Origin of the sequence: Agromyces tardus (assembly GCF_003710805.1) — a bacterium.
Taxonomy (GTDB): Bacteria; Actinomycetota; Actinomycetes; order Actinomycetales; family Microbacteriaceae; genus Agromyces; species Agromyces tardus.
On sequence record NZ_RHHB01000003.1, the window covers coordinates 112565 to 169504 of the forward strand.

The following is a 56940-nucleotide window of genomic DNA, read 5'->3' on the forward strand; positions in this document are numbered from 1 at the left end:
AAGCGGTCTACGCCGAGGAAGCCGAGCAGCCACGCGAACATCCAGGTGGCGACGAACGACCGGTCGGACAGAGCGGTGGGAAGCGCGGGAACGGGCGCCCCCGGGTTCGGTGCGATGGGTGGTTGCGCGGACATGTCGGCCTCCTCGGCCCTTCCACTCTGCGCCGGTCGGCCGATCGCGCCGGGGTCGAAGGTCCCCCGACGTGGGTGTGCGGGAGCGGGATCCTCGACCTGAGCCAGCCGGTCAGCGCTGGGCTGTGCGCGAGGCGGGGTCCTCCACCCGGATGAGCCGGTCAGCTCCGGTTCCGTACGGGTCAGGCGACCTCGACCGTGAGTTCGTCGAGCCCCGTGGCGCCGTCGGGCGCGACCGGGGCGACGTCGGCGGTCTGCACCTCGCCGTCGGCCCCGATCGCACGCACCCGCAGCGTGTGCGAGCCGGGCGCGGCATCCCAGTCGTACCGCCACTGCACCCAGGTGTCGATCGAGATCGCCGTGGCCAGGGTGGCTGCGCGCCAGTCGCCGTCGTCGACCTGCACCTCGACGCCCGCGATGCCCGTGTGCTGGTGCCACGCGACGCCCGCGACGGTGACGGTGCCGGCTGCCACCGACTGGCCCTGCCGCGGCACGTCGATGCGCGACGAGAGCTTGATCGGCCCGCGTTCGCTCCAGCCGCGGTCGCTCCAGTAGGCGCGCGCCCGGTCGAAGCGGGTGACCTCGAGGTCGACGACCCACTTCGTCGCCGAGACGTAGCCGTAGAGCCCCGGCACGACCATGCGCACCGGGAAGCCGTGCTCGACGGGCAGCGGGTCGCCGTTCATGCCCACGGCGAGGATCGCGTTGCGGTCGTCCTGCAGCACGGGCAGCGGCGTCGAGGCGGTGAACCCGTCGACGCTGCGGGAGAGCACCATGTCGGCGTCGGAGGTGGGCGCCGCGCGGGCGAGCAGCTCGCGGATCGGGTAGCCGAGCCACGCGGCGTTGCCGATGAGCCCGCCGCCGACCTCGTTCGACACGCACGTCAGGGTCGTCACGCTCTCCTCGAGGGGGAGTGCGAGGAGCTCGTCCCACGTGACGGTGACCTCGCGCTCCACCAGGCCGTGGATGCGCAGGCTCCAGTCGGCCGGATCGACCTGCGGCACGCTGAGCGCCGTGTCGATGCGGTAGAACTCGGCGTTCGGCGTGACGACGGGCGCGAGGCCGTCGATCGCGAGTTCCGCCGACGCGGGAACGGTCGCGCGGGTCGCGGGCTTCGGCAGGCGGATCGCCTCGCGCACCGCGGTGACCGCGCGGGATCCCGCGCTCAGTGCCGACGCCCCGAGCGCGGCGAGCACGCCGATGGCCGCGGCGCCGCCCGCCCAGGCGAAGAAGGCGCGCCGGTCGGGCGGGGCGGGCGGGTCGGCCCGTGCGGGATCGGCGGATGCGGCGAGGCGCTCCTCCACGGATGCCTCGGCGCCGGCGTCTCCGGCCGCGGCGGGCACGAACGGCGCCAGCCGACGCAGCAGCACCCCCAGCGCGCCGATCGCCGCGATCGCCACGACCGCCGAGGGCACGATCGCGAGCATGCCGGCGCCGGCGCGGGTCGCCGCAGCGAGGGCGCCCACGGCACCGAGCGCTGCGATGAGCACGCGTCCCCACGGCGGGCGGCGCCACTCGAGCCAGCCGGCCGCGCCCGCGAGCACGATGACGACGAGGCCGATGCCCGTGAGCAGCGCCGCCTTGTCGCCCGTGCCGAAGAGTGCGATCGCGGCATCCTTCGCCCATGGCGGCGCCAGGTCGATGAGCAACGATCCGACCACGACGAACGGCCCCGACTCAGGACCGACGATGGATGCGGCGAGCTCGCCGAGCCCCGCGCCGAACAGCACCGCCGCAATGCCGGCGACCGCGGGCCGCACCCATCGCGTCGGTGTGCGAGGGGCGTCGGACATGCGCCCCAGCGTAGGCCCGGAGGCTGCATGGCGTCTCGGAATCCGCGGGCATCCGGTCACGGGACTTCCGTCCCGCTCCGGCGTCGGCCGCCCTGCCTATGCTGACCCGGAGGGCGACCGCTGGCGCGAACGCGAGAGGTCGCCCGTTCTCCGCAGCGAAAGGATCCCCCATGGCCCAGTACGACGTCGGCGACCGCTCCGCGATCGTGACCGGCGGGGGAAGCGGCATCGGCCGCTCGGTCGCACTGCTCCTCGCGGCGAACGGCGCCTCGGTCGTCGTCAACGACATGAACGGCGACCACGCCGACGCGGTCGTCGACGAGATCCGGGCCGCAGGCGGCGAGGCCGAGGCATCCGTCGGCGATGTCACGGATGCCGCGTGGATCGAGAGCTCGATCGACACCGCCAACTCGCTCGCACCGCTGCGCATCGCGGTGAACAACGCCGGCATCGGCGGCGCCGCCGCCCTGATCGGCGACTACCCGGTGGAGAGCTGGGACAAGGTGCTCGACGTGAACCTCTCGTCGATCTTCCGCGGGATGCGGGCGCAGCTGCCCGCGATGGTGAAGAACGGGGGCGGATCCATCGTGAACGTCGCGTCGATCCTCGGCAGCGTCGGCTTCGCGAACTCTGCGGCGTACGTGAGCGCCAAGCACGGACTCGTCGGCCTCACGAAGAACGCGGCGCTCGAGTACTCGGCGCAGGGCGTGCGGATCAACTCGGTGGGCCCCGGCTTCATCAAGACGCCGCTGCTCGACGCGAACCTCGACGAGGCCACGATGGACTTCCTCGCCGGCAAGCACCCCATCGGCCGCCTCGGTGAGCCCGAGGAGGTCGCCGCGCTCGTCGCGTTCCTCGCGAGCGACGCCGCGAGCTTCATCACGGGGAGCTACCACCTCGTCGACGGCGGATACACCGCCCAATGAGCCCGGGAGCGGGCGCTGCGGTTCGGGGGAGCCTGCGGCATCCCGCTCCCGTCTGACGCGTCGCGCCGATCGAGTCGGCGCGCAGCGCCGCCCCGCCGATCGCGTAGGCGCGCAGCGCCGCTTCGCCGATCGAGTAGGCGCGCAGCGCCGTGTGCCACGCCGATCGAGTAGGCGCGCAGCGCCGTATCGAGATCTCACGGAGGGGTCTCGATACGCGCTTCGCGCTACTCGACCGGCGGCGCGGGTCTCGGTACGCGCTTCGCGCTCCTCGACCGGCGGCGCGGGTCTCGGTACGCGCTTCGCGCTCCTCGACCGGCGGCGCGGGTCTCGATACGCGCTTCGCGCTACGCGACCGGCGGCGTCTCGACCCGCCGTTCCGCTCGCTGGTACTGTGTGGCCAGCGGAGTGGAGGTGAGGATGCTTCACGCTGAGGATGTGGGCACCGCGCTCCTGACCGGCCTGTGGACTCCGCTCGCCGTCGCCGTCATCACCGCCGCCGCGAGCGGGCTCATCGCGGTGATGAACGTCCGCGGCGACGACCTCAAGCGGGCCGAGCGGCTGAGCCAGGTGCTCGGCGACATGGAACCGTCGCCCGAGCGCACGGTCGTCGCGACGATCCGCGACGACTACGCGGTGGGGTGGGCCCTCCGCCAGGCGGCTCCGATCGACCACCGGCTGCGACGCGTCGCCGCGGTGCTCACGGTGGCGGGCGGCGTCGCCCTCGCCGGCGCGATCGTCGTCGGCGTGTACGTGGGCCTCGGCTACGGCACGGTGAGCGACTGGTTCTTCTGGGTGTACTACTCCGTCGGCCTCGCGTTGCTGCTCGCGGCCGTGTGGCTGCGGGCGATCGCGAAGCGCCGCGCCCGCGTGTGGATCCGCGCGGAACGTGCTCGACGCGGCCTCCGCGAACCCCTGCACGAGCACCTGCGCCGCGAGGCCACCGACCCCGCGCCGCCGGCGCCCACTACGCGTCGATGACGATCTTCAGCGCCTTCGTCTCGGCTGCACGCCCGAAGGTGTCGTAGGCATCGAGGATGTCGCCGAGGGCGAAGTGGTGGCTCGCGAACGCGTCGGCGTCGATCTTGCCGCTCGCCACGAGCTTCAGCAGCATCGGCAGGGTGTTCGTGTTGACGAGCCCTGTGGAGATCACGACGTTCTTGATCCAGAGGTCCTCGAGCGCGAGCTCGACGGGCTTCCCGTGCACGCCCACATTCGCGACGTGGCCGCCGGGTCGCACGATCTCCGTCGCCATCTGCAGCGTCAGCGGGATGCCCACCGCCTCGATCGCGACGTCGACGCCGAGTCCGTCGGTCAACGCGAGCACCTGGTCCTTCCAGTCGGCGTCACCGGAGTTCACGCCGTCGGTGGCGCCGAAGCGTCGTGCCTGTTCGATGCGGTTGGCGTCGAGGTCGATCGACACGATCCTCGCGGCGCCGTAGAGTCCGGCGGTCGAGATGATCGACAGGCCGATCGGCCCGGCCCCGACGACGGCGACGACGTCGCCGGGCTTGACGGCGCCGTACTGCACGCCGATCTCGAACCCGGTCGGCAGGATGTCGCTCAGCATCACGCCCTGCTGGTTCGTGACCCCCTCGGGCACCTTGTACACCGAGTTCTCGGCGAACGGCACGCGCACGTACTCGGCCTGCGTGCCGTCGATGAGGTGGCCGAAGATCCAGCCGATGCCCGACGCGCCCTCCGCCGCGAGGCAGTGCGAGTACAGGCCGGCGTGGCAGTAGGAGCAATGGCCGCACGCGCTGATGCACGCGAGGATCACGCGGTCCCCCACGGCGAGGTCGGTGACCGACGAGCCCACCTCGGTGATCACGCCGACGCCCTCGTGGCCGAGGATCCGGCCCGGGGTGACCGCCGGCACGTCCCCCTTGAGGATGTGCAGGTCGGTGCCGCAGATCGTGGTCGTCTCGATCCGCACGATGACGTCGGTCGGCTGCTGGATCACGGGATCGGGAACGTCGGTCCAGTCGATCGCGCCGGGTCCCTGGTACACCAATGCCTTCATCGTCGTCACTCCGCCTTCGTCTTCGGGCCGGACCGCGACGCTCGCGATCCCCCATCGGGCGTTCCGAACGCCCTGCATCGACGCTATGCGGGCGGCTCGACGGCGGATGCGTCGAAGGTCCCCTCATCGGTCGAGCGCACGAAGGCGGCGACCCGCGGCGCGAGCGACGCGCCGACCTCGGCGGCGGGGCGCTTGCGCCCCTTGACGTCGAACGAGTGGGTGGCGTCGTCGATCCACTCGAGCGTCGCGTTCGGTCCGATGCGGCGCACCACGTCGTCGAGCTGCTCGTTCGGGATCGCGAACGGGTCGTTGCGGCCCTGCAGGAACAGCATCGGCACCGCCTCGAGCCCGTACAGGTGCTCATCGCGCGGCCGGTCGGGCTTGCCGGGGGCGTGCAGCGGATAGCCGAGGAACACGAGTCCGGCTGCCGCCATCCCGTCGGCGACCGCCATCGAGGCCATGCGGCCGCCGAAGGACTTGCCGGCCGCCCAGATCGGCTCGCCCTCGGGCGCACGCGCCGCCGCGGCATCCGTCGCCGCGCGCCACGCCGCGATCGCGACCGGCGGGCGATCGGGGAACTTCCGCCCGGCCTCGCGGTAGGGGAAGTTGAACCGCAGGGTGGCGACGCCCGCGTCGTTCAGCGCGCGCGTGAACCCCGACATGAACGGGTGCTCCATGCCGGCGCCGGCGCCGTGCGCGACGACGACCGTGGCGCTCGCGCCGTCGGGTCGCGCGGCGACGCCCGACACGGTGGCGCCGTCGACCGCGAAGGTGATGGTCTGCTCGGGCACCGCGGCCTCCTCGGTCATCGTGGTCCTCGCGTCTCAGGTGTTCAGCGTGTCGAACAGGTCGCCGATCCCGACGAGCACCGTGCCCGCGCCGTCGACGAGGTCGCCGAGCGACGCGGCCAGCTCGAGCACGCCGCCGGCCGCGTCGATCGCGGTGGCCACCTCGGCCGTCACGTCGACGAGTCCGGCGAGGGTGTGGGGATTCGACGTCTCGAGGGCGGCGTGGTCGAGCTGCAGCTGCGCGATCCACTGTCGTTCGAGGCCGAAGAGCACGGCGTAGGGCAGGAGCCGCTCATGCAGGTGGAAGCGGACGAGCGGGGCGGATGCGTCGGCGTCGGCCGGCCCCGCGGCATCCGCGGCGCTCGTGGCAACCGCCGGCCCGGCGGCATCCGACGGCGCTGACTTCCGCGCCGACGCCGCTGCCGACGCCGACGCGGGCACATGCGCGTGCGCCGACCCCTCGACCGCGCGCAGCTCGGCGCCCGCGGGCGACTGCAGCACCCGCAGGCGATCGACCTCGGCGAGCTCGAGGTACCGGCGGAGGCCGGCGAGGTGCTCGCGTCGCGGCACCGCGGGCGGCAGGAAGCGCCGCCACGATGCGGGCGTGACGAAGATCGTCGCGATCGTCGTCGCGAGCGCGACGAGCGCCGCCGCGAGTGCGACCCAGTCGGTGGCGACGAGGGTCACGACGATGAGCACGCCCTCGACGAGCATGCCGAGGTAGGCGAGCACCGTGAGCGTCGTCCCCGGCCAGGTGACGCGGTCGCGGGCGACGAGGCCTTCGCGAGCCAGGGCGTGCTCGACGCCCTGCAGCAGCGTGCGCACGCGTCCCTGCAGGGCGCGCCGGTCGGAGGAGAACCGGCGCAGCCGCGACGACGTGTGCTCCGGCCCGAAGAGCACCTCGAGCACCGAGAGCTCCTCGTCGGTGAGCGTCGCGCCGGGTGCGAGCTCGGCGCCGATCGTGGAGCGCCTGCCGCCCTGCGCCACGAGGCGCAGCTTGCGCTTCACCGCGAGGTCGATGAGCGCCGCCGCGACGGCGAGGCGGTCGGCGTCGACCAGCAGGGCGTCGCGCAGGACCGTGCTGCCGCGTTCGGGCGCGTACTGCACCACACGCGCGGTGACGCGCTGCGCGGCGACCGCGCGCGCGACGATGCCGAACCCGAGGATCGCGAGGGCGGGAGCGACCGCGATGAGGAGGACGGTGATCAGCACGGCCCTCAGTCTAGGGAGGGCGCCGCTCCGGTGGGCGGGCCGCCCGTCGCCGCGGCCCGCATCCACGGCGGCCGAGCGACCCCGAGCCCGTGCCGTCCCCGCGATCGCGGCCGCGCGGAGTGAAGTGACGAGGGGACCGGGCGAACCCGAAACGCCCGGTCCCACTCTCGCTGCGCCCCCCAGCGCAGCGCCCCCCGCGCTCAGGCGGGGGTGGTCTCCCCCTCGGATGCCTCGTCGCGGGCCGCGCGGCCCGCACCTCCGGCGCGCATGTCGGCCACCCGCGCGCCCACGGTCACGATGACCACGGCCACGGCTCCGATGATCGCGGCGACCCCGGTGACGACCGAGGCCGGCTCGTCCGTGAGCCGAGCGATCGCGACCCACGCGAGGCCCCAGCACAGCGAGAGCATCGGCGCGATGCGGCCGTGGCCCCACACCGCGAGCGCCACGCCCACGGCGCTCGCGACGGCGATCACGACGACGGCCCACGTCTCGGCGGGGATCCCCCAGCCGTCGAAGCCGGCGGCCACGAGCACGGCCGTCGCGTTCGCCGCCGTCGCGACGCAGACCCAGCCGAGGTAGAGCCCGACGGAGCCGTCGGTGATGACGCCGTCGACGGCGCCGCGCGGCGGCATCCGCCGGGTCATCACGAAGATCCAGGCGAGCACCGCGAGCAGCGCGACGATGACGACGAGGCTGAGCGCGAGCTGGTCGAGCTGCACGACGAAGATCCACACGGCGTTGAGCACGAGCGACGCGGCGATCGGGTACCCCATGCGACGGTGCCGCTCCTCGGCGCGCTGCCGGGGCAGCAGCTGCCAGATCGCGTAGGCGAACATGCCCGTGTAGATGACGCTCCAGATGGCGAATGCGCCACGGCCGGGCGCGATGAGCGTGGAGTCGGCGTCGAGGTAGCCGCCCGCGGCATCCTGGATCGGCGTGCCGCCGGCCGCACCCGACCCGAGGAACGCGGCCACGATCGCGAGCACCGACGTGACGAGCACGACGACCTGTCGCACCGTGTCGGCCGCGGTGCCCGTTCGGCGCTCGGACCGGGCCATTCCGCTGTCGGCGCCCGCGGTGCTCGTCATGGCGTACCTGCCCCACCTCGTCGGCCGCCCGCGTCGCTCGCACGGCGGTCATCGACAGCCTAGGCACGCGGATGCCGCTGCGGCCTCCACCATTCGGTTGATTCGCGTTTCCGGCTCACCGCAACATGGGGCGTCGCGCCCGATGTCGGGGGCATGCCTCCGGGCGGATCCTGAGTGTCACCGGAGGCGGACGCCGCCGGCGACACGAGAACAGGAGCACTGACATGAAGCGGTTCATCATCGAACGCGAGATCCCCGGGGCGAGCGAGCTCACCGAGGCGCAGCTCGCGGAGATCGCCGTGACCTCGAACGCGGCCGTCGCCTCGCTCGGGGTGCCGTACCACTGGGTCACCAGCTACGTCGCGGGCGACAAGATCTACTGCGTGCACGAGGCGGAGGATGCGGACACCATCATCGAGCACGCGCGACGCGGGGGGTTCCCGGCCGACCTCGTCGCCGAGGTGGCCTACGAGTTCGGCCCGCACACCGCGGAGCTCGTGCTGCAGTGACCTCGACACCCGTCATCGAGGCGGGAAGGCGCAGCGCCTTCCCGCCTCGGCGGCGTGCCCCGACCCTGGCGGCGACCTTCCACGGCCCGCCGGAACCGTCGTATCCTGCGGAGGTGGAACTCCTGGAACGGGAGCCGCAACTCGAGCAGTTGCGCGAGGCCATCCTCCGCAGTCGTCGTGCCGGCGGCATCGTCACGATCAGCGGCGAGTCGGGGGCGGGCAAGTCCGCGCTGCTCCGGGCGGCGACCGCGCTGGAGCCGACCGTCAGGGTCGCCCGCGGCCTCTGCGACCCGCTCGAGACGCCGAGGCCGCTCGGCCCGATCCGCGAGGTCATCACGGACCTCTCCGCCGGCCGCAGCATGCACCTCGACCTCGGCGGCGCCACGACCCCCGCCGAGCTCGCCGCCACGCTGATGCAGGCGATCGCCGCGGAGCCGACGATCGTGGTGATCGAGGACGCGCAGTGGATCGACGAGGCATCCGTCGACGTGCTCCGCTTCCTCGTGCGCCGCATCGAGTCCGCGCCGATCCTCCTGATCGTGACCTACCGCCCCGGCGAGATCGGGGCCGGCCACTCGGTGCGGCCCCTGCTCGGCGACATCGCCCGACAGGAGGGCGCCGTCGCCGTCGCGGTCCCCTCGCTCACGATCCGCGCCATCCGGGCGCTCGTGAGCGAGACCGGACTCGATGCCGCATCGGTGCTCGCGCGCACCGGCGGCAATCCGTTCTACGTGACCGAGATCGTACGCCACCCGGGGGAGGGCCTGCCCGCGTCGGTGCGCGATGCGGTGCTCGCGAGCACGAACGCCGTCGCCGAGGACGACCTCGAGGTGCTGCGGCTCATCGCCACGGCGCCCGACGCCGTGGACGATCGGCTCCTTCCGCTGCTCGACATCGACGTGCCGCGGCTCCGACGGCTCGAGGCGACCGGCCTGCTGATGCGCTCCCGGCGCGGCGTCGGGTACCGCCACGAGCTCGCCCGCCTCGCGGTCGAGGACGCGATCCCGCTCGCCGCGTCGGCGCCCCTGCACGCGCGCATGCTCGACGCCCTCGAACGCTCGGGCTCTGGCGACCTCGCCCTGCTGACCCACCACGCCCGCGCCGCCGGGGACGACCGGCGCACCGCACGGTACGCGGATGCCGCGGCCGCCGACGCGAGCCGCACGGGCGCGCACACCGAGGCGGTGGCGTTCCTGCGCCTCGCGATCGAGCACTTCATCGGCGAGCCGGCCGAGCGCGCCGACCTGCTCGAGCGGCTCAGCTACGAGGAGTACATGGTCAGCCACCTGTCCGACGCCATCGAGGCGATCTCCGACGCGCGGCGCGTGTGGAGCGCCGTCGGCGACCGGCGTCGGCTCGCTGCGGCGCACGCGCGGCAGGCGCTCATCGAGTACTACGGCGCGGATCGACGTCAGGCCGAACGGCACGTCGGTCTCGCGATCGAGGAGGTCGACTCACCGGGCTACGCCGCGGCGTGGGCGACGCGGATGTATCTGCAACTCCGCCGCAGCGACGTCGACGCGGTGAAGGCGAGCGCCCGGGTGGCGAGCGACGTGGCCCGCGAGCGGCACGATGACGACGTGCGGCTGCGATCGGAGATCTTCGGCGCGGCCGCGGACGTGCTCGGAGGATCAGCCACCGCCCGGGAGCAGTTGCTCGACTGGGCGGACGAGGCCCGGGTGCTCGGCTTCGACGAGGCCGCTTCCACCGGGTACTCGAATCTCGTGGCGATCGATGTCGACCACCGGCGGTTCCGCGAGGCCGGAGAGCTCCTGTCCCGTTCGCTGCCGTTCACCGTCGACCGCGACATCCCGCTGTGCAGCCAGTGGCAGACCGGCGTGCGGGGGCGGCTGCACCTGCTGCGCGGCAGGTGGGCGGCCGCGCTCGAGGACGCCGGCTCGGTGCTCGAGGTGGAGGCCGCGCCCCTGGCCCTGCTGTGGCCCAACCTCGTGGCGGCCCTCGTCCTCCTGCGACGCGGAGCGTCACGCGAGCTCGCCGAGCGGCACCTCGACCGGGCCTGGGAGCTCGCAGGTCGACTCGACGAGCCGTTGGCGCGACTGCCCGTGCTCGCGGCGATCGCGGAGCGGGCGTGGCTGCTCGACGTGGACGACGACCGCCTCGACGGCGCCGACGCCGCGATCGCCGGACTGCACGACGGGAACGGCGGCGAGTGGGCGGCGGGCGACCTCGCGGTCTGGCTGGCGCGCCTCGGCCGGCCCGTCGCGGCCCCGCGTGTGGCCGAACCGTTCGCCCTCGAGCTCGCCGGTCGCGTCGACGACGCCGCGGCGCGCTGGCGGGCGCTCGGCTCCCCGTTCGAGGCCGCGCTCGCAGCGCTCGGGTCCGCTGACGAGGCCGTCGCGGGCGGCGCCGTCGACGAGCTCGACGCGATGGGCGCGATCGCCACCGCCGACCGTGCGCGGGGCGCGCTGCGTGCACGCGGCCTCGCCCGGGTGCCCGTGCGGCCGCGCACCAGCACCCGCGGCAACCCCTCCGGGCTCACGAATCGGCAGCTCGACGTGGCCCGCCTCGTCGCGCAGGGGCTCACGAACGCCGAGCTCGCGCAGCGGCTCTACATCTCGCCGAAGACCGCCGGGCACCACGTCTCCGCGATCCTCGCCAAGCTCGGGTTCGCGACACGGCGGGAGCTGATCCGGCGGGCCGGTGAGATGGGGCTGGCCTGAGCCGGAACGCGTCCGCGACGGCCTCGAGGTCCATGCTCCTTGCCTCCCGGCCCCCGCGCCGCGAGGATCGGGGCATCCGACGTGAGGAGCCCGACCATGAGCGCAGGCACGACGGCGACCGGCTGGCGCCGGCGGATGGGCCGGCTGTTCCAGGGGCCGCGACCGCACGGCGCCGTCGATCCCGACCGCGTGGTGGGGCCGCTCGAGCTGTTCTACGACCTCGTGGTGGTCGTGCTGGTCGCCCAGGCGGGACACCACCTCGCCGAGCACCTCACATGGGAGGGCGTCGGCGACTTCGCCGCGGTCTTCGCCGTCATCTGGATCGCGTGGCTGAACGGCACGATGATGCACGACCTGCACGGCCGCGACGACGTCGGGAGCCGCAACCGGGTGTTCGCGCAGATGCTCGTGCTCACCGTCATGGCGACCCAGGTCGCCGACGCCCCCGGCGAGACCGGCACGGGATTCGCGCTGTCGGCCGCCGCGCTCTTCGCCCTCATGTCGGTGCTGTGGTGGTGGGTGGCCCGGCAGGACGACCCGAGCTGGCGGCCGGTGACGCGTCCCTACATCGTCGGCACGGCGGCGTTCGCGATCCTCCTGGCCGCCACCGCCCTGCTCGACGACGCCCAGCGCGTGCTCGCCTGGGGCGTCATGTCGGCGGCCTACCTCGCGCTCGCCGTGATCGTGTCGGGGGTGACCGCGTCGGGTCGCAGCAACCCGCTCACCGTCACCGAGTCCCTCGCGGAGCGCAGCGGGCTGCTCGTCATCATCGTGCTGGGCGAGGTGTTCCTCGGCGTCGTCGAGGGTCTCACCTCCGTGGAGTTCGGCGGGCTCCAGCTCGCCACGGCGCTGGCGGCCCTGGCCGTGGGGTTCGGCATGTGGTGGACCTACTTCGACCTCGTCGGACATCGGCTCCCGGCCGCCAGACCCGGGGCCGCGGTGAGCTGGCTCGCACTGCACCTGCCGCTCACCGCTGCGGCGGCTGCCGCCGGCGCGTCGATGGTCGTGCTCGTCGAGGGGGCCGGCGAGGGGCGAGCGGATGCCGGTGCAGCCTGGGTCCTCTCGGGCGGCGCCGCCGTGCTGCTGCTCTCCCTCATCGGGTGCACGCTCCAGCGCGAGCCGGGCGCCGACGTGCCCGGCTGGCCCGAGCGGATCGCCTGCCTGGTCGCAGCGGCCCTGGCGGTGGGCCTCGGGGCCGCCCGGCCGTCGGGCGTCGTGCTGTGCCTCGGGCTCGTCGCCATCCTCATGATCCCGTGGCTCGTCGGCGTGGTCCGGGGCACGGTGATGCCCGACGACGCCTCCTCCGCGGCGGCCGGGTGAGTCCGAGCCGCGCTGTCGAGTCGCGCGCGGTCGCGGTCCGGGCGGGGTCAGGCCGGCGTCGAGGCCGAAGCCGCTGCGCTGGGAGGCCCGTCGATCGCGGTCGGCTCGCTCCGGCGCACGTACGGCGGCGAGGCGATCGTGGCGGCGTAGAGCCGGCGGAGGCCCGCGATGCCGTTCTTCTGCCACGCGGCGCGCTGACGCGCGGCGCCCGTGCCGTCGCGGAGCAGCCGCTCGACCAGGTCGTGCACGAACTCGCGATCGCCCGTGCTCGCGAGCTGCTCCTCGACGTGGTCGAGGAGGCGACGCACGACGTCGGCCGCGGGCGCGAGCGTTCCGGTCGCCGGGTCGAACGCGTCGGTGCCGAGCCCCGTGTGCGCCGAGTGCACGATCGCGGCCGAGAGCAGTTCGGGCGGCAGGTCGACGGCGAGGCTCGCGGTGACCGCGTCGCGCGGCGCGTCGGCGGTGCCGCCCGCGTCGACGTCCTCGACCGCCCGCATCACGAGCGCGCGGCACAGGGCGGCGATGAGCAGGGTGTCGTCGGAGGTCAGTTGCGCGTCGGCCATGCGGAACTCGATCGTTGGCAGGTGCTCCGAGAGGCGCACGTTCCACGAGATGAGCGCGAGGTCGGCGGTGCCGCCGATGCCGAGCAGCTGGCGGAGCCGGCGGTCGTAGTCCGCGGCATCCGTGAACCGCGGCGGGCAGCCCGACGTGGTCCACCGTCGCAACTGGATCGTGCGCCAGCTCGCGTACCCCGTGTCGTACCCGCGCCAAAGAGGGGAGTTGCCGCTCATCGCCGTGAGGAGCGGCAGCCACGGCCGCACGGCGTTGAGCGCGGCGACGCCGTGCTCGCGACTCGGGATGCCGACGTGGATGTGCAGGCCGCTCATCTGGTGGTCGGCGATGATGCCGGCCATGTCGCGCACCACCCGGTGGTAGCGCTCGTTGTCGGTGATCGACGGGAAGGCGTGCGCGTCGGGCGGCGTGCCGACGCTCGCGGCCGACACGCCGTACCGGCCGGCGTCGGCGGCCACCTCGCGACGGAACGCGTGGAGTTCGGCCGCGGCATCCGTCATGTCGGTGAAGACCCGCGAGGCGTGCTCGATCTGCGAGGCGAGGAACTCGCGCATCGTCACGTCCTGCCAGCGGGGATCGACGGCGAGCCGCCGGTACACGTGCTCTGCGACATCCGCGGGCTGCATCGTATCGGGGTCGAGGAAGAAGAACTCCTCCTCGATTCCGAAGGTGGTCAACGTCGGCTCCCTCCGCACTCGCGCGTGTGGCCGCTCGCCCCCCGACGTGCCCGCGCCGCGTGTGCTCATCGCACTCTGCGCCGCCGGGGGTGCCGTGTCAAGGGCTTTCGACCCGCAGCGAATCGTGTTCGCAGGCGACTACCAGCCTTCGTCGAGCACCCGGTCGAGCAGGGCGACGAAGTGGTCGGCCGAGCTGCGATCCAGGCACAGCGGCGGCTTCACCTTGAGCACGTTCTGGTGGTCGCCGGTCGGTTGCATGATGACTCCGAGCTCGAGCAGCCGGTCGCAGATCGCAGCGGTCTCCTCGGTCGCGGGCTCGAGTGTCGCCCTGTCCCGCACGAATTCGACGCCGAGGTAGAGGCCCAGGCCGTGCACGGCTCCGATGAGCGGATGCCGCGTGGCGAGCGCCTCGAGCGCCGCCTTCAGGTGCGCGCCGATCTCGAGCGCGTTGCGCTGCAGACCCTCGTCGTGGAACGCGTCGAGCACGGCCATGCCGGCGACGCTCGAGGCGGGGCTGCCGCCCGTGGACGAGAAGAAGTAGCCCTGCGTGCGGAACCGGGCCGCGATCTCGCGCGTCGTGATGACGGCGCCGAGCGGGTAGCCGTTGCCGGCGGCCTTCGCGACGGCGATGACGTCGGGCACGACGCCCTGCTGCTCGAATCCCCAGAACCACTGCCCGAGGCGGCCGTAGCCGGCCTGCACCTCGTCGGCGATCGCGAGTCCGCCCGTCTCGCGCACCGCCGCGTAGACCTCGGCGAGGTAGCCGTCGGGTAGCGGGATGCCGCCGGCGTTGCCGTAGAACGTCTCGGCGATGAACGCGGCGGGCGCGGTGCCGTCCGCGGCGAGGGCGCGGATGCGGTCGGCGGCCTCGGGCGCGTAGCGCGCGGCATCCGCCCCCCGGTGCACGCCGCGGAACGGATTCGGCGCGTCGAGCGCGTGCACCCAGTCGGGACGCGTCGCGAGGGCGTTCGGGTTGTCGGCGGTGGAGGTGCTCACGGCGTCGGACGCGTAGGTCCAGCCGTGGTAGGCCTCGAGGAGGGCCACGACGTCGCGGCGGCCGGTCGCGGCGAGGGCGACGCGGATCGCGAGGTCGGTCGCCTCGGAGCCCGAGTTCACGAGGAACACGGTGTCGAGCGGATCGGGCGCGAGGGCCGCGAGGCGCTCGGAGAACTCGACGACGGCGCCGTAGTTGAAGCGCGAGTTGGTGTTGAGGGTGCGCAGCTGCTTCGCGACGGCGGCCGCGAGCTTCGGGTGGCCGTGGCCGAGCGGCGTCACGTTGTTGACCATGTCGAGGTAGACGCGCCCGTCGGTGCCGACGAGGTGCTCGCGCCAGCCGCGCTCGATGCGCGGCGGGGCGTCGTAGTAGTGCTCCTGCACCTCGGCGAACGCGCGGTCGCGCCGGGCGACGAGCGCCGCGGCGTCGCTCCCCCCGCTGGTCGAGTAGCCGCGCAGCGGCGTATCGAGACCCGGGTCGCCTCCGTCGGTCGAGTAGCCGCGCAGCGGCGTATCGAGACCCGGGTCGCCTCCGTCGGTCGAGTAGCCGCGCAGCGGCGTATCGAGACCCCCCTCCCCGAGCCCCATCGCCGCCCCTGGATCCTCCGTGAGCCCGAGCCACCCCGGTGCGACCTCGGGGCGCACGAGGTGCGGGACGCGGGGCCCGTGCGCCGCCTCGAGGCGCACCCGCGTCCTCGTGCGCGCCGGCACCGTCCCGTCGAGGATGGTCGCGCCATCCGCCCCCTCGACCACGAGGCGTGCGTCGCCCGTGGCCGCGAGGTGCTGCGATTCGGCGAACCACACGTCGATCCCGGTCGGCACGGTCGCGGATGACGTCGTCGAACGGATGCGGCTCTCGCTGAGCCGGGGTGTGCCGCGCTCGAGCCACGCCGCCGACGCGCCCGCGTCGAGCGCGGCGAGAGCGAGCCGCTGCTCGAGTTCGGGATCGAGCCAAGCGCCGGCGTCGACCTCGTCGGAGGTGATCGAGACGTCGAGGCGCGCGGCGCGGGCGGGGTCGAAGCCGGGGGTGGTCTCGATACGCGTCGCCGCCCCTGTGCGGGTCGAGGAGCGCCCGGCGGAGCCGGCCGCGTCTCGAGACCCCGCTCCCGCGGCCTCCACGGCCCCGGCTGCGGGGACGCCGAGCGCCGCCGCGATCACGCCCGTCATGACCTCGCTCGGCACCGACACCGCCTGTTCGAAGATGCGCCATTCGCGGGCGATGCCGTCGGCGGCGTAGGCGTTGTCGCCGCCGTCGATCTGCACCTGGTGCTCGCCGCTCACGACGAGCACGGCCCCCCGCAGCACGACGAGCGGCCAGAGCGCGGCGACCTCGGCGGACGAGAGCGGGCGCAGCGCGTGGAACGCCCGCACGGCGGGCAGCACTGAAACGGGCTCGGCGCCCGCGTGGTGCAGGATCGACGAGATCGTGATCGCGAGCTCCGACACCGCCCAGCTCGCGGTGACGTCGCCGAAGTCGATCATGCCGTCGGGCAGGCGGATGCCGCGGTCCGTCGTGCAGACGACGTTGTCGTCGGTGAGGTCGAGGTGCACGGCCTGCACGGGGAGGTCGGCGGCGAGGGCCTGCACCGTCGCCCAGGCGCGAGTCGCGGCATCCGTCACCTGCGTGCGCTTCGCCGGATCGGGGTGGTGCGGGGCGAGGAGCTCGACGACGCGATCGGCGTGGCGCAGGTCCCACTGCAGGATGCGATCGAGCCCGGGGTGCTCGAGGCCGGCGAGGGCGAGGCTCGCGTGCGCGGCGAGCTCGCCCATGCGCGCGAGGACCCGGGGAGAGAGGTACGTGTCGCCGTGCAGCGTGCCGCCGGGCAGGTACTCGAGCAGGCGGATCGCGAGTGCGCCCTCGCTCGTGTCGGCGACCACGGATCGCGCACCGCCGTCGTGCGCGATGCTCGTGGTGGCGATGCGGAAGCCGGGCGAGGCCGTGGCGATGCGTGCGGACGCCTCGTCCTGCGCGGCGAGTTCGGCGGCGGTGAACGCGGGGTTCGTGATCTTCACAACGCCGAGCGGTTCGCCGCCGGCGCTCGGTCGGGCGAGGAAGTTCTGGTCCTGCTGGCTGCCGAGCGGTTCGAGTGCGACGTCGAGGCCCCAGTGGTCGCGCACGATCGCCGCGACCTCGTCGGCCGGCAAGCTCGGCGCCGGCAGTTCGCCGGCGGAGAAGAAGTCGAAGCCGTTCGTGCCTCGTCGCATGCGCGTGCCCCTTTCCGATTCGACGATAACGACCCGCTGCCGGATGCCGCCTCTCCGCCGTGTCGAGCGGCACCGCGCCGCTTCGCCGCCACGGCGCCGCGGCAGGCGGATCTCAGGGGCGACGCGCGCGCCGGTTCCCACGGATGTCGGTGGACCGACGTACCGTGACTGCCATGACGAACCACCTGCAGCCCACGCTCGAGCCCCACGTGCTCGACGAGCCGTGCCTCCGCTGCGGCTCCACCTCGGTGCGAGCGATCGTCTACGGCCCGCTCGACATCGAGGTCGAGGCGACGGATGCCGCGGCCGCCCGCTTCCTCGACGACGCCCCGATCTTCGACTGCCGCGACTGCGGCTTCGAGTGGGGCGAGGCGGTCCGCGACCTCCTCAGCTGAGGTCCCGGGGTTCCTGTCCGGGGCGCACGCTCAGGTTCCACCGACCTGGACGAAATAGGCGTCGATGCCGACCTCGGCGAGCGCCACGGCACCGAGATGGGCGAACACCTGCCACCCCGCCGCCGGGTCGTCGAGTTCGACGCCGATGACCGTGTGCTCGGGCAGGTACCCGTGCGCTGCCGAATCGACGATGCGCGGCCGGCGCGCGCCGACCTCGGCGATCGCCCGCTCGAGGGCTTCGCGCCCTGCCTCGAGTCGTTCGGCCGGCGACATCCGTGCCATGACCATCGGCGTCTCGCGAGCCGCGCCGATACGGCCGCGCGCCCGAGCGGGACCTGCGGTGTGTGGGGCCGTCGCACCGCTCCCGGGGTCGCGAGTCGCAACCGGTTCGAGACCTCGGTGCCGAGCGCCTGCGAGCGCGAGCCGGTCGGCGGCACGGTCGAGCCCGTCGTCGAGCGCGACCTCCCGCAACGATGCGAGCGCCCGAACCGCGTCTCGCACGACATCCTTCCGCGTTCGCCCCGTGAGGTGCGCCAGGTCGCCGATCAATCGGTACGTGTCGGCATCGACTCTGACCGCGTGCGGTTCCGCCACAACAGCTCCTCGCTCTCCATCCGGGTTCCGTCACCCGTGCTCGCACCGACGCCGTTTCGCGCCAGAGCCCTGTGCTCGCCAACCTGGCTCGCCGGCCTGGTGCTCGCCACCCCTGCGCTCGCGAGGCCCTGTGCTCGCCAGCCCAGCGCTCGCTAGCCCTGTGCTGCCAGGCCCGGTGCTGCCAGGCCCGGTGCTTGCCAGCCCGGTGCTTGCCAGAGCCCGCGCGCCTGAACCGCTCGTGCTCGCTCCGCTCTGCTCACTGCAACGCGTGCTGGCGGACTCACTGTTGCGCCCTCCAGAACCTGTTGAAAAGTACACAAGTTCACAAGTCCACCGGTTTCTCATCGGCACACACTCACACCGCCGTGATGCACGCGGCGGTGTGGAGGAGGGGTGCGCAAGGAGGAACGACGCGGTTCGGCGCTGCGGCGCACGTCATCTCCGGAATCGCCGGACACCCGACGATCGGCGCGGCGGCGGTTCGTGATCCGCGCGGCAGCGGCCGGTGATCCGCGCGGCACCGGCTAGTCCGGGCCCGGGGTGCCCGCGCCGGGCTCCGCCTCGAGGAGCTCCTCGCGGATGCGGCGGAGGTCCTCCATGAGGGAGCCGACGAGGATCCAGTGGCCGGACTTCGGCGGCGAGACCACGAGTGGCGACGTCAGCGCGGGGATGGCGGAGGTGGGCGGCTCCGGTACGACGTCGGCCAGGTGCACGGCGAGGCGCACGTCGTGCGCGACGCGGCGCAGCTGGTCTGCGATCGCCTGCACGGTGGGTTCCTCGGCGAGCCCGGTGTCGTAGTGGTCGCTGACGGCGCGGGTCATGCCGATGACCTGCGTCACGATGGGGCCCAGGCGCTCGAGCAGCCGACGTTGCTCGGCGATCTCGCCGCGGTGGGCCGACCGGCGGGGGTTGAGCGTGAGCGATTCCTCGGCGTCGGTGATCGCGGCATCCGCGGCGTCGCGCATCGGGCGCAGCAGTCGCGCCTCGATCATGAGCCGCTCGATGTCGGCGGGGCGCTGCGGGTGCTCGAGTGCCCTGGCGAGGCGGTCGACGGATGCCGCGAGCTCGCCGCCCAGGAGCGCCAGGTCGCGCCGCGCCGGCTCCACGAGCACGGGCGGCACGATGATCGCGTTGACGACGATGCCGATCGCGGCGCCGATGAGCGTCTCGAACACGCGGTCGAACGCGTACTCGGGGGCAGTGCCGCCGAGGGCGAGCACGAGCATCGCACTGATCGCAACCTGGTTCGACGTGGCCGTGGTCATGCGGAGCGCCCACGCGATGAGGATCGCGATGACGATCGCGGCGAGCACCACCCAGCCGCTCTGCCCGAACACGAGCCCGAGCACCGACGCGATCACGACGCCCGCGATGACGCCGACGCTGCGCTCGATCGCCTTGCCGAGCGACTGGTTCACGCTCGGCTGCACCACGAGGAGCGCCGCGATCGCCGCGAACACCGGGAGCGGCCCCGGGATCAACCACCCGGCGACGAGCCAGGCGGCCACCGTCGCCACCGCGGACTTCAGCACCTGCAGCAGCGGGGCCCGCTTGGTGGCCCGGAACCGCTCGGAGAACCGCATCCCCCAACGCTAGCGGGCGCACGCCGAACGCCCCGGCGATCGGGGATCACCGGGGCGCTCGCAGCAAGCCGACTAGGCGGAGGCGGCCTCCGCGGTGTCGCGCTTCGGCAGCTTCCAGTCGGGGCGCGCGAAGTGGCAGGTGTAGCCCCACGGGATGCGCTCCAGGTAGTCCTGGTGCTCGGGCTCGGCCTCCCAGAAGGCGCCCGCCGGGGCGACCTCGGTCACGACCGGTCCCGGCCAGATGCCGGAGGCGTCCACGTCGGCGATGGTGTCGATCGCGGTGTCGTACTGCTCGGGCGTGGTCGGGTAGATCGCCGAGCGGTAGCTCGTGCCGATGTCGTTGCCCTGCCGGTTCTTCGTGGTGGGGTCGTGGATCTGGAAGAAGAACTCGAGCAGGTCGCGGTAGCTGGTCTTCGTCGGGTCGAACACGATCTCGATGGCCTCGGCGTGGCTGCCGTGGTTGCGGTACGTCGCGTTCGGCACGTCGCCGCCCGAGTACCCGACGCGCGTCGAGACGACGCCGGGGCGCTTGCGGATGAGGTCCTGCATGCCCCAGAAACAGCCGCCTGCGAGCACTGCGGTCTCGGTGCCGGGGGTCGTGGTGATGGCGCCGGGGGTGGTCATGATGCGTCCTTCGTGTCGGTGCTGGAGGTGGCGGTGGCGGTTGCGGTCTCGGCGGATGCTGCGGCATCCGCCTGGGTGAACAGTGCGCGGTAGGCGCCGTATCCCTCGCGCTCGAGGTCGTCGAGGTGGATGAATCGCAGCGCGGCGGAGTTGATGCAGTAGCGCAGGCCGCCGGCGTCCGCGGGCCCGTCGTCGAAGACGTGCCCGAGGTGGCTGTCGGCGCCAGCCGAACGCACCTCGACGCGCTTCATCCAGAGCGACCGATCGACCTTCTCGGTGACGACGCTCTCGTCGATGGGCTTCGTGAAGCTCGGCCAGCCCGAGCGGCTGTCGTACTTGTCGGTCGACGAGAAGAGCGGCTGTCCGGAGACGACGTCGACGTAGATGCCGGGCTCGTGGTTGTTCCAGAACTCGTTGCGGAACGCGGGCTCGGTGGCGTCGTCCTGCGTGACCTTGCGCTGCAGGGGGGTGAGGCGGTCGAGTGCCTCGGGAGTCTTGCGGTAGTCGGGTGACACGGTTCCTCCTTCTGGCGACGCTGGCTGCGGCGCCTGCACGCCGGAACCCCTCGGCGGGGTCGTGGGCGTCACCAGAGAGAACCGGTGGGAGGCGGACGCTGTTCCGCAGAATGCGCCCCGGGACTGTGGGTTTCCTGTGTGCGTGCTGTGGGTGGCTGGGAGCGGCGTGCGAGGATCGCGGTATGGCCGACCGACTGATGCTGCTCGATACCGCGTCGCTGTACTTCCGGGCGTTCTACGGGGTGCCCGACTCGATCAGGCGGGCCGACGGCACGCCGGTGAACGCGGTGCGGGGCCTGCTCGACATGATCGCGCGGCTCGTGACCGACTTCGAGCCGACGCACGTCGTGGCGTGCTGGGACGACGACTGGCGCCCGCATTGGCGGGTCGACCTCATTCCGAGCTACAAGGCGCACCGGGTGGCGACGCTCGTGCCCGCCGGGCCCGACGTCGAGGAGACGCCCGACGGGCTGGTGGCGCAGGTGCCGCTCATCCGCGAGGTGCTGGGGTTGTGCGGCATCCCGATCGTGGGGGTCGCCGCGCACGAGGCCGACGACGTGATCGGCACGCTCGCGACGCAGGCCGGCATGCCCGTCGACGTGGTCACGGGCGACCGCGACCTCTTCCAGCTCGTCGACGACGACGCCGGGGTGCGAATCATCTACACCGCGCGCGGCATGAGCCGCCTCGAGCTCGTGACCGACGAGGTGGTCGTCGAGAAGTACGGGATCGAGCCCTCGCAGTACTCGGACTTCGCCGTGCTGCGGGGCGATTCGTCCGACGGACTGCCGGGTGTCGCGGGCATCGGCGAGAAGACCGCGGCGGGCCTGCTCGGCGATTTCGGCTCGCTCGACGCGATGCTCGTGGTCGCCTCGGGCGACCCCGACGTGACGGATGCCGCGCCGCGGATGTCGGCGACCATGCGCGCCAAGCTCACGGCCGCCCACGACTACCTCGCGGTGGCGCCGACCGTCGTGAACGTCGTGCGCGACCTCGACCTGCCCGACGCCGACGCGCTCGGCGCGCGCCTCGCACCCGTCGCGGGTGCCGCGCGCGAATCGCTCGAACGTCTCGCCACCGAGTGGAACCTAGGCGGCGCGGTGCCGCGCGTGCTCGCGGCGCTCGACCGCGCGGCCTGACGCGCCGGCGCCGGCGACGCGCGTCGGCCACGCGTCGGCCGCGCGTACGCCGAGAGTCGGCCGAGAGTCCGCAGCGCGGGCCTGCCACATGTCGTGGGCGGTCACCCACATGTCGTGGGTGGTCACCGCGCTCGAGGACTTCCTCCTCCCACGATCGCGGTAGCCGAGTAGCCCCCACTACCGCGATCGCGAAACGGAACGTGCTCCCGCTCGCGGGCGCGGCGACCGTCAGCAGCCGGGTCCGTCGGGACGCGCGTTGCAGTCGCCGGCGACGAGCACCGTGTCGAACTCGCCCACGAGCACGGGCTGCGGCGGAGCGTCGACGGCGAGCGTGCCGTCGATCCAGCGCCACGCTGATCCGTCGAACCGGTATTCGGCGACGTAGATCACCGCGAGCGCGACGGTGTAGCGCCCGGATGCCGCGTACCGGTGGCTCGTGGACGTGTCGGAGAACTCGGCGCGGCCGAGCGCCTCCCAGGTGGCCCCGGGCTCCGACGCCTCCACGACGGACCCGTCGGAGTGACTCCACCGGTACCCGACGGGGTGGAACCGCACCTCCGCCGAGCGACCGAGCAGCGTGCCCGGCACCGTCTGCACGGATGCCGCGGCCACGAAGTTCGCCGGAAGCCCGATGACCGCCCACCCGCTCGGCTCCATGCCGTTGCCCGGCGTCGCGGGCCGGAACGACGCGATGTCCCGCATCGTCACCGCCGGCTCCCCGGCGGGCGGCGGAGCGGGTTCCGCGCCCGTGAACGTGCAGGGCACCGGGTTGAGCGGGCCGCACATGTCGACGGGTGGCGGCGCCGGGGCGCTCACTGAAGCATCGATTGTCTCTGCAGAAAAAGAGTCGCCGTCGGCGGAGGGTGGGCCGAGAGTCGAACTGTCGGAGGCGACCTGTTCGAACTCTCCCTCGAGGGTTATCGCATCACTATTGACGATGCCATTGACTGTGCAGATGCCGGCTTGGACCTGCTCGGTGCTGCAGGACGGGGGCGCGGCCGCGGCCGCAGATGACACAACTGGGCCGCACACTAACAGGAGGGTCGCTCCTGCGATCAGCAGAAGTTGTCGCCCGACCACAGCTGGCTCCCGGAAACCAACACGGAACCCGGCCCGCCCTCAAACGAGAGCAGCACGGGCACCCTCGAATCGCGATCCGCTGGTGTGACGTCCACCCCAGCGGAGTTGATTAGGCGCGTGCCCGAGACGTCCACGCACGCATACATGGATATCCGCGGAGGCTGCTCGGACTCTGCGTATTCGGCCAGCGAGACAGTATCGAACGTGGTTCTGCCCGTGGACCGAAGCCCTGACGACACGAAAGCGGCAAGTTCATCGATGCGTTGGGCGCCGTATTCAGGCGTCGTGTAGGCGAGGATTCTTTCCGTTCCCCCACCGTCGCTAATGATGGCATCGTTCATTGCGAGGTACGCCTCATGAGCCGCGACCGCCGCCGCGAGCGCTTCCTCGTCCGAGGCGAAGATCGGCTCGGCCGAGGCGGATGGGTCCGCAGACGGAGCGGGCGAGACCGTCGGCGCGGGCGACGTGCACGCGGCCAGCGCGACGACGAGCGCGCCGGCAGCGCCGGCCGCGAGCGCAGCGCGGCGGCGGCGGACGACGGGAGTGCTGGGCATGCCGACCACCGTAGGGGATTCGGCCGACGCCGATTCCGCGCCGTCCACAGCCCGAGCGGCCGCGCTACGCGGCACCGCCGACGGTGCGCGCCACCGCCTTCCACGCGCGCAGCGTCAGCGTGATCGTGCCGTCCGCCGCGACGGGCAGGGCCCCGCGCAGTTGCTCGCGCAGCTGCGAGCGCCGAGCGTCGTCCAGCGACATCGCGTACGACGGGCCCGGGCCCTGGCCGCCGAGGAACGGCGTCCAGTAGTCGTCGAAGTCGGCGAAGACGGCGGCCACCTCGATGGGCTCCACGACGACCGACGTCGCGGCGACCCCGGGTGCACCGGTCAGCAGGGCACGCAGGAACGCCGGCGTCCAGTGCCCGAACTTCGCGTCCTCGTGCAGCGGTGCGACGGCGGGATCGAGCGCGACCGCGGCGTCCCAGAACAGTTCCAGCAGGGGCATGCCCCCGGTGAAGTCCCATTGGTAGATCGCGACGAGTCCGCCGGGCGCGAGGACGCGCGTCATCTCGGCGACCGCGCGCTCGGGGGAGTCCACGAAGTTGAGCACGAGGCCCGACACCACGGCATCGACCGACGCGTCGGGCAGCGGCAGCGCCGCGGCATCCGCTCGCTCGAATCGCACCGTGTCGCCGAGGTCGGCCAACCGGGCTCGGGCCACCTCGAGGAACCCCTCCGCGGGGTCCACCCCCACGAGCGACGCCGGCGCCCACCGCTCGAGCACCGCGCCCGAGAGGGCGCCCGTGCCGCAGCCGACGTCGAGCCAGCGCAGGCCCGGCGACGCGTCGAGGCCGTCGGCGAACCGCTCGGCGATGCGGCGACTCCAGCGGCCCATGAACCGCTCGTAGGCGTCGCCGTTCGCCCACACCGTGCCCGTCTGCGTCATCCACCCGTTCTACTCCGCAGCCCCGGCCGCCACAATGGAGCGATGCACAGCACGACGGATGCCACCACGGTCACCGATGCCGGCCTGCCCCACCTGCGGCGCTGCGTCGAACTCGCCCAGCAGGCGCGGGACCGCACCGACCACCCGTTCGGCTCCGTGCTCGTGACCGCCGACGGCCGGCGGGTCGAGGCCATGAACACCGTCGTCACGCAGGGCGACCCCACCGGCCACGCCGAGACCAACCTCGTGCGCGTCGCCGCGGCCGAGCTGCCCGCCGAGGTGCTCGCGACGAGCACCCTCTACACGAGCACCGAGCCGTGCGCGATGTGCGCCGGCGCCATCTACTGGGGCGGCATCGCGCGCGTCGTCTACGCCCTCTCGGAAGAGGGGCTCGCCGAGATCGTCTCGGCGCAGGAGGGCGTGCCCACCATGGACCTGCCGTGCCGGGAGGTCTTCGCGCGCGGCGGTCGGCCGGTCGCGGTCGCGGGCCCCGCCGACCTGCCCGAGGCGGTCGCGGTGCACGACGGCTTCTGGGTCTGACGGCGAGCGGATGCCGCAGGCACCCGCTCAGGCCGTGACGCCCGCCGGATCGGTAGGGGCGAGCCAGTGCGCGGGCGCCGGAAGCGCCACGCCGTTCGCGGCCGCGACGATCACCGCGAACGCGTAGAACATGATGAGGATCGCGAGGCCGCCGAGCACCATCGTGAGCGGCACCGTCCACGAGACCGGTACGCCCGCGCCGCGGTAGCGCGGCACGGCGAGGTACGCGACCCACATCGAGATCGCGCCGAAGCCCGTGATCCACACGGTGCGCAGCGCGTCGCCCTGCAGCGGCGCGGCGATCGCGAGCACGAGGGCGCCGACGGCGAGGAACAGCCCCGTCCACGCGAACATCCGCGCGAAGCCGATGCCGCCGGTGCCGTCGTCGGTCCACCAGGGCCGGGTCGGTTCGCTCATCCTGCGATGGTACGAGGGTTCGGGGCCGGCCGGGCGGATGCCGCGACGGCGCGCTGCGGCCCGGACGCGGGGTAGCGGCGATCCGCCCGGCGCCGCGAGGATGGGAGGTCCACGCCGCGCGAGAAACGAGCACCGCATGCCCGCACCGCACCGCCGCACGATCGCGGGAGTCGTCGCGGCCGCGGCATCCGTCGCCCTGCTCGCCGCCTGCACCGCCGGCACGGGCGACTCCGCCGGCACCGCCCCCGCGACGTCCACGCCCGCGAGCGGAGGGTCCGCGACGACGGATGACGCGGTCCAGTCGCTGCTCGACACGGCGGCCGCCGCGCAGTTCGACGCTCGGGCGCTCGGCTCGCTGGTCGCCGAGATCCGCGTCGACGGCGACGTCGTGGCGCAGACGGCGCTCGGCGAGGCGGTGCGGGGCGAGCCGATCACGCTCGACGGGCGGTTCCGCAACGGCGCCGTCGCGATCACGTACGTGAGCACCGTCATGCTGCGCCTCGCCGAGGAGGGCATCATCGACCTCGACCACCCGATCGAGGAGTGGGTGCCCGACCTGCTCGAGTCCGACCAGGTCACCCCGCGCATGCTCGCGAATATGACGGCCGGGTACCCCGACCACGTGAAGAACCAGGACTTCGTCGACGCCGTCGTGGCCGACCCGTTCCTCGTGTTCACGAACGACGACCTGCTCGAGTACAGCTTGGCGACGCCGCGCCGGTTCGCGCCGGGCGAGAACTGGGACTACTCGCACAGCGACTACGTGGTGCTCGGCCAGGTCCTGGAGGCGGCGTCGGGCAAGAGCCTCGAGGAGCTCATCGCCCAGTACGTGCTCGACCCGCTCGAGCTCGACGGCACGGTCGCCGACCAGACGCCCGCGATCCCCGCGCCCGTCGTGCACGCCTTCACCGCCGAGCGCGGCGTGTGGGAGGACTCGACCTACTGGAACCCGTCCTGGACCCTGCCCGAGGGCGCCGTGGAGACGAGCACGATCGGCGACGTCGCGTCGAGCTTCGACGCGATCGTCGGTCGCGGCGAACTGCTCGGCGCCGACTCGTACGAGGCCCTCATCGATCCGGCGCTCGTGGGCTTCGGCGAGCCGCTCGACGGATGCCCCGCCTGCCACACGATGACCGAGGAGTGGTCGTACGGGCTCGGCACGATGCTCGTGGGCGACTGGGTGAAGCAGACGCCCCTGTTCGGCGGCTACGCGTCGTCGGTGCTGACCCTTCCGGAGTCGCACGCCGAGGACGGCCGGGCGATCACGATCGCCGTCGCGGTGACCTACACGCAGGGCTCGTACGACGACTGGAGCGTGAGCCTCAAGAACTACGCCGACGAGCTCGCGCTCTCGCTCGGCGCCGAGCTCGCGCCGGGCACCCCGCCGCCCTCGGGTCGCTGAACCCGGACGCGACCCGACCGCGCGCAACCCCTTCCGCGGCCTCGCGGCGACCGCCAGACTGAGGGGGTGCCGCTCGGCACGTCTCCACTCGACGACGACGAACCGGGGTACCCCCATGCAGCGACACGTGTCCGCCGAGATCACCCTCTCCGTCGAGGACCCCGCGCGACTCGCGTTCATGGTCGCGGTCGCGGGCGAGACCTCGATCGAGCGCATCGAGCTCGCCTCGGGCGGGTCCGTGGTGCGGCCGGTCGAGCTGACGGATGCCGCGGGCAGCCGCATCCACGTCGTCGACGCGTCAGCGGGGCCGCTGTCGCTCTCGTACGCGGCCACCGTCGACGGACAGCGCCCGCCGGCGCCGGTCTCGGAGGTGGACCTGCTCGCCTACCTCCGGCCGAGCCGCTACTGCGAGGCCGACCGGCTCGCCCCGACCGCCCGCGCCGAGTTCGCGGGGCTCGAGGGTGCCGCGCTGCTCGACGCGGTGTCGTCGTGGGTCGGCACCGAGCTGAGCTACGTGCCGGGGTCGAGCCTGCCGACCGACGGGGCGGTGCGCACGCTGCTCGCGCGGCAGGGCGTGTGCCGCGACTACGCGCACCTCGTGATCGCGCTGCTGCGCGCGCTCGACGTGCCGGCGCGCCTCGCCGCGGTGTACGCGCCCGGCCTCGACCCGATGGACTTCCACGCGGTCGCGGAGGCGTACGTCGAGGGCGCCTGGCGGGTGGTGGATGCCACGGCGCTGGCGCCGCGCTCGACGCTGCTGCGCATCTCGACGGGGCGCGACGCCGCCGACACCGCGTTCCTGAGCTCCTACGGCGGCGCGGTGACGCTCGAGTCGATCGAGGTCTCCGCGGTCGTCGACGTGCTGCCGCGCGACGACGTGCGGGAGTTCGTGGAGCTGCGGTAGCGCCTGCGGTTCACACCGCGACGGGCTCGTACTCGGGCAGGGGCACGTCGTGCTGGCTGCTCATCGCCCGCTCGAAGAGGGTGAGCAGGGGGCGGCGCATCGACGCGCGCACGTACGACTGCAGCACGCGCCGCGCGAGGCGCGACTTCGGCGTGGCGAAGGAGCCCGAGCCCGGGGGCAGCTTGCGACCCGCCTCGATGTGCGGCGTCATCGCCGTCTCGTAGGCTGCGAGCGCCTCCCGCGGGTGGGCGTGGCGTGCGAGCTCGCTGCCGAGTACGTGCGCACCGATGAGGGCGAGCGCCGTGCCCTGGCCGCTGAGCGGCGAGGGGCAGTAGCCCGCGTCGCCGAGCAGGACCACGCGGCCTCGGGCGAGCTGCGGCACGTGCAGCTGCACGAGGTCGTCGAAGTAGAAGTCGGGCGAGGCGTCGAGCCCGGCGAGCACCTCGGGCAGGTACCACCCGGCGTCAGCGAAGGCCGCGCGCACCGCGCGCTGCTGCGCGGCGACGTCGCCACGATCGGGCGACGCATCCGTGCCGAACCAGGTGAGGATCGCGTGGGCGCTGCCCGACTCCTCGTGCGGGCGGATCATCGCCATGCGGCGGCCGGGCAGCACGTCCAGGAGCGACCACCCGTCGAGCGGCTCCGGCTCGGGCACCGTGAAGAACGACATGCGGCCGCCGAGCGGCCGAGCGAATTGCGCCTCCTCGCCCCACAGGAGCCGGCGCACCCGCGAGTGCACGCCGTCGGCTGCGACCACGAGGTCGAACCGCTCGGGGGCGGCACGGTCGAAGCGCACGTCGACACCGTCGTCGTCCTGCTCGAGCGCCACGATCGAATCGTCGAAGCGATGCTCGACGCGCCCCGCCGTGGCGTCGAAGAGCACCCGGGTCAGCTCGCCGCGCACGATCTCGAGGTCGGCGACCGGACCGTTGCCGCCGAACAGCTCCACGCCGATCACGGCGAGGGTCCGATTGTCGTCGTCGACGTAGCGCATGCCGCGCTGGGCGAGCTGCGCCTCCTCGATCCGGGAGAGCAGGCCCATGCGGGCCGCGGCCTCCCGCGAGGTGCCGCGCAGGTCGACGAGCTGGCCGCCCGAGCGCAGCGCCGGGGCGATCTCGACGACGACGACGTCGTGGCCGCCGTCGGCGAGCACATGGGCGAGCGCGAGACCGGCGATGCCGGCACCCGAGACCAGGACCTTCATGATTCCTCCTCGTCGGGCGGCCGGGCGGCCGCCACGAGAGCGATGGTACGGACGTATAAGACATTTGTCTAATACATTTGTCTGAATCGTCGGGTAGCCTTGTGCCATGGGCAATCGTGAGGACCTGCTGGAGAGCGCCCGCCGCTGCATCGTCGAGAAGGGCTACGCCCGCACCACGGCGCGCGACATCGCGGGCGGCGCGGGGGTCAGCCTCGCCGCGATCGGCTACCACTTCGGCAGCAAGGAGGCGCTCATGGCCGAGGCGCTCCTGGCCACCGGCATCCGCATCGGCGACGCGCTCGACGAGGCGCTGCGCGGGGCGCCGGCGGGCGACCTGCTCGGCCGCATCTGGGATCGTTCGCTCGAGGTGTTCGGCGACCAGCGGGCGCTGCTCGCCGCAAGCATGGAGAACCTCGCCCAGATCGACCGCATCCCCGCCGTGGCCGAACGGATGCGCGCGGCACAGCGCGGCGCGGTCGATGGCATCGCCGAGCTCCTCGCCGAGCCGCTGCCGCGAGCCACGGCCGAGGAACGACAGGCGCTCGCCGCCTACTACTTCGCGGTGATCAACGGGCTCGCGATCGTCTGGCTCATCGATCCGTCGATCGTGCCGACCGGCGACCGCCTCCGCCTGGCCGAGCTCGCCGGGGGCGCCAACGTCGCGGCAGCGGACGCCGGCGCCGCGGGTGCGAGCTGAGCGCAGACGCGAGTCTCAGGCGCGACTCGCGGGCGCAACGCCCGGGCCGCGGCATCCGCTCGTGTCGATCGAGGCGCGGCTCGCTCGTCATCACCGTGACGGCCGAGATCCGGCCGGCGAGATGAACGAAGTCGTGGAGCGATCGGGGTGCGCGAGTACCCTGTCGCGTGATCGGCTCGAGGAGGACACGATGCGGTACACGCTGTTGATGCACTATCCGGAGGCGACCGAGGAGCAGATCGGGGCCGAGGTGATCGAGGAGGCGCAGCGGGCGTTCGCGAGCTACGCGGCCACCCTCCAGTCCGCCGGTGCGCTCGTGGGCGCGGAGGTGCTGCAGCCGTCGGCGAGCTCGACGACCCTGCGGCTCGCGGACGGCGAGCTGCAGGTGCAGGACGGCCCGTTCGCCGACACGAAGGAGCAGCTCGGCGGCACGATCGTGCTCGACGTGCCCGATCTCGACGCGGCCATCGACTGGGCGCGCCAGGCGCCGCCGCTGCAGTGGGGCGCGATCGAGATCCGCCCGGGCTCGGTGTACACGGTCGACGGGGTATGGACGCCGAACACGTGAGCCCGCCCGACGCGTGGGCGGCCGCCGAGCGTGCCGCCCGCGCGTCCTACGGTCGGCTGGTCGCGCTGCTCGCGGCGCCGACCGGCGACCTGGCGCTCGCCGAAGACGCGCTGTCGGGCGCCTTCGAGCAGGCGCTCACGACGTGGGCGGATGCCGGTGTACCCGCCAATCCCGAGGGGTGGTTATTGACCGTGGCCCGCAATCGGCAGCGCGACGTGTGGAAGTCGCCGGCGCATCGCGCCACGAGGCCGCTCGACGCCGGCGGTGATGACCACACCGCAGCCGACGCGGTCGACCGCCGGCTCGGGGCGGTCGCCTCGATCGACCCGATCGCCGACGTGGATCCGTTCGCGATCCCCGACAAGCGGCTCGAGCTGCTGTTCGTGTGCGCCCACCCCGCGATCGACCCGGCGGTGCGCACGCCGCTCATGCTGCAGGTCGTGCTCGGGTTCGAGGCGTCGCAGGTCGCAGCCGCGTTCGCGGTGCCGCCCGCCGCGATGGCGCAGCGGCTCGTGCGCGCGAAGCGCCGCATCCGCGACACCCGCATCCCCTTCGCGGTGCCCGACCGGCGCGCGATGGCGGAACGTCTCCCGCCCGTGCTCGAGGCGGTCTACGGATGCCACGCCATCGCGTGGCGCGAGGGAGCCGGGTCGCTCGCGGGCGAGGCCCAGTACCTCGCGGTGACGCTCGCGGCGCTCCTCGAGCGCGAACCCGAGGCATGGGGTCTCGCGGCGCTCGTGACGCTGTCGCTCGCGCGGCAGCCCGCGATCAGGGCCCGTAACGACCGCCCGCCCTTCGTCCCCCTCGACGAGCAGGATCCCGCGACGTGGGACGCGGCGCTCATCGCCGAGGGCGAGGAGTACCTCCGCCGTGCGTCGGAGCACGCCGGCCCGCCCGGCCGGTTCCAGCTGGAGGCGGCGATCCAGGCGGTGCACTGCGACCGCAGGCGCTCGGGCGCGACGGACTGGCGGGCCCTGCGCACGCTCTACCTCGCGCTCGACGGGATCGCCCCGAGCCTCGGGGCGAGGGTCGCGCTCGCCGCGGTGACGGGCCGGATCGACGGCCCCGACGCCGGCCTCGCCGCGCTGCCACCGGAGCCCGCCGATGGCTTCCAGCCGTGGTGGGCGACGCGCGCCGACCTCCTCGACCGCGCCGGCCGCTCGGGCGAAGCCGCCGAGGCGTACGCGCGGGCGGCCGACCTCGCCGACGACGTGGCCGTGCGCGATCACCTGCTCGCCCGCCGCCGTCGCCTCGAGGGCGGGTGACGCAGCCGAGACCTCGGTTCCTACCCGCCGACGTGGATGACGGGCCGTTCCTCCGGGTCGGGCTCGGCCTCGCGGATGATCTCGCGCACGACGGGGGGAGTGTCGCCGCGCCCGAGCAGGATGTACCGCATCATGTGCAGGAGCGGGTTGCCCTCGGACCACTCGAAGTAGGCGTGCGGGCGCACGCCCGTGGCATCCCGCAGCGCGAGGAGGATCGCGGCGATGGCGTTCGGCGCCGCCGGGCTGTCGGCGCGCAGCACACGGTGGCCGTCGATGTCGACGCCGCGCACGTGCAGCACCTCCCGGAACTCCGACGGGTCGATGATGTTGATCTCGAGGAAGAGCACGTCGGCGCGACCGGGCACGGGATTGAGCCGGCGCTGGGAGTGCTCCTTCTCGAGGTATTCGGCGGCGTCGCCGGCGCCGGGCCGGTTCGCGATCACGTTGAGGCGGGCGTCGTAGACGAGCGAGTCGTGGATGAACTGCCGAGCCGCGTCGTCGAACTCGATGCGCTCGGCGCGGATCTCGGTGGTGCGGGTGAGCCGGGAGACGACCGAGACCACGACGATGCCGAGGATGAAGAACAGCGAGATCATGATCCCGTCGGGCTTCTCGATGACGTTGTCGACGAACGCGTACCCGAGGATCAGGGTCAGCACGGCGAATCCGACGGTGGCGACGCGTTGGCGCCTGCGGATCGCCGACACCAGCACCGCGAACGCCGCCGACACCATCATCGCGAGGATGCCCGTGGCGTACGCGCCGGCCTGGGCGTCGACGTCGGCGTTGAACGCGACCGTGATGAGGATGCTGATCGTCGTGTAGACGAGCACGACCGGGCGCACCGCGCGGCTCCACTCCGGCGCCATGCCGTACGTCGGCAGGTAGCGGGGCACGATGTTGATGAGGCCCGCCATCGCCGAGGCGCCCGCGAACCACAGGATGAACACGCTGCTGAGGTCGTACACGGTGCCGAACGTGGGGCCGAGGAACTCGTGCGCGAGGTACGCGAGTGCGCGGCCGTTCGCCTCGCCGCCGGGCTCGAACGCGTCGGCCGGGATCAGGAGGGTCGTGACGAGGCTGCTCGAGATGAGGTACACGCTCATGATGACCGCGGCCGTGGTGAGCAGCTTGCGGGTGTTGCGGATGCGTGAGGCGAGTCGCTCCTCGGGCGTCTCGCCCTTCGACGCGACGAGGGGCATCATGCTCACGCCGGTCTCGAATCCCGACAGGCCGAGCACGAGCAGCGGGAACGCGATGAGCGCCGGGAGCAGGATGCCCGAGAATCCGCCGCCCGTCGAGGTGAGCGCCGCCACCCAGTCCTCGAACGGCACGGGGTCGGCGACGAGTCGCACGATGCCCTCGGCGATCACGATCGCGTTGAGTGCGAGGAACAGCGTGACGAGCGGGATCGCGACGTTCACCGCCTCGGTGAAGCCGAGCAGGAACACGCCGCCGAGCACGAGCAGCAGCAGGATGGTGATCGTCACGGCCTGCCCGTCGAGGGCGTCGGGCACGATCGGGTTCTCGATGAGGTGCACCGTGGCATCCGCCGACGACAGGGTGATGGTGATGATCCAGGACGTCGCGACGAAGCCCAGCAGCACGAGCACGAAGATCTTGCCCCGCCAGAACGGCAGCAGTCGCTCGAGCATGGCGACCGAGCCCTGGCCGTGCGGGCTCTCCTTGGCGACCCGGCGGTACATCGGCAGCATGCCGAGCAGGGTGAGGCCCACGATGAGCAGCGTGGCGATGGGCGAGACCACTCCGGCCGCGAGCACGGCGATCGAGGGCAGGTACGACAGCGTCGAGAAGTAGTCCACCCCGGTGAGGCACATCACCTTCCACCACGAGTTCTGCTCGGTGGTCGACTCCATGGTCTCGGGGCCCACGGGCTGCACCGTGTGCTTGAACAGCCACTGCGAGAGCGGCGTGCCCGGCCGCGGCTCCCGGGGACCCGGCACGCTCGCGGGGAACTCGAACCGATCCCAATCGCGCATGGACCCCTCCCTGCGGGCCGCCGTTGCCGGACCTGCACATCATCCCACCGTGCGGTCGCGCCGGCACGCATACGATCGAGCAACCGGGAGTGGGAGGAACGGATGACCCGCAGGAACCATCGCATCGCCGTGCTCGTGCTCGAAGGGGCGAAGCCGCTCGACGTGGGGATCCCCGCGCAGGTGTTCACGAACCGTGCGAGCATGCCCTACGAGGTGCGCGTGTGCGGTGCCGCGCCCGGACTCGTCACGGGCGGCGACGGCCTCTCCTACCACGTGGCCGATGGACTCGAGGCGCTCTCATGGGCCGACACCGTCTTCGTTCCCGGGTACCGGCACCCCGATCGGGAGGAGCCGCCGGCCGCCGTCGTCGAGGCGCTCCGTGCCGCGCACGCACGGGGTGCGCGGCTCGCCGCGATCTCGACGGGTGCCTTCGCGCTCGCGGCGACCGGGCTGCTCGACGGCAGGCGGGCGACGACGCATTGGCACTACGCGCACGCGCTCGCCGCGCGGCATCCGCTCGTGCGCGTCGACGAGGACGTGCTGTTCGTCGACGAGGGGAGCGTGCTCACGTCGGCGGGTGCGGCGTCGGGCATCGACCTGTGCCTGCACCTCGTGCGGCGCGATCACGGCGTCGCGCTCTCGAACCACGTGGCCCGGCGGCTCGTCGCGGCGCCGTACCGCAGCGGCGGCCAGGCGCAGTACGTGCCGCGGAGCGTGCCCGAGCCGCTCGGCGAGCTCTTCTCGGCGACGCGCGAGTGGGCGCTCGGGCGCCTCGAGGAGCCGCTCACGCTCGCCGACCTCGCACGGCACGCGAAGGTCTCGACGCGCACGTTCTCGCGGCGCTTCGTCGAGGACACCGGCACCACCCCCATGCAGTGGATCCTGCGGGCCCGGGTCGACCTCGCGCGGGAACTGCTGGAGGCCAGCGAACTCAGCGTCGAGCAGATCGCCGATCAGGTCGGGCTCGGCACCGGGGCCAACCTGCGGCTGCACTTCCACCGCATCCTCGGCACGTCGCCGATCGAGTACCGGCACACCTTCGTCCGCCCCGCCTCGGCCGCCTGAGGCCCTCGGTCCCGCGGGTCGAGGAGCCGCGCAGCAGCGTCTCGAGACCTGGGGATGCTGGCGACATCCTTGCGACACCTGTCTGCACGGCCACTGTTCCGAGGCCCCCGGCGCGCCGCATCCTGTATGCGATCCACCGGGAACGAAAGGAACCCCTCCCATGACCCGCATCGCCGTGAACGGCTTCGGACGCATCGGCCGCAACACCCTCCGCGCACTCCTCGAGCGAGGCTCCGACCTCGAGGTGGTCGCGATCAACGACCTCACCGAGCCCGCCGCGCTCGCGCAGTTGCTCAAGTACGACAGCTCGCTCGGCCGCCTCGGCCGCCCCGTCGAGGTCGACGGCGACGTGCTCGTCGTCGACGGCCACCGCATCCGGGTGCTCGCCGAGCGCGACCCCGCGAACCTGCCCTGGGCCGAGCTCGGCGTCGACGTCGTGCTCGAGTCCACCGGCCGCTTCACCTCCGCGGATGCCGCGCGCGCCCACCTCGAGGCGGGTGCCAAGCGCGTGCTCGTGAGCGCCCCCGCGACGGGCGCCGACGTGACCCTCGCCTACGGCGTGAACACCGACGCGTACGACCCCGCGAACCACACGATCATCTCGAACGCCTCCTGCACGACGAACGCGCTCGCGCCGCTCGCCAAGGTGCTCGACGACCTCGCCGGCATCGAGCACGGGTTCATGACCACGGTGCACGCGTACACGCAGGAGCAGAACCTGCAGGACGGCCCGCACCGCGACCCGCGCCGCGCTCGGGCCGCCGCCGTGAACATCGTGCCCACGACCACCGGCGCCGCGAAGGCGATCGGGCTCGTGCTGCCGCAGCTCGACGGCAAGCTCGAGGGCGATTCGATCCGCGTTCCCGTGCCCGTCGGCTCGATCGTCGAGCTCAACACCACGGTGTCCCGCGAGGTGACGCGCGACGAGGTGCTCGCGGCGTACCGCGCGGCGGCCGACGGCCCGCTCGCCGGCATCCTCGACTACGCCGAGGACCCGCTGGTCTCGAGCGACATCACGGGTGAGCCCGCGTCCTCGATCTTCGACGCCGCCCTCACCCGCGTGAGTGGCACGCACGTCAAGGTCGTGGCGTGGTACGACAACGAGTGGGGCTTCTCGAACCGCGTCGTCGACACGCTGGAGCTGCTCGCCGCGAGCTGAACCGTTCGGTCGAGGATGTCGCGCCGGCGGGGGAGTGGAGCCCCCGTCGGCGCGATTCGTCAGTGACGGACGAGTCCCAGGTCGACGAGGTCCTGCGCGGAGGCCACGATCGCCTCATCGCGGTCGCGCGGCTGCCAGCCGAGCAACCGCTCCGCCTTCTCGCTCGTGGCCACCCGCGACGGGCCGAGGAGCTGCGCCGCGGCGCGCAGGTCGGGCCTGAGGAGTCCGGCCGCGCGCACCGCCCAATCGGGGAGCACACGGGTGGGCACGCGCATCGCGGCGTCGCCGAGCCGGTCGCGCAGGAGCGTCGCGAGCTCGTGGAACGAGATGGGAGCGCCGGCGACCGCGAGGAAGCGCTCGCCGGCGGCATCCGGATGCACCATCGCGAGCAGGTGCAGGGAGGCGACGTCGCGCACGTCGACGGCCATGGTGGTGCCGTCGGGCACGCCTGGCGCCTCGCCGTTGAGCAGGGCGAGGAGCATCCCGACCGAGCTCGAGAGGTCGGGTCCGAGCAGCGGCCCGAAGACCGCGACGGGATTCACGACGGCGAGCTCGAGCGCGCCGCCCTCCCGGCCGACGAAGTCCCACGCGGCACGTTCCGCGAGCGTCTTCGCCTGCACGTAGGCCCCGAGGTCCGCGCCGCCCAGTTCGGTCCAGTCCGCCTCGGTGTAGGGTCGGCCGGGTCGGTGACCGTAGCCGATCGCGGCGAACGACGAGGTGAGCACCACACGCCGCACGCCCGCATCGCGTGCCGCCGACAGCACGCGCAGGGCCCCGTCGCGCGCGGGAACGATGAGCTCGTCGGGATCCTTGGGGTCGCGGGGCGGGAACGGGGACGCCACGTGCAGCACGAAGTCCGCCCCGGCGACGGCCGCGGGCCATCCGGCATCGGCCAGCAGGTCGGCGTCGACGAACTCGATCGGCGTCGGGTCGGGGCCGGCGGCGCGCACCAGCGCCCGCACCTCGTCGGCGCGGCTCGGCGATCGCAGCGTCGTGCGCACGCGGTAGCCGGCCTCGAGCAGCTGCACGATGCAGTACGCGCCGATGAATCCCGAACCGCCCGTGACCAGCACCAGCTCACCGCTCATGTCGCCCCTCCGGATCGGACTCTACTCCTGGCACGACAGCGGGCCCGCCTCCGGAGAGACGGGCCCGCTGCGTGGTGCGGATGACGCGGACTACTGCGGGTTCGCCACGTCGACCGTCATCGTGCTGCCCGAAGTCTGGCCGGTGACGGTCACGGTCACGCCGTGGCCCGCCACGTAGACGCCGCCGAGCGGGTTCGTCGAGCTGAAGTACGCGTCGGCCTTCGCGTCGGTGAACGTCGGGATGCCCGGGGTCGAGGGAACGAGCGCCTCGAGCGTCTTCACCGTCTGGTTCTTGCCCTTGCCGTCGAGGACCTCCTTGTGGAACTTCACCACGTCTGTCGCCTGCAGGCCGAAGGTCGCGTCGAACGGCTGGCGCCGGTTGCTCGGCCCCGTTCCGTCCGAGTACGTGATCTTCACCGGACGCGCGTCCACCGGGAGCGCGAGGCCGTGGCCCTGGTGCTCGATGGTGTTGTTGTCGGTGTAGGCCTCATCGACCGCCCACACGAGCAGGCCGTCCTGGAACGGGAAGCGCTCCACCCAGTCCGGCTTGGTCAGGCCGTTGCTGAACTGGTAGGGGCCCTCGGCGAGGGTCTCGTCGTAGCCGGCGTAGGTGCGGTTCTCGGCCAGGTAGTACCGGTCGCCCGAGGAGACCTCGGTGCCGTCGCTGATCGTGAAGCCGCCGTCGGCGGTCCAACCGTTGACGCCGTTCTCGACGTCGTCGGTGAGGAGCGTCGTGCCGCCGTTCTTCACCACGATGTCATCGATGAACGCACCGGCGAGGTGCACCCCGCCGTCGCTCTGATAGCGGAACCGGAACTGCGTGTCGGCGTTGCCGCCGGGAACCGTGAAGCGCAGGTTCGCCCACTTGCCGTTGGTCGAACCGCTGATGGGCGATCCGATCTGCTTCCACGTGTCGCCGTCGGTCGAGTACTCGGCGTAGACGTAGTCGTAGCCGTCCTCGATCTCGTACCAGGCCTTGGCCGTCACGGTCGCCTTGCTGATGCCCGACAGGTTCATCGTGCGGGCGAGCGTCGTGTTGAGGTCGTCGGCGCTCGAGGTCCACCACGCGTTCGAGCCCGAGTAGGGGGCCGTGTAGGTGGTCTCGATCTCCGAGTCGGGCACGTCGATGACGAGCGCCTGGTCCTGGCCGGTGGTCTGCACCGCTGCCGGGCTCAGGGTGAACGATCCGCTCTCGCCCTGGTCGACGACCGAGTAGTCGAGCCAGCCGAGCTGGAGCTTCTCCCACGGACCCATGTGGTTCGGGGTCGTGCCGATGTCGTCGCCGCCGTGGTTCATCCACGAACCGCTCGACATGAGCGTCCAGAAGGCGGTGCTGTTCTCGCCGCCGGCGGTGTCGTAGAAGTCGGGCAGGCCGAGGTCGTGGGCGTACTCGTGCGCGAACACGCCGAGGCCGCCGTTCTCGGCTTCGACGGTGTAGTCGCCGATCCAGTACCCGGTGTCGCCGATCTGCGCGCCGCCGAACTTGGCGCCGTCGGGGCCGGTCGTGCCGTAGTCGGTGGAGTTCACGTACCAGCGGTGCGACCAGATGGCGTCCTCGCCCTGTGCGCCGCCGCCGGCGTCCTCACCCTCGCCGGCATGTACGGCCTGGAAGTGGTCGAGGTAGCCGTCGGGCTCGTCGAAGTTGCCGTCGTTGTCGGCGTCGTAGCGGTCCCACACGTCGAACGAGGCGAGCTCGGCCTTGATCTCGTCGACCGACTTGCCGTCGGCGACCTGTGCGTCGTACCAGGCGTTCCCGGTGTCCTCGATGAACTGCCATGATCCGCCGTAGTCCTCGACGCTGTTGTCGCCGTAGGTCGAGGCGTTGCCGGGCACCTGCACCCAGTCGCTGACCTCGCCCGCGACGGTGTAGTCGCCCGAGGACTGCTTCGAGTAGAAGTCGGCGAACGACTCACCTGCACCGAAGAAGAGGTCGTGGTAGTAGTCGGTGTTGAAGTCCGGCTCCCAGTGGGTGCTGTTGTTCACCGTGCGGTCGGGCTGGGGGATCTCGTTGTGCAGCGGGCCGGGCGTCGTGCCCAGCTTGCCGCTGCCCGAGTCGCCGAACTCCGAGAGGATCGTGAACACCTGGCCGGTGCCCTTCACCGCGGCCTGGTAGTACTTGCCCGCCGTGTCGACCGAGTCGCCGTCGGCGCCCGAGCCTGCGTTCAGGTCGACGACGCCGTTCGCATCGGGCGTGACCTTGCCCGACAGGATGAGCTTCTGCGCTGCCTTGCGCCGCTCGTTCTGCCGCTCGGTGAGGGGGCCGGGTCGGTTGTCGAGCCGCTGGGCGGCTGACGAGCTCGGGTCGTCGGCAGTCGGCGCGGCGATCGCGGCGGGCCCGAATGCGGCCCCCGCCATCACCGTGACGCCGGCCACTGCGGCGGCGAGCATTCCGCGCGTACGTGACTTCACGTGCACTCCTTACATTGGAATCGCCCGGGATCGCCGGGCAGGATTCCGCGAACATAACATTCACAGGGTCTGCAAGGGAATGGTCTTGACTCAGACGTGATGTGTTGATCTCTCTCCGTTTCGAAGTTGAGCGGATGTCACTTCTTCGCCGACCCGCGACGTGCAAGAATCGGCAGCTCGGTGCCGATTCGTTGCGTTCCGGGGTGATTCACTGACGGTTCATTGCGTGCCTCCTCGGGCATACGAGCCGGGCGAGTGGGCGGCCACAACGCTCAGGCGGTGACGCCGGGCGCAGCCATCGGGGCCGCGGCGCGTGCCGCCGCGAGGGCGTCCACGACGTATGCCGCGTCGCGGTCCATGCCCATGAGGGTGGGGGAGGCGATGGAGTACTGCATCGGCATGCCCACGAACGCGAGGCCGCGGCATCCGCTCGCCAGGCCCCGGTGCTCGATCGGGCGGCCGTCGTCGCCGACGACGCCCGGGATGTCGATCCAGCCCAGGTCGGGCAGCGACCCGGTGCACCAGACCACCGTCGTCGCGTCGACGACCGTGCCGTCGGCGAGCACGGGACGCCCGCCGTCGACCCCCTCGACGCGGCCGACCTGCACGACGCCGGCGCGCTCGAGGTCGTGGGGCTTGTTGCGCACGAGCATGACGCCGTGGTCGAGGCCGTGCGCCTTGATCGCGCGCCCCTGCTCGGTGTCGATCGTGACCCCGCGCAGGCGGCGGATGAAGATGCCGCTCATGAGGTTGCCGAGCGGCTTGTCGATGTCGACGGGCACGTGTCCCGGGTGTCGGCCGGCGAGCGTCACGGCGTGCCCGTTGCGTGCGGCCTCGAGCGCGATGTCGGTGCCCGAGTTCGCGGCGCCGACCACGAGGACGGGTCCGTCGGCGAGCTGCTCGGGCCCCCGGTAGTCGAGGGAGTGCAGCTGCCGGATCGACGGGTCGAGATGCGCCGCGAACGCGGGCATCGTCGGGATGCGATGCGCACCGCACGTCACGATCACGTGGTCGGCGAGCACCTCGTCGCCACCCGTCAGCGCGAGGCGGAACCGTCCGTCGGGCTCCGCGGTGAGCGATTCGACCCGCGCCGACAGGCGCACCGGCAGGCGGAAGTGCCGCGCGTATCGCTCGAGGTAGTCGGCGAGCTCGGCGCCCGTCGGGTACGCGAACCGGCCGATGTCGATGCGCAGCCCCGGCAGGCTCAGGAAGGGCCGCGGGGTGAACAGGCGCAGCGAGCGGTAGCGCTCGCGCCAGGTGTCGCCGATGCGCGCGTGGTCGTCGAACAGCTCGAAGCGCTCGCCGCGGTCGGCCAGTCGCTTGCCGACCGTGAGCCCGGCGGCGCCGGCCCCGATGACCGCGGTGTCGAGAACAGTGGTGGACATGACAGCCTCCTCGATCGTGCACCGTGGCGTGTGCCGATCGGTGCGGTGATGAGGGCGACGCTACGGATGCCGCGGCGGGGCGGCGTCGGCAGAACTACCCAGTTCCGGGGTGACGGGCACTCGGTCCGCGGCGGTCAGCCCGTGCTCGAAGGCGAACGCCGTGGCGGCGGCCCGGTTCGCGAGATCGAGCTTGCCGAGGATGTTGCTCACGTGCCGCGCGACCGTGCGCTCGCTGAGGAACAGCTCGGTCGCGATCTGCCGGTTCGATCGACCGCCCGCGACGAGTCGCAGCACGTCGAGCTCCCGGCGGGTGAGGCCGGCGGATGCCGCGGGCCGGTCGTCGCCCGCGGCGATCCGCTCGAGCCGCCCCAGGTCGGCGACGGCACCGAGCCCGGTGAGCACCGTGCGAGCGGCGTCGAACTCGAGCTGGGCGTCCTCCTCGTCGCCCAGGGCGCGGCACGCGCGGCCGAGGAGCACCCGCGTGATCGCCGCCTCGTAGGGGGCTTCGAGTTCTCGCCAGGCCGACCACGAGCGGCGCAGCAGCGGGAGCACCTGCTCCGTGGCATCCGTGCCCAGGAGCACGCGGGCCTCCGCGCGGTCGGCCTGCGCCCGCAGGTAGTCGGTGCCGAGCAGGTCGGATATCGCGCGCAGGTCGGATGCCGCGCGGCGGGCGACCTCGGCCTGGCCGTGCTCGATCTCGAGCTCGACCTGCGCGGCGAGCAGCTCGGCGCGGAGGCCCGGGATCGGCGACGCCTCGAGCGCCCGGGCGACGCCGGCCCGGGCCGCCCCGGGCCGGCCCTCGTCGCGTCGCAGCAGCGCGAGGCCCGGCTGCACCTCGCGTCCGAGCTCCGAGGCGCGACGGTACGCGGCCTCGGCTTCGGCGCGCCGCCCCACGAGGCGGTTGAGCTCGCCGATGCCGTAGTACGCGTTCTCGAGGGTCTGCGCGCGGCGCTCGCGTGCGCAGACGTCGACGAGGGTGGCCTCGGCCTCATCCCACTCGCCCATGAGCCGGAGGACGCTCGCGCGGTGCACCGAGCACTCGCCGCGGAACGGCTCGAGTCCGCGCTGCGCGTCGCACCAGTCGTTGAGGTCGCGGGTCCAGACGCGGGCGCGGTCGAGGTCCCAGCGGTCGAGGCAGCTCGCGACGATCGCGCAGTAGGCGGGACCGGCGGCGCGATCGCTCACCCGCCCCGACGAGATGGCGAGCATGACCCGGTCCATGCACGCGAACCCCTCGGAGATGCGGCCGACGTGGATGAGCGAGCGCCCGAGCCCCATCGTGGCGAGCACCTCGAGGTCGTCGTCGCGTCCGGCCTGCGCCAGTGCGAGGGCGCGCTCGCCGAGGCCGATCGATTCGTCGAAGCGCCCCTCGGCGAATGCCCGCTGCCCTTGGGCGAGCACGGCGTTCGCGTCGTCCTGCGGTGGGCGCCCCGCGGCGACGAGCAGCTCGAACAGGCGCGCCATCCAGGCGCCCGCGCGCACGGTCTCGCCGTGGTCGGCGAGCGTGAACCCGAGCCAGAACACGCAGCGGATCGCGGCATCCGTCTCGCCCGCGTCGAGGTACGCGCGATGGGCGTCGTCCCACGCGCGCACGCACTCCGCCTCGTGCCCGAGGAACCACGCGGCGAGGCCGAGGTCGTCGAGCTCCGCGGCGGTGAGCGCGTCCCTGCGGGCCGCGAGCTCGTCGAAGCTGGCGACCCAGTCGACGGCGCTCTGCGCGTGTCCGGCGGACATGTCGTCAGTATGCGCCGGGCGGTGGGCGGTCACAAGGTGCGCCGCGGAGCTCAGCCGGGCGGCGGTGCGATCGACTCCCGTTCGATGAGCACCTGGGGGAACACGAGGTGCTCGGTGGGCGCGCCGTCGCCCGCGATGCGGCGCACGAGGAGCCTCGCGGCCTCGGCGCCGATCTCGTGGATCGGCTGCGACATCACGGTGATCGCCGGATCGGAGAGACTCGTCCAGTCGGCGTCGTCGAACGCGACGAGCGAGACGTCGCGCGGAATGGCGACCCCGAGGTCGCGCAGCGTGCGGAAGGCGGCCTGCGCGACGAGGCTGTCGGAGGCGAGGATCGCGGTGACGCCCTCGTCGACGAGCGAGCGCACGATCGCGTCGACCCCGTCGCGTCGGGCGTTGAGCCGCACGAAGGCCTCGGGGTTCGGTACGCCGGCCTCGCCGAGCACCGCCGTGAAGCCCGTGACACGATCGTTCACCGAGCTCGAGCCGAGGCGGTCGCCGAGGCGGTAGTCGCCCTCATGTCCGATCGTGGAGATGAAGGCGATGCGCCGGTGCCCGGCCTCCACCAGCAGCTCGGTGAGGCGGCGGGCTCCCGCGAGGTTGTCGGCCACGACGGTGTCGACGTCGAGCCCGTCGGCGACGCGGTCGAAGAGCACGAGCGGGCGCCCGCTCTCCACGGCGGGATGGAGGCTCGCGGGGACCGTCGTCGAGGCCGGGGCCACGAGGAATCCGTCGACCCGCTTCGCGAGCAGGACCGAGATCGCGTTCTCCTCGGCGCCCGCCTCCTCGTCGGAGTTCAGCAGGATGAGGTCGAAGCCGGCGGCCTTCGCGACGTCGGCGGCGCCGCGCGTCGCCTGGCCGAAGAACGGGTTCTCGATGTCGCCCACGACGATGCCGATCGAGTTCGAGCGCCCGGTGTTCATCGTCTTCGCCAGGGCGTTGGGGTGGTAGCCGAGCTGTTCCGCCGCCGCGCGCACGCGATCGCGCACCGCCTCGCTGACGGCGCCGTAGTCGCCGAGGGCACGCGCCGCAGTGGCCTTCGAGACCTTCGCGGCAGCGGCGACGTCGCTCACGGTGATCTCGCGGCGACCGTTCGCTGGGTCTGCTGGCATCGAGGCTCCCTCGGAAAAAGTTGTTGACGGATGTCTCGCCGCCGGGGTACTGTCCCTGAAACGCGTTGAGACCGGTCTCAATCTAGGTCATTGAGACCGGTCTCAACAAGAGCCGCACCGAACGGAGCGACTCGGCGTCGCACAACCGCACATCGGCACCACCGCGGCCCCGCCGCATCCGCACCACCACAGCACGACAGCACCACCAGAGCATCACCCGGCACCACCGCGGCCCCCGCCGCATCCGCACCACCAGCACCACAGCACCTGCACCACCCGCAGGCGGGCCACCCGGCGCCGCCCGCGGCACGCACCGCACACACATCTCCCCACACGAAGGAACCACCGTGACCCACCGCACCACCCTTCGCCGCACGGCCGTCGTCGCCCTGGCAGCCGCGACCGCCCTCGTGCTCTCGGCCTGCGCGACGAGCGCCGCCGGCTCCTCGGACTCCGCCGCCGAGGACAACCCCTACGGCCTCATCACGCCGGGCCAGATCCGCGTCGCGAGCCTCGGCGACGCGAAGCCCTACACGTTCACCGACGAGTCGGGCGAGTTCACCGGCTTCGACGTCGAGCTGTTCACCGACGTCGCCGAGCGCATCGGCATCGACGACGTCGTCTTCACCGGCCAGGACTTCTCGGGCCTGCTCGCCGCCGTGGCCAACGGCCAGTTCGACGTCGGCGTCGCCGCGATCGGCATCACCGACGAGCGCAAGCAGACCGTCGACTTCTCCGACGGCTACCTCGCCGGCTACCTCACCGTCATGGCGAGCCCCGACGCGGGGATCTCCGACGAGGGCGACCTCGCGGGCAAGCGACTCGGCGTCGTGCAGGGCACCCTGCAGGAGGCGTACGCGGTGAAGAACTTCACCGACACCGAGCTCGTGCGCTTCCCCGACAACAACTCCGCGATCTCGGCCGTGAACAGCGGCTCGATCGACGCGCACTTCCTCGACTACGAGGCGGCCAAGGAGTACGCCGCCCAGTACGGGCTCGTGAACGCGATCGACATCCCGTCGTTCGACGCACCCGCCGGCTTCGCGATCGCGAAGGGCAAGCCCGAGTTCCAGGCCGCGCTCAACGAGGCGCTCGCCGCCGCGATGGAGGACGGCACCTGGAAGGAGCTCTACGAGAAGTGGTTCCCGGGCTCGCCGATGCCCGAGCAGTACCTGCCCTCGAGCGAGCAGTCCGAGTAGTCCGACCCTCGGCGTCCGGTGCGGTGCATCCGCCCCGCACCGGACGCCCCTCAGCACACGGAGCACCTCATGGACTGGCTCGACAACCTCATCACCACGTTCCTCGACTTCGAGGCGATGGCGCAGGTCTTCCCCCAGCTGATCGGCATCGGGCTGATCAACACGCTCATCATCTCGATCGCGGCGACCGTCATCGGCGTCGTGCTCGGCATGGTCGTGGCGATCATGGGCATCTCGACCTCGCGCTGGCTGCGCATCCCCGCGCGCATCTACACCGACGTCTTCCGCGGCCTGCCCGCGATCCTCACGATCCTGCTCATCGGGCAGGGCTTCGCGCGGGTCAGCCAGCAGCTCTTCGGCCCCTCGCCGTACCCGCTCGGCATCCTCGCGCTCAGCCTCATCGCGAGCGCCTACATCGGCGAGATCTTCCGCGCCGGCATCCAGAGCGTCGACCGCGGCCAGCTCGAGGCCTGCCGCGCCCTCGGCATGAGCTACGGCACGTCCATGCGGCTCGTCGTGGTGCCGCAGGGCGTGCGCCGCGTGCTGCCCGCGCTCGTGAACCAGTTCATCGCGATCGTGAAGGACTCGAGCCTCGTCTACTTCCTCGGCCTGCTGGTCTCCGAGCGCGAGCTCTTCCGGGTCGGCCAGGATGCCGCGGTGCTGACCGGCAACCTCTCGCCGCTCGTGCTGGCCGGCCTCTTCTACCTCGCGATCACGGTGCCGCTCACGCACCTCGTCAACTACTTCGACAACCGATTCCGCACCGGACGCCGCAAGCCCATGCCGCCCAGGAGCGGACTCGACGAGGTGGAGGAGCAGAACCCCACCGTGGCGCTCACCTACGGAGAGAACTCATGACGTACACCACCCCCGTTCCCATCACCGACGGCCACCTCTACACGGGCTCGAGCCTCGAGCTGCGGAACCTCACGATGGCCTACGGCGACATCGAGGTGCTGCGCGACGTGAGCCTCGAGGTCGCCCCCGGCACGACGACCTGCATCATCGGGCCGTCGGGCTCCGGCAAGTCGACGCTGCTGCGCGGCGTGAACCGGCTGCACGAGCCCCGCAGCGGCGACGTGCTGCTCGCCGGCGAGAGCGTGCTGACGCAGAAGCCCGACGCGGTGCGCAAGCGCATCGGCCTCGTCTTCCAGCACTTCAACCTCTTCCCCGACCACACGGCGCTCGAGAACGTGGCCCTGGCGCTGCGCAACGTGAAGGGCCTCTCGCGGGCGGAGTCGCGGCGCCTCGCGCACGAGCGCCTCGCCGAGGTGGGCCTCGCCGAGCGCGCCGACCACCGGCCGCGCGACCTGTCGGGCGGCCAGCAGCAGCGCGTCGCGATCGCCCGGGCGCTCGCGATGGAGCCCGAGGTGATGCTCTTCGACGAGGCCACGAGCGCGCTCGACCCCGAGCTCGTGAAGGGCGTGCTGAACCTCATGGCGGGCCTCGCGCAGCGCGGCATGACGATGCTCGTCGTGACGCACGAGATGGGCTTCGCCCGCAAGGTCGCCGAACCAGGTCGTCTTCATGGACGAAGGCCGCGTGGTCGAGGCCGGCACCCCCGGCGACCTCTTCGACCGACCGCAGAGCCCGCGCCTGCAGCGCTTCCTCAGCGAGGTGCTGTGATGACGGATGCCGCGCGACCGGCGATCCGCACCGCCGTCATCGGCTTCGGCACGAGCGGCCGCGTCTTCCACGCACCGTTCCTCGACGCCGCACCCGAGTACTCGCTCGACCTCATCGTCACGCGCGACCCGTCGAGGCGCGCAGCCGCCGAGGCGCGGCATCCGTCGGCGAGGTCCGTCGCAACGGTCGACGAGCTGTGGGCCGCCGCGGAGCGGATCGACCTCGTCGTGATCGGCTCGCCGAGCGGCACGCACGCGGCCCTGGCCGAGGCCGCGCTCGACGCGGGCCTCGACGTCGTCGTCGACAAGCCCTTCGCGGTCACCGCAGAGGAGGGGCGGGCGCTCATCGTGAAGGCGGCCCGCCTCGGGTGCACGCTCACCGTGTTCCAGAACCGGCGGTGGGACGGCGACTTCCGCACCGTGCGCCGGCTCCTCGACGAGGGCGAGCTCGGCGAGGTCCGCCGGTTCGAGTCGCGGTTCGAGTGGTGGAAGCCCGAACCGCCCGCCTCGTGGAAGACGGACGCGACCGCCGCCGAGGGCGGCGGCATCCTCTACGACCTCGGCACCCACCTCATCGACCAGGCCGTGCAGCTGTTCGGACCGGTGGCGGAGCTGACGGCGGTCGAGATCGAGCGGCGGCGACCCGGCGCCGCGGCGGACGACGACGTGTTCGTGGCTCTGCGGCACGAGTCCGGGGTGCGCTCGCACCTGTGGATGAACGCGGTCGCCCCGGTCGCCGGCCCGCGGTTCCACGTGCTCGGCTCGCGCGCGGGCTACACGAGCTGGGGGCTCGACGGCCAGGAGCCCGCGCTCATCGCGGGCGCCCTGCCGGGCGATCCCGGGTTCGGCGAGACACCCGAGGCCCGATGGGGCGTGCTCGGCGTCGACGGCAGCGCGCGTCCCGTGCCGGCCGAGCGCGGCGACTACGGCGAGTTCTACCGGCTCCTCGCCGCCGCGCTCCGCGACGGCGCGCCCGTGCCCGTCGACCCGGCCGACGCGGTCGCGGTGCTCGAGCTCATCGAGCAGGCCCACGCCGCGGCATCCGTCATCGCCTGATCAACACGGGCATCGAGAACACGAGAAGGAAAGCTGAGCAATGTCAGGAACAGAATCGAAGAACGTCGTCGTGATCGGCGGCGGGATCCTCGGCGCGTCGACGGCCGCGCACCTCGCACGAGGCGGCGCGCACGTGACGCTGGTGACCTCCGGCGCGCTCGCCGACGGGGCGTCCGGCCGCTCCATCGCGTGGCTGAACTCGTCGGGCGACCGTTCGGCCGAGTACCACTACCTGCGCCTGCTCGCGCTCGACCGCTACCGCACCTGGAGCGCGCGTCACCCCGAGAGCCGCGCGTACCTGCGCTTCGACGGCGCGATGAAGTGGGCCGGTCCGGGCGCGAGCTTCCGTGACACGTTCGCGTTCGAGCGCGCCCGCGGGTACGACGCCGTCTGGGTCGACCGTGCCGACGTGGCCGGGTTCGCGTCCGACGTGAACGCGGCCGCTGTGGCCGACGAGGGGGCGATCTTCAACCCGGGCGAGGGCTGGGTGAGCCTGCCCGAACTGATCGCCGCGCTCGCCGGCGAGGCCGTCGCATCCGGCGCCCGCGTGATCGAGCACGCCGGCGACGCGCGCGTCGACGTGCAGGACGGCGTCGCGACCGGGGTGGTCCTCGGCGACGGGACGCGCCTGCCGGCGGGACAGGTCGTGCTCGCGACGGGAGCCTCCGTTCCCGTGCAGCTCGCCGCGCTGGGCGTGGTCGTGCCCGATGCCACCCCCGCCGCCTTCGTGCTGTTCACCGATCCGGTGGATGCCGCGGTGACGACCGTGCTGAACACCCCCCGCGTCGCCGTGCGACCGACCCCCGACGGACGGCTCGTGCTCGACGCCGACTGGGCGGAGCAGTCGGTCGTCGTCGGCGACGACGGCTCGATCTCGGTCCCGGAGGAGTCGGTGCAGGGCCTGCTGGAGGAGGCGTCGAGGGTGCTGGCCGGCAGCCCGCGGTTGACGGCCGAGCGGGTCGGCGCCGGACTGAAGCCGATCCCCGGCGACGGCGAGCCGGTCGCGGGCGCCGTGCCCGGGATCCACGGCCTGTACACGCTGTTCACCCACTCGGGTGCGACGCTGGGCCTCATCCTCGGCGAGCTCCTCGCCGAGGAGATCCTCACCGGCCGCCCGTCACCGGTGCTGGAGTCGTTCCGGGTCGACCGGTTCGACACGGGGGCCGAGCTCGACGAGGTGGGCACCGGCGCCTGGGCGCCGGTCGTTCCGTCGTAGCCGATGCCGGAAGCGGTGGACCCCGCAAGCGTCCACCCCTTCCGTGCGCCTACAGCCGGTGCACCTCGAAGCCCGCCATCGCGAGGAGCTCGGGGATGGCGCGCACCGCCTGGCGGTCGCGCTCCCTGATGTCGTCGGGGAGCTCGTCATAGGGCACGAGGTAGGGGGTGCGCCGACGCTCGACGTCGCGCACCGGGTGCTGCACCCAGCCGCCGAGCCGGCGCTCGGCGACCCAGCGGGCGTGCTCCGCGGCGGCCATCGTCTCGATCTCGGCGACGCTGAAGCGGGCGAGCGTGGGCTCGCGCCCGGTGACAGGCATGATGTCGCATCCGATCTCGCGCAGGGTCGCCGCGACATGGTCGGCCTGCCGCCGGTTGGACTCGCGCAGGTGCTCGGGCAGCGCCTCCCAACCGCGCATCGCCGCATCGTCGGGCGCCGCACTGTCGGCCTGCTCGGCGAGGTAGCGCTCGTGGACGGCGCGGCCGAGCTCCTCGCGCGAGGCGCCGAGCAGCACGTCGCGCAGCACGAGGCGCAGGAAGACCTCGGCGTCGACCTGCAGCGCGAGCTGCGGGGCCGGGGGCAGCGCGTCGGGCTCCCAGCTCGTCTGCCCGGCGAGCAGGCTCATGTCGAGGATCGCCTCCATCGACCGCGCGCCGTGCTGGTACGCGGGCACGTGCAGCATCGCTCGCAGGATCCCCTCGTCGATGCGCGCGTCGCCGTGCCCGTCGAGCAGGCGGCGCGCCTTGCGCTCGATGAGCGACCGCAGCAGCATCGCGCGGCGCACGACGTGCTCCACGTCGCCGGGGCCGGTGGGGTTCGGGCCGGCGATGTCGACGTAGCCGCGCAGCCGGCTCACGAAGTCGGGGCCCTTGACGGCGCGGAATCGGGCGAGCTTCGCCGACTCCGCGGCATCCGCTCGCCCTGACGTCGCCGCGGCCTCGGCCGTCGCCGCGGCCGACGCCCCGGCCGTCGGCTCCTCGCCGGCGAACTCCGCGAACGAGCTCGACGTGCCGCCCGCGAAGACGAAGATCGCCCGGCCGATCGGATGCGTCGCCTCGCCCTCGCGGAACTCCCCGTCCTGCATCGGCGCGAGGAAGAACTTGAGCCACCCGAGCTCGCCCTCGAAGGCGGCATCGAACTCGTCGAAGAAGACGAGCGGCAGCTGCCCGCGCAGCACGGTGTCGCGCACGAGGTGGAACGCGTGGTTCAGGTCCTCGGGCGAGCGCAGCTGCGAGAGGTTGAAGCTCAGGCGGCCGATCCGCACGTCGCCCGACGCACTGCCCGCGACCTCCTTCGCCACCTGCGTCACCGCGAACGACTTGCCCGACCCCGGGGCGCCGAACACAGCCACCGACAGGGGCGTCTCCGCCGAGCCCGAGAGGTACTCCTCGATCAGGTTGCGCAGCGACCGCAGCCCCTCGATCTCGGTGCGGTCGGCCGTGCGCAGCGCCCCGAACGTGCCCACCGGCACCCCGTGCAGCTCCTCCGCCCGCGCGTGCAGCACGAGGTCGCGGGCGAGTCGCTCGAGCGCCGCGCCCGACAGGTCCTCGAGGATGCTCCAGTATCCCGGCGCCGAGGTCTCGGCCGCGGCAGGCGGCGGCACCTCGGCGCGCGCGAAGGCGTCCTCGTCGTCGCCGGTGTCGAAGATCGACGGATGCGGGAACGCATCGACGTCCGCAGCCGAACCGTAGCCCGCGCGCAGCAGCCGGCGCGCCGCCGCGAGCCCCGAGCGGATGCCGGACTCCACGAGATCCTCACGCTCCTCAGAGTCCACGGCGGCGGATGCCACGGCCCGCACGAGTGCGGCCGTGAACGCGTCGCCGCAGCCCTGCATCGCCCCGCCGTGCCGGGCCGCGAACCCGCCCTCGGCCTGCGCGGGATCGAAGAGGAGCACGCTGCGAGTCCGGTCCGGCCCCGCGCTGTAGTGGATCGCCGCATCGAGGCCGAGGCGCACCACGAGGTGCCGTGCGTTGGCGAGCGGCGCGAGCCAGCGGTTGCAGGCCATCTCCCACACGAAGTCCTTCGCGGTGCGCTCCCACGAGAGCTGTCGGCTCAGGTTCACGCCCGCGGCCCGCAGGTCGTCGGCGGTCACCACGAGCACGAGCCGCTCGGGGTCGCGGGTGCGCAGGTGCTCCCACAGCGCACCGTCCATCAGCGGACGGCCGAGCTTGGCCACCACCCACGGGCGGGTGCCCTCGGCGGTCAGTGCTGCCGGCCAGGAGTCGGCTGCGTGCCGGAAGGAGTTGCCGGCGTCGTCGAGCACGACCACCGCGGCATCCGCTGCATCGCCGGCAGCCGCCTGAGCCGCCGCGGCGCTCGCCGCAGCGCCCTCGGCGGGGCCGCGATAGCCTCCGAAGCTGCCGACGCGCAGCACCGTCGTGCCGGTGCGACGGTCGACGGGAAACGGCGCCAGGTCCGCCATCGAGAGCAGCGCGGCATCCGACGCCTGCGGATCGGGCACCGCCGGTGCGGCCACGTCCATGCCTCCTGCGCGACGCAGCATCTCGGCGAGCAGCAGCGCTCCGCCCGGCAGCACGACCCACGACGCGCCGTCGGTGAGCTGCCAGTTCTGCCCCCGGTCGGCCGCGGGCACCCGCCAGCGCACCCAGTCGAGGCACACGTCGCCGGCGACGACCACCTTCGGCGCGGTCGGGTTCATCGGATCCTCCTCCAGCCCGCGCCAGCGTGACACGGGCGGCCGGGCGGAGACGGGGGACTTGGTCCCGCCGCGGGCGACCGGACTTGGTGCGCTGCGGGGCCGGACTGGAACCCGGTCGGGCGCCCGGACTGGCACTCGCGGCGGGCGCCCGCCCTAGGATGCGAGGGTGCTGACCGCTGGCGTCGACCTCGCCGCCGACACGAAGAAGACCGCCCTCGCGACCATCCGCTGGAGCGCCGGCCGCGCGGTGGTCGAGCAGGTCGTGCTCGGCGCCTCCGACGAGCTCATCGTCGAGGCCGCGGCATCCGCCGACCTGACCGGCATCGACTGCGCCTTCGGGTGGCCCGACGACTTCGTGGAGTTCGTGCGCCGCCACGCGGCGGGTGAGCGGGTCGACCTCACCCGCGACCGCGGCATGGACTGGCGCCGGCGCCTCGCCTACCGCGAGACCGACCGCGACATCCTGCGCCGCACCGGCCGCAGCCCGCTGAGCGTGGCGACCGACCGGCTCGGACTCACGGCCATGCACTGCGCCGCGCTGCTCGACGCGATCGCCGACCGCATCGGCCCGGTCGCGCGCAGCGGCAGCGGCCGCGTGGCGGAGGTGTACCCCGGCGCCGCGCTGCGCGTGTGGGGCCTGAGTCGCCCGAACTACAAGGTCGACGCGGCCGTTCGCGGCGAGGCGGTCGCCCGCCTGCTGCAGGTGGCGCCCTGGCTCGAGCTCGGGCCGACCGAGCACGACATGGTGCGATCGGATGACGCGTTCGACGCCGTCATCGCCGCGCTGATCGCGCGGGCGCACGCCGTGGGCGGCACGCACCCGGTGCCGCCGGAGTTGCGCGAGCAGGCGGACCGCGAGGGGTGGATCGCCCTGCCCTCGGCCGCCCTCGAGACGCTCGTGGGGCCTGCCGCGGCCCGCGCCGAGTGACGGTCGAGGCCGACCGTTTCCGCCTCGATGTCGATCCTGCGGCGCGCCGTTCGACGTCCAGAATGAGGGGCGGATCGTCCGCCGCACAGCTGAGGAAGAGGAATCGCCATGCGCACGCTCATCGTCACCGAGTTCATCACCCTCGACGGCGTCGTCGACTCGCCCGGAGGCGGGCAGCATCCGCGCGCCGGCTGGACCTTCAAGGAGGTCCCGTTCGTCGAGGAGGCCTACGAGATCAAGGGCCGCGAGCAGGCCGAGGCGGGCGCGATGCTCATGGGACGCGTCAGCTACGACGAGTTCGCGCCGATCTGGCCGACCATGGCCGAGTTCGCGGAGTACAACGCGATGCCCAAGTACGTCGTGTCGAGCTCGCTGACCGATCCGGAGTGGAACAACACCTCGGTACTGCGTTCGCTCGATGACGTCGCCCGCCTCAAGGAGGGCGACGGGGGCGACATCCTCGTGCACGGCAGCGCGACGCTCGCCCAGGGGCTGGCCGAGGCCGGCCTCGTCGACCGCTACCACCTGCTCGTCTTCCCCGTCGCCCTCGGCGAGGGCAAGCGGCTCTTCAGCGGTCGTGAGCAGGGCACGTTGCGGCTGGTCGAGCACGCGGCGTACTCGAACGGGGTGGTGAAGTCCGTCTTCGACGTCGTCGCGTGAGAACCGCGGCTCGCGGCAACCCGGTGCAAAGGTATCGGCAAGATACTTCTCCAGCTGCCGTGGCGGTGAAGCCGTCCTTGCCGCCGCGCCGTCCGGTCGGCAGCATGGGCGGATGGACCCCGAGCCGAAGACTCCGACGCAGGTGTCACCAGAGCCGATCACGCCCGAGCAGTTCCACGACGCCGACGGGGTCGAGGACTGGCGCGTCATGTACTGGGGCGCGCACGCCTGGTTCGGCGCCGTCTCGTTCGCTGTGGGGGCCCGGTTCGTCGCGGCGATCGCCGAACTCGACGAGGAGTTCGGGCACGAGCCCGACGTCGACCTGCGCCGTGAGGGCGTCGCGGTGAAGATCGTGACCCGCGGCATCCGCAACCTCAGCACCCGCGATCTCGACGTGGCCCGCCGCATCTCGGCGGCGGCGCGCGATCTCGGCCTGCGGCCCGACCCGTCGGCCTTGCAGGTCGTGCAGGTGGCCGTGGCGTCGCCCGAGTCCGCCGACGTGATGCCGTTCTGGCGGGCAGCGCTGGGCTACGTGCCCGCGAACGACACGCACCTCGTCGACCCGCTGCGCCGCAACTCGTCGGTGTTCCTGGAGCCCGCCGAGCGAGTCGGCCCGGGTCGCGGCCGCTTCCACGTCGACGTCGCGGTGCCGCACGACCAGGTGCACGCCCGCATCGAGGCCATCCTCGCCGCGGGCGGTCGAATGGCGGATGACTCGTTCGCGCCCGAGTGGTGGACCCTCGCCGACGCCGAGAACCACGGCGTCGACATCACGACGTGGTGGGGTCGCGAGTCGGTGCGGCTCGAGGCGGAGCGGGAGGACTGAGCGTCCGGTCGGCGCCGGCGGGAGCGTCCGCCGACGCCGGCCGCGGGCCTCCGTTCGCGCCGAGGGGGCGTCCCTCCGCGCCGACCGGTTTTCCGTCCTGCAACGCGGTCGCCGAGTAGCGTTCGCTACCGCGATCGCGGGCGGAAGGTGCCGCGTCGTGCGTCAGCTCGCGCCGCGTCAGCCCGCGTCGCGCGTCAGCCGGCGTCCCGCGTCAGGCGGCGGCGCGCTGCTCGCCCACGATGTCGCGCAGCGCCTCGACGAGCGGCGTCGTCGGGCGGCCGATCAGGCGCGAGAGCGTACCGTCGGAGTCGGCGAGGTCGCCGCGCGCGGTGCCCTCGTCCATCGCGGCCACGAAGCCCGCGGTGCCCTCGTCGAGGCCCGCCGCGAGCAGCGACGCGACGCGCTCCTCGGGTGTCTGCGCCACGTAGGCGACGTCGCGGCCGAGTACGCCGGATGCCGCGGCGGCGAGCTCCTCGTAGTTCCACGGCTCGTCGCCGCCGAGCTCGTAGACCCGGCCCTCGTGGCCGTCCTCGAGCAGCACGACCGCGGCGGCCTCGGCGTAGTCGCGCCGCGGCGCGGACGCGATCCGACCGGCCCCCGCCGCGGAGGCGATGACGCCCGTGGTCGCCGCGAGCGCGACATCCTGCGCGAAGTTCTCGGTGTACCAGTTGTCGCGCAGGATCACCGCGGGCACGCCCACCTCGGCGATGACCTGCTCGGTGCCGCGGTGCTCGGGCATGAGCACGTGCTGGCTCGTGTCGGCCTTCGGACCGCTCGTGTACACGAGCTTCGAGACGCCCGCGGACTTCGCGGCCTCGATCACGCTGCGGTGCTGCGCGACGCGGTTGCCGAAGTCGGTGCCCGAGATGAGCAGCACGCGGTCGACGCCCTCGAGCGCAGGGGCGAGGGTCTCGGGGCGGGTGTAGTCGAGCTCGACGCTGCGGATGCCGCGCGCCGCGAGGTCGGCGACCTTCGACGTGTCGCGTGCACCTGCGACGATCTCGGCGGGGGCAGCGCCGCGGGCGAGCAGCGATTCGACGACGAGGCGGCCGAGGTGGCCCGAGGCGGCGGTGACGAGGATGGTCATGGTGTTCCTTCCGATTGGTTCACCACTGGCCAACCGGATGCCGCAGCGATACCTTCCCCCGCGGAGGTACCCACTTTTCGGTAAGGTACCCACATGGTCGTCAGTCTTGCGCAGATCCGGGAGACATCCGGCGAAGTCTTCACCGAGGGCTGTCCCACCCGCGTCGTACTCGATCACATCATGAGCAAGTGGGGCGTGCTCGTGCTGCTCGCCCTCACCGACGGCACGCACCGCTGGGGGGAGCTGCGCCGCGAGGTCGAGGGCATCAGCGAGAAGATGCTCGCCTCCACGCTCCGCACGCTCGAGGCCGACGGGCTCGTGCGGCGAACCTCGTATCCTGAGGTGCCGCCGCGGGTCGAGTATTCGCTCACCGAGCTCGGCCGCGAGCTCATGGAGCGGATGCTTCCGCTCGTCGAGTGGGTCGCGGCGCACGCGGGCGAGGTCGTGGGGGAGTCGCGGCGATCCGCGTAGAGCGAGCTCGGCTCTCACGGGGTGGCACAGTTCGCAACGGCGCGGAGTCGCCGTAGCATCGAAGGGTCTCCCCGCGCAGCCCCGCTGCATCCGATCCCGGATCCCCATCCGCGATCCGCCCGCACCGACCGATCCACCCGAGTCCCACCGCCCGCCGGCACCCACCACCCCATCGGAGCCCGGTTGACCACCCCACCCGCCGACGAACCCCGCCGTTCGGGGTTCGTCGCGCCCGCGGCGGAGTTCGAATGGCAAGCGGCCCGCGTCGACGAGACGCGCGCGGCAGCGCACGGCCGGCGGGCTGCGGCGCCCGCGGCGGAGCTTCCGCCGATCGAGGTGCCGCGGCATCCGCAGCACGACCGCCCGCGCTACTACCTGTCCTCCCTCGAGCCGAGCGGCGACTTCGACGAGGTCATCGTCGCGGTGTCCCACGCGGGCAGGCGGCGGTACTTCGCGACCCGCGACGGAGCGCGGCTCGCCGAGGTCGATGAGCGCGCGTTCGAGCAGCGCAGCGAGGGCGGCAGCCGTTCGCTGCTCGAACTCGACGAGCGCGAGCTGGGCGAGCTCGAGGCCGAGCTCCAGTTCGTGCGGCCGGTGCGCGGGCGCGACCCCATCGCCGAGGCGGAGGATTCCGCGGACGCCGAGGCGGAAGCAGAGGCGGAGGCGGCTGCGGCTGCGGCTGCTGCTGTGCTCACCTGGGCGGATGCCGCAGAGCCGACGGATGCCGCAGAGCCGACGGATGCTGCAGAGCCCGAGCCCGAGCGCTGGATCGACGCAGCACCCCTGGCCGAACCCGATTCCGTGGCGAACCAACGGGCCGGCGTCGCGTATGCGGACGAAGATTCGGACGGCATCGACGATTGGGCCGAGCCGACGGCGGTCGCAGGATTCGTGGCGGAATCGCCGGCAGCGACGCCCGATCCGGACCTGCCCGCCTACGAACCGATTCCGACGCGGGCGAGCGACCCCGAGCCGGCCCCGGAGCCGGAGCCGGAGCTTCAGCCAGAGCCAGAGCCCCAGCCCGAGTTCGATCCCGAGTCCGGGCTCGACCCTGAGCTCGACCCCGAACCAGGGCTCGACCCCGAGACCGACCCCGAGCCGGCAACCCCGGCCACGCCGGACGCCACCGACGCGCCCGTCGCCGAAGACGACGAGGATTGGACGATGGAGGAATTCGAAGCCGAGATGATGGCCACGACGACCGACCCCGCGCAGCCGTTCGAGCGGATCGACGCGGAGGCCTCCGCGCGGGTCGTCGTCGCGGCATCCGTGGCGCCCGCCGTCTTGAGCACCGCGGACCCGACGCCCGAGGTCGTCGCCGTGGCGCAGGTGTCGCTCGCGCGGGGCATCTCGTTCGTCGCCCACCGTGGACGCCTCGACAAGAGCGGCCTGCCGTACGTCGACCACCCGGGACGCGTCGCCGAGCGGTTCGACATCGTGGCGGAGCACGTCGAGGCGGCGGCCGCGTGGCTGCACGACGTGCTCGAGGACACGCCGATCACGGCCCAGGAACTGCTCGAGGCGGGCATCCTGCCCGAGATCGTCGACGTCGTGCGCCTGCTCACCCGCACCCCGGATGTCTCGCCCGACGAGTACTACGCGCGCATCCGCAGCCACCCGTCGGCGCTCGCCGTGAAGCTCGCCGACATCGACGACAACACCGCGCCCTGGCGCCTGCGCCGCCTCTCGTACGGCACGCAGGTGCGCCTCGCCGAGAAGTACGCCTACGCGCGACGCGCGCTCGGCGTCGACTGACACCGGACGCCGGACGCCGGGCGCCGGTCGCCGGTCGCCGGACGCCGGACGCCGGGCGCCGGTCGCCGGTCGCCTGTGGGTCCAGCCTCCCGCTCAGAAGCTCAACGCGTCCCACAGGTCGCGCAGTCGGAAGCGCGGCTTCGGCGGGCGGTTCGCGTCGAATGCGTCCTCGACGATGAACATGACGTCGAGCCGCCACCTCGGCGGGACCGAGCGC

The 56940-nt window shown here is 72.7% G+C and carries 49 protein-coding genes and 2 pseudogenes (2 of these 51 only partly in view); 25 read left to right on the top strand and 26 right to left on the bottom strand.

Annotated elements, in window-relative coordinates:
• Positions 1-134, bottom strand: the 5' portion of a protein-coding gene (locus EDM22_RS03590; RefSeq protein WP_122935692.1) for a TM2 domain-containing protein. The gene continues 274 nt to the left of window position 1, outside the view; 134 of the gene's 408 nt are visible here — the first part of the coding sequence; the start codon lies at positions 132-134; its stop codon lies beyond the left edge, outside the window.
• A gap of 179 nt (positions 135-313) precedes the next feature.
• Entirely contained in the window at positions 314-1924 is a 1611-nt protein-coding gene (locus EDM22_RS03595; RefSeq protein WP_122935693.1) for a molybdopterin-dependent oxidoreductase, read from the bottom strand.
• A 170-nt stretch (positions 1925-2094) separates the two neighbouring features.
• Between EDM22_RS03595 and EDM22_RS03600 the strand changes: the two genes are divergently transcribed.
• Together EDM22_RS03600 and EDM22_RS03605 are read left to right on the top strand one after the other, a co-directional pair.
• Positions 2095-2850 carry an SDR family NAD(P)-dependent oxidoreductase gene (locus tag EDM22_RS03600; RefSeq protein WP_122935694.1) on the top strand — a complete coding sequence of 252 codons (756 nt, stop codon included), beginning with the start codon at positions 2095-2097 and terminating at the stop codon, positions 2848-2850.
• A 417-nt stretch (positions 2851-3267) separates the two neighbouring features.
• Positions 3268-3828 (top strand): hypothetical protein, encoded by a 561-nt coding sequence (locus tag EDM22_RS03605; protein WP_138708014.1) that lies wholly within the window; start codon positions 3268-3270, stop codon positions 3826-3828.
• Here the strand turns inward: EDM22_RS03605 and EDM22_RS03610 are convergent.
• The 4 genes from EDM22_RS03610 to EDM22_RS03625 form a co-directional block, all read right to left on the bottom strand.
• Positions 3815-4870 (bottom strand): zinc-dependent alcohol dehydrogenase family protein, encoded by a 1056-nt coding sequence (locus tag EDM22_RS03610; protein WP_122935779.1) that lies wholly within the window; start codon positions 4868-4870, stop codon positions 3815-3817. The genes EDM22_RS03605 and EDM22_RS03610 overlap by 14 nt on opposite strands.
• Before the next feature lie 83 nt (positions 4871-4953).
• Positions 4954-5679: an alpha/beta hydrolase family protein gene (locus tag EDM22_RS03615; protein WP_122935696.1), complete on the bottom strand. Its 726-nt coding sequence runs from the start codon at positions 5677-5679 to the stop codon at positions 4954-4956.
• A 15-nt stretch (positions 5680-5694) separates the two neighbouring features.
• A complete protein-coding gene (locus tag EDM22_RS03620; RefSeq protein ID WP_170963994.1) occupies positions 5695-6870 on the bottom strand; it encodes a DUF2207 family protein in 1176 nt (391 codons plus the stop codon).
• 200 nt (positions 6871-7070) lie between these two features.
• Positions 7071-7961 (bottom strand): tryptophan-rich sensory protein, encoded by an 891-nt coding sequence (locus EDM22_RS03625; protein WP_245989162.1) that lies wholly within the window; start codon positions 7959-7961, stop codon positions 7071-7073.
• A 224-nt stretch (positions 7962-8185) separates the two neighbouring features.
• Between EDM22_RS03625 and EDM22_RS03630 the strand changes: the two genes are divergently transcribed.
• The 3 genes from EDM22_RS03630 (at position 8186) to EDM22_RS03640 (ending at position 12471) form a co-directional block, all read left to right on the top strand.
• Entirely contained in the window at positions 8186-8470 is a 285-nt protein-coding gene (locus tag EDM22_RS03630) for a DUF4242 domain-containing protein (RefSeq protein WP_122935698.1), read from the top strand.
• A 113-nt stretch (positions 8471-8583) separates the two neighbouring features.
• Positions 8584-11151, top strand: a complete 2568-nt coding sequence (locus tag EDM22_RS03635; protein ID WP_122935699.1) for an ATP-binding protein — start codon at positions 8584-8586, stop codon at positions 11149-11151.
• 96 nt (positions 11152-11247) lie between these two features.
• A complete protein-coding gene (locus tag EDM22_RS03640) occupies positions 11248-12471 on the top strand; it encodes a low temperature requirement protein A (protein ID WP_212591880.1) in 1224 nt (407 codons plus the stop codon).
• A 47-nt stretch (positions 12472-12518) separates the two neighbouring features.
• Here the strand turns inward: EDM22_RS03640 and EDM22_RS03645 are convergent, their stop codons facing one another.
• Positions 12519-13721, bottom strand: a complete 1203-nt coding sequence (locus EDM22_RS03645) for a carboxylate-amine ligase (RefSeq protein ID WP_170963995.1) — start codon at positions 13719-13721, stop codon at positions 12519-12521.
• A gap of 138 nt (positions 13722-13859) precedes the next feature.
• Positions 13860-16919 carry an aminotransferase class III-fold pyridoxal phosphate-dependent enzyme gene (locus EDM22_RS03650; protein WP_122935701.1) on the bottom strand — a complete coding sequence of 1020 codons (3060 nt, stop codon included), beginning with the start codon at positions 16917-16919 and terminating at the stop codon, positions 13860-13862.
• 173 nt (positions 16920-17092) lie between these two features.
• Here EDM22_RS03650 and EDM22_RS03655 point away from each other — a divergent pair, with 173 nt between their 5' ends.
• Positions 17093-17314 (top strand): hypothetical protein, encoded by a 222-nt coding sequence (locus tag EDM22_RS03655; RefSeq protein ID WP_122935702.1) that lies wholly within the window; start codon positions 17093-17095, stop codon positions 17312-17314.
• Between the two features lie 30 nt (positions 17315-17344).
• Here the strand turns inward: EDM22_RS03655 and EDM22_RS19290 are convergent, their stop codons facing one another.
• The 4 genes from EDM22_RS19290 to msrB all read right to left on the bottom strand — a co-directional run bounded on the left by EDM22_RS19290 (position 17345) and on the right by msrB (position 20630).
• On the bottom strand, positions 17345-17596 hold the full coding sequence (locus tag EDM22_RS19290; RefSeq protein WP_138708015.1) for a hypothetical protein: 252 nt from the start codon (positions 17594-17596) through the stop codon (positions 17345-17347).
• Positions 17597-18432: 836 nt separating this feature from the next.
• Positions 18433-19491 carry an FUSC family protein gene (locus tag EDM22_RS03665; RefSeq protein ID WP_122935704.1) on the bottom strand — a complete coding sequence of 353 codons (1059 nt, stop codon included), beginning with the start codon at positions 19489-19491 and terminating at the stop codon, positions 18433-18435.
• A gap of 72 nt (positions 19492-19563) precedes the next feature.
• Positions 19564-20115 carry a peptide-methionine (S)-S-oxide reductase MsrA gene (gene msrA, locus EDM22_RS03670; protein WP_122935705.1) on the bottom strand — a complete coding sequence of 184 codons (552 nt, stop codon included), beginning with the start codon at positions 20113-20115 and terminating at the stop codon, positions 19564-19566.
• A complete protein-coding gene (gene msrB, locus EDM22_RS03675) occupies positions 20112-20630 on the bottom strand; it encodes a peptide-methionine (R)-S-oxide reductase MsrB (RefSeq protein WP_122935706.1) in 519 nt (172 codons plus the stop codon). The genes msrA and msrB overlap by 4 nt, the downstream gene beginning before the upstream one ends.
• A gap of 182 nt (positions 20631-20812) precedes the next feature.
• Between msrB and EDM22_RS03680 the strand changes: the two genes are divergently transcribed.
• A complete protein-coding gene (locus EDM22_RS03680) occupies positions 20813-21769 on the top strand; it encodes a 5'-3' exonuclease (protein ID WP_122935707.1) in 957 nt (318 codons plus the stop codon).
• 228 nt (positions 21770-21997) lie between these two features.
• Here the strand turns inward: EDM22_RS03680 and EDM22_RS03685 are convergent, their stop codons facing one another.
• The 3 genes from EDM22_RS03685 to EDM22_RS03695 all read right to left on the bottom strand — a co-directional run bounded on the left by EDM22_RS03685 (position 21998) and on the right by EDM22_RS03695 (position 24292).
• Positions 21998-22585 (bottom strand): hypothetical protein, encoded by a 588-nt coding sequence (locus EDM22_RS03685; protein ID WP_122935708.1) that lies wholly within the window; start codon positions 22583-22585, stop codon positions 21998-22000.
• Between the two features lie 239 nt (positions 22586-22824).
• Positions 22825-23403, bottom strand: a complete 579-nt coding sequence (locus EDM22_RS03690) for a hypothetical protein (protein WP_138708017.1) — start codon at positions 23401-23403, stop codon at positions 22825-22827.
• Positions 23404-23467: 64 nt separating this feature from the next.
• Entirely contained in the window at positions 23468-24292 is an 825-nt protein-coding gene (locus tag EDM22_RS03695) for a class I SAM-dependent methyltransferase (RefSeq protein WP_212591881.1), read from the bottom strand.
• Positions 24293-24334: 42 nt separating this feature from the next.
• Here EDM22_RS03695 and EDM22_RS03700 point away from each other — a divergent pair, with 42 nt between their 5' ends.
• Complete coding sequence (locus EDM22_RS03700) at positions 24335-24832, top strand: nucleoside deaminase (protein ID WP_122935710.1); 498 nt, start codon at positions 24335-24337, stop codon at positions 24830-24832.
• Between the two features lie 27 nt (positions 24833-24859).
• Here EDM22_RS03700 and EDM22_RS03705 read toward each other — a convergent pair whose 3' ends face one another.
• A complete protein-coding gene (locus tag EDM22_RS03705; RefSeq protein WP_138708018.1) occupies positions 24860-25249 on the bottom strand; it encodes a hypothetical protein in 390 nt (129 codons plus the stop codon).
• A 136-nt stretch (positions 25250-25385) separates the two neighbouring features.
• On the opposite strand from EDM22_RS03705, the gene EDM22_RS03710 reads away from it, so the two are divergent.
• Positions 25386-26651, top strand: a complete 1266-nt coding sequence (locus tag EDM22_RS03710; protein WP_170963996.1) for a serine hydrolase domain-containing protein — start codon at positions 25386-25388, stop codon at positions 26649-26651.
• Between the two features lie 115 nt (positions 26652-26766).
• Positions 26767-27555 (top strand): transglutaminase-like domain-containing protein, encoded by a 789-nt coding sequence (locus tag EDM22_RS03715; protein ID WP_122935713.1) that lies wholly within the window; start codon positions 26767-26769, stop codon positions 27553-27555.
• A 10-nt stretch (positions 27556-27565) separates the two neighbouring features.
• Here EDM22_RS03715 and EDM22_RS03720 read toward each other — a convergent pair whose 3' ends face one another.
• Positions 27566-28759 carry an FAD-dependent monooxygenase gene (locus tag EDM22_RS03720; protein WP_170963997.1) on the bottom strand — a complete coding sequence of 398 codons (1194 nt, stop codon included), beginning with the start codon at positions 28757-28759 and terminating at the stop codon, positions 27566-27568.
• 106 nt (positions 28760-28865) lie between these two features.
• Between EDM22_RS03720 and EDM22_RS03725 the strand changes: the two genes are divergently transcribed.
• The 3 genes from EDM22_RS03725 (at position 28866) to EDM22_RS03735 (ending at position 31289) form a co-directional block, all read left to right on the top strand.
• Positions 28866-29456 (top strand): TetR/AcrR family transcriptional regulator, encoded by a 591-nt coding sequence (locus EDM22_RS03725; RefSeq protein ID WP_122935715.1) that lies wholly within the window; start codon positions 28866-28868, stop codon positions 29454-29456.
• Between the two features lie 190 nt (positions 29457-29646).
• A complete protein-coding gene (locus EDM22_RS03730) occupies positions 29647-30024 on the top strand; it encodes a YciI family protein (RefSeq protein ID WP_122935783.1) in 378 nt (125 codons plus the stop codon).
• Positions 30006-31289 (top strand): RNA polymerase sigma factor, encoded by a 1284-nt coding sequence (locus tag EDM22_RS03735; protein WP_122935716.1) that lies wholly within the window; start codon positions 30006-30008, stop codon positions 31287-31289. Before EDM22_RS03730 ends, EDM22_RS03735 begins: the two co-directional genes overlap by 19 nt.
• Positions 31290-31309: 20 nt before the next feature.
• On the opposite strand, the gene EDM22_RS03740 is transcribed toward EDM22_RS03735, so the two are convergent.
• On the bottom strand, positions 31310-33289 hold the full coding sequence (locus EDM22_RS03740; RefSeq protein ID WP_122935717.1) for an APC family permease: 1980 nt from the start codon (positions 33287-33289) through the stop codon (positions 31310-31312).
• 102 nt (positions 33290-33391) lie between these two features.
• On the opposite strand from EDM22_RS03740, the gene EDM22_RS03745 reads away from it, so the two are divergent.
• Both EDM22_RS03745 and gap read left to right on the top strand, forming a co-directional pair.
• Positions 33392-34354, top strand: coding sequence for a GlxA family transcriptional regulator (locus tag EDM22_RS03745; RefSeq protein WP_122935718.1), 963 nt, complete (start codon positions 33392-33394; stop codon positions 34352-34354).
• Between the two features lie 160 nt (positions 34355-34514).
• Positions 34515-35513 (top strand): type I glyceraldehyde-3-phosphate dehydrogenase, encoded by a 999-nt coding sequence (gene gap, locus EDM22_RS03750; protein WP_122935719.1) that lies wholly within the window; start codon positions 34515-34517, stop codon positions 35511-35513.
• A gap of 59 nt (positions 35514-35572) precedes the next feature.
• On the opposite strand, the gene EDM22_RS03755 is transcribed toward gap, so the two are convergent.
• The 5 genes from EDM22_RS03755 to EDM22_RS03775 all read right to left on the bottom strand — a co-directional run bounded on the left by EDM22_RS03755 (position 35573) and on the right by EDM22_RS03775 (position 43241).
• On the bottom strand, positions 35573-36601 hold the full coding sequence (locus EDM22_RS03755) for an SDR family oxidoreductase (protein ID WP_122935720.1): 1029 nt from the start codon (positions 36599-36601) through the stop codon (positions 35573-35575).
• A gap of 90 nt (positions 36602-36691) precedes the next feature.
• Positions 36692-39010 carry an immune inhibitor A domain-containing protein gene (locus EDM22_RS03760; RefSeq protein WP_245989163.1) on the bottom strand — a complete coding sequence of 773 codons (2319 nt, stop codon included), beginning with the start codon at positions 39008-39010 and terminating at the stop codon, positions 36692-36694.
• Positions 39011-39282: 272 nt separating this feature from the next.
• Positions 39283-40395 carry a flavin-containing monooxygenase gene (locus EDM22_RS03765; RefSeq protein ID WP_122935722.1) on the bottom strand — a complete coding sequence of 371 codons (1113 nt, stop codon included), beginning with the start codon at positions 40393-40395 and terminating at the stop codon, positions 39283-39285.
• A gap of 60 nt (positions 40396-40455) precedes the next feature.
• On the bottom strand, positions 40456-42129 hold the full coding sequence (locus EDM22_RS19780) for a helix-turn-helix transcriptional regulator (protein ID WP_122935723.1): 1674 nt from the start codon (positions 42127-42129) through the stop codon (positions 40456-40458).
• Positions 42130-42179: 50 nt separating this feature from the next.
• On the bottom strand, positions 42180-43241 hold the full coding sequence (locus EDM22_RS03775; RefSeq protein ID WP_122935724.1) for a LacI family DNA-binding transcriptional regulator: 1062 nt from the start codon (positions 43239-43241) through the stop codon (positions 42180-42182).
• Between the two features lie 347 nt (positions 43242-43588).
• Between EDM22_RS03775 and EDM22_RS03780 the strand changes: the two genes are divergently transcribed.
• From EDM22_RS03780 to EDM22_RS03800, 5 genes and pseudogenes are all read left to right on the top strand, one after another.
• Complete coding sequence (locus EDM22_RS03780) at positions 43589-44440, top strand: ABC transporter substrate-binding protein (RefSeq protein ID WP_122935725.1); 852 nt, start codon at positions 43589-43591, stop codon at positions 44438-44440.
• Between the two features lie 69 nt (positions 44441-44509).
• Positions 44510-45298: an amino acid ABC transporter permease gene (locus EDM22_RS03785; protein WP_122935726.1), complete on the top strand. Its 789-nt coding sequence runs from the start codon at positions 44510-44512 to the stop codon at positions 45296-45298.
• Positions 45295-46066 (top strand): annotated as a pseudogene (locus tag EDM22_RS03790) (amino acid ABC transporter ATP-binding protein). Before EDM22_RS03785 ends, EDM22_RS03790 begins: the two are co-directional and overlap by 4 nt.
• 35 nt (positions 46067-46101) lie before the next feature.
• A pseudogene (locus EDM22_RS03795) lies at positions 46102-47121 on the top strand (Gfo/Idh/MocA family protein); the annotation flags it as partial.
• 40 nt (positions 47122-47161) lie between these two features.
• Positions 47162-48337, top strand: a complete 1176-nt coding sequence (locus EDM22_RS03800) for an NAD(P)/FAD-dependent oxidoreductase (RefSeq protein ID WP_122935728.1) — start codon at positions 47162-47164, stop codon at positions 48335-48337.
• A 49-nt stretch (positions 48338-48386) separates the two neighbouring features.
• On the opposite strand, the gene EDM22_RS03805 is transcribed toward EDM22_RS03800, so the two are convergent.
• Positions 48387-50996: a RyR domain-containing protein gene (locus EDM22_RS03805; protein WP_122935729.1), complete on the bottom strand. Its 2610-nt coding sequence runs from the start codon at positions 50994-50996 to the stop codon at positions 48387-48389.
• Between the two features lie 166 nt (positions 50997-51162).
• Between EDM22_RS03805 and EDM22_RS03810 the strand changes: the two genes are divergently transcribed.
• From EDM22_RS03810 to EDM22_RS03820, 3 genes are all read left to right on the top strand, one after another.
• Positions 51163-51924, top strand: a complete 762-nt coding sequence (locus EDM22_RS03810; RefSeq protein WP_122935730.1) for a DUF429 domain-containing protein — start codon at positions 51163-51165, stop codon at positions 51922-51924.
• A gap of 108 nt (positions 51925-52032) precedes the next feature.
• A complete protein-coding gene (locus tag EDM22_RS03815) occupies positions 52033-52584 on the top strand; it encodes a dihydrofolate reductase family protein (protein ID WP_122935731.1) in 552 nt (183 codons plus the stop codon).
• Between the two features lie 112 nt (positions 52585-52696).
• Positions 52697-53410, top strand: coding sequence for a VOC family protein (locus EDM22_RS03820; protein WP_122935732.1), 714 nt, complete (start codon positions 52697-52699; stop codon positions 53408-53410).
• Between the two features lie 211 nt (positions 53411-53621).
• On the opposite strand, the gene EDM22_RS03825 is transcribed toward EDM22_RS03820, so the two are convergent.
• On the bottom strand, positions 53622-54497 hold the full coding sequence (locus tag EDM22_RS03825; protein ID WP_122935733.1) for an SDR family oxidoreductase: 876 nt from the start codon (positions 54495-54497) through the stop codon (positions 53622-53624).
• Between the two features lie 93 nt (positions 54498-54590).
• Between EDM22_RS03825 and EDM22_RS03830 the strand changes: the two genes are divergently transcribed.
• Both EDM22_RS03830 and EDM22_RS19960 read left to right on the top strand, forming a co-directional pair.
• Entirely contained in the window at positions 54591-54968 is a 378-nt protein-coding gene (locus EDM22_RS03830; RefSeq protein WP_122935734.1) for a winged helix-turn-helix transcriptional regulator, read from the top strand.
• 183 nt (positions 54969-55151) lie between these two features.
• On the top strand, positions 55152-56723 hold the full coding sequence (locus EDM22_RS19960) for a hypothetical protein (protein ID WP_245989164.1): 1572 nt from the start codon (positions 55152-55154) through the stop codon (positions 56721-56723).
• A gap of 93 nt (positions 56724-56816) precedes the next feature.
• Here EDM22_RS19960 and EDM22_RS03845 read toward each other — a convergent pair whose 3' ends face one another.
• A protein-coding gene (locus tag EDM22_RS03845; RefSeq protein ID WP_138708019.1) for a hypothetical protein crosses the window boundary here: on the bottom strand, positions 56817-56940 show its end. 290 nt of this gene lie beyond the right edge of the window; 124 of the gene's 414 nt are visible here — the last part of the coding sequence; its start codon lies beyond the right edge, outside the window; its stop codon occupies positions 56817-56819.

Coding starts and splice junctions, on each gene's coding strand:
- EDM22_RS03595 (WP_122935693.1), bottom strand. CDS start 1,924: ATGTCCGACGCCCCTCGCACACCGACGCGATGGGTGCGGCCCGCGGTC.
- EDM22_RS03600 (WP_122935694.1), top strand. CDS start 2,095: ATGGCCCAGTACGACGTCGGCGACCGCTCCGCGATCGTGACCGGCGGG.
- EDM22_RS03605 (WP_138708014.1), top strand. CDS start 3,268: ATGCTTCACGCTGAGGATGTGGGCACCGCGCTCCTGACCGGCCTGTGG.
- EDM22_RS03610 (WP_122935779.1), bottom strand. CDS start 4,870: ATGAAGGCATTGGTGTACCAGGGACCCGGCGCGATCGACTGGACCGAC.
- EDM22_RS03615 (WP_122935696.1), bottom strand. CDS start 5,679: ATGACCGAGGAGGCCGCGGTGCCCGAGCAGACCATCACCTTCGCGGTC.
- EDM22_RS03625 (WP_245989162.1), bottom strand. CDS start 7,961: ATGACGAGCACCGCGGGCGCCGACAGCGGAATGGCCCGGTCCGAGCGC.
- EDM22_RS03630 (WP_122935698.1), top strand. CDS start 8,186: ATGAAGCGGTTCATCATCGAACGCGAGATCCCCGGGGCGAGCGAGCTC.
- EDM22_RS03640 (WP_212591880.1), top strand. CDS start 11,248: ATGAGCGCAGGCACGACGGCGACCGGCTGGCGCCGGCGGATGGGCCGG.
- EDM22_RS03650 (WP_122935701.1), bottom strand. CDS start 16,919: ATGCGACGAGGCACGAACGGCTTCGACTTCTTCTCCGCCGGCGAACTG.
- EDM22_RS03655 (WP_122935702.1), top strand. CDS start 17,093: ATGACGAACCACCTGCAGCCCACGCTCGAGCCCCACGTGCTCGACGAG.
- EDM22_RS19290 (WP_138708015.1), bottom strand. CDS start 17,596: ATGGCACGGATGTCGCCGGCCGAACGACTCGAGGCAGGGCGCGAAGCC.
- EDM22_RS03665 (WP_122935704.1), bottom strand. CDS start 19,491: ATGCGGTTCTCCGAGCGGTTCCGGGCCACCAAGCGGGCCCCGCTGCTG.
- msrA (WP_122935705.1), bottom strand. CDS start 20,115: ATGACCACCCCCGGCGCCATCACCACGACCCCCGGCACCGAGACCGCA.
- EDM22_RS03680 (WP_122935707.1), top strand. CDS start 20,813: ATGGCCGACCGACTGATGCTGCTCGATACCGCGTCGCTGTACTTCCGG.
- EDM22_RS03690 (WP_138708017.1), bottom strand. CDS start 23,403: ATGCCCAGCACTCCCGTCGTCCGCCGCCGCCGCGCTGCGCTCGCGGCC.
- EDM22_RS03695 (WP_212591881.1), bottom strand. CDS start 24,292: ATGACGCAGACGGGCACGGTGTGGGCGAACGGCGACGCCTACGAGCGG.
- EDM22_RS03700 (WP_122935710.1), top strand. CDS start 24,335: ATGCACAGCACGACGGATGCCACCACGGTCACCGATGCCGGCCTGCCC.
- EDM22_RS03705 (WP_138708018.1), bottom strand. CDS start 25,249: ATGAGCGAACCGACCCGGCCCTGGTGGACCGACGACGGCACCGGCGGC.
- EDM22_RS03710 (WP_170963996.1), top strand. CDS start 25,386: ATGCCCGCACCGCACCGCCGCACGATCGCGGGAGTCGTCGCGGCCGCG.
- EDM22_RS03715 (WP_122935713.1), top strand. CDS start 26,767: ATGCAGCGACACGTGTCCGCCGAGATCACCCTCTCCGTCGAGGACCCC.
- EDM22_RS03720 (WP_170963997.1), bottom strand. CDS start 28,759: ATGAAGGTCCTGGTCTCGGGTGCCGGCATCGCCGGTCTCGCGCTCGCC.
- EDM22_RS03725 (WP_122935715.1), top strand. CDS start 28,866: ATGGGCAATCGTGAGGACCTGCTGGAGAGCGCCCGCCGCTGCATCGTC.
- EDM22_RS03730 (WP_122935783.1), top strand. CDS start 29,647: ATGCGGTACACGCTGTTGATGCACTATCCGGAGGCGACCGAGGAGCAG.
- EDM22_RS03735 (WP_122935716.1), top strand. CDS start 30,006: ATGGACGCCGAACACGTGAGCCCGCCCGACGCGTGGGCGGCCGCCGAG.
- EDM22_RS03740 (WP_122935717.1), bottom strand. CDS start 33,289: ATGCGCGATTGGGATCGGTTCGAGTTCCCCGCGAGCGTGCCGGGTCCC.
- EDM22_RS03745 (WP_122935718.1), top strand. CDS start 33,392: ATGACCCGCAGGAACCATCGCATCGCCGTGCTCGTGCTCGAAGGGGCG.
- gap (WP_122935719.1), top strand. CDS start 34,515: ATGACCCGCATCGCCGTGAACGGCTTCGGACGCATCGGCCGCAACACC.
- EDM22_RS03755 (WP_122935720.1), bottom strand. CDS start 36,601: ATGAGCGGTGAGCTGGTGCTGGTCACGGGCGGTTCGGGATTCATCGGC.
- EDM22_RS03765 (WP_122935722.1), bottom strand. CDS start 40,395: ATGTCCACCACTGTTCTCGACACCGCGGTCATCGGGGCCGGCGCCGCC.
- EDM22_RS19780 (WP_122935723.1), bottom strand. CDS start 42,129: ATGTCCGCCGGACACGCGCAGAGCGCCGTCGACTGGGTCGCCAGCTTC.
- EDM22_RS03775 (WP_122935724.1), bottom strand. CDS start 43,241: ATGCCAGCAGACCCAGCGAACGGTCGCCGCGAGATCACCGTGAGCGAC.
- EDM22_RS03785 (WP_122935726.1), top strand. CDS start 44,510: ATGGACTGGCTCGACAACCTCATCACCACGTTCCTCGACTTCGAGGCG.
- EDM22_RS03800 (WP_122935728.1), top strand. CDS start 47,162: ATGTCAGGAACAGAATCGAAGAACGTCGTCGTGATCGGCGGCGGGATC.
- EDM22_RS03805 (WP_122935729.1), bottom strand. CDS start 50,996: ATGAACCCGACCGCGCCGAAGGTGGTCGTCGCCGGCGACGTGTGCCTC.
- EDM22_RS03815 (WP_122935731.1), top strand. CDS start 52,033: ATGCGCACGCTCATCGTCACCGAGTTCATCACCCTCGACGGCGTCGTC.
- EDM22_RS03820 (WP_122935732.1), top strand. CDS start 52,697: ATGGACCCCGAGCCGAAGACTCCGACGCAGGTGTCACCAGAGCCGATC.
- EDM22_RS03825 (WP_122935733.1), bottom strand. CDS start 54,497: ATGACCATCCTCGTCACCGCCGCCTCGGGCCACCTCGGCCGCCTCGTC.
- EDM22_RS03830 (WP_122935734.1), top strand. CDS start 54,591: ATGGTCGTCAGTCTTGCGCAGATCCGGGAGACATCCGGCGAAGTCTTC.